The 57,671-nt window shown below is 60.3% G+C and carries 49 protein-coding genes and 2 pseudogenes (1 of these 51 cut by a window edge); 35 read left to right on the forward strand and 16 right to left on the reverse strand.

Annotated features, from left to right (window positions below):
• The first annotated feature begins 84 nt into the window (after positions 1 to 84).
• Positions 85 to 1,265, forward strand: a protein-coding gene (locus ACX1DW_RS21215; RefSeq protein WP_197674156.1) for an IS3 family transposase whose coding sequence is annotated in 2 segments (ribosomal slippage) — positions 85 to 340 and positions 340 to 1,265 — 1,182 coding nt in all. Because the reading frame shifts where the segments join, the coding sequence is not laid out codon by codon here.
• A gap of 299 nt (positions 1,266 to 1,564) precedes the next feature.
• Positions 1,565 to 1,885 carry a quaternary ammonium compound efflux SMR transporter SugE gene (gene sugE / locus ACX1DW_RS21220; protein WP_045633470.1) on the forward strand — a complete coding sequence of 107 codons (321 nt, stop codon included), beginning with the start codon at positions 1,565 to 1,567 and terminating at the stop codon, positions 1,883 to 1,885.
• Between the two features lie 254 nt (positions 1,886 to 2,139).
• Here the strand turns inward: sugE and malE (ACX1DW_RS21225) are convergent, their stop codons facing one another.
• From malE (ACX1DW_RS21225) to ACX1DW_RS21235, 3 genes are all read right to left on the reverse strand, one after another.
• Entirely contained in the window at positions 2,140 to 3,357 is a 1,218-nt protein-coding gene (gene malE / locus ACX1DW_RS21225) for a maltose/maltodextrin ABC transporter substrate-binding protein MalE (protein ID WP_458992335.1), read from the reverse strand.
• A 70-nt stretch (positions 3,358 to 3,427) separates the two neighbouring features.
• Positions 3,428 to 4,351, reverse strand: coding sequence for a MalM family protein (locus tag ACX1DW_RS21230; RefSeq protein ID WP_125866944.1), 924 nt, complete (start codon positions 4,349 to 4,351; stop codon positions 3,428 to 3,430).
• 116 nt (positions 4,352 to 4,467) lie between these two features.
• Positions 4,468 to 5,760, reverse strand: coding sequence for a maltoporin (locus tag ACX1DW_RS21235; protein WP_458992336.1), 1,293 nt, complete (start codon positions 5,758 to 5,760; stop codon positions 4,468 to 4,470).
• A 386-nt stretch (positions 5,761 to 6,146) separates the two neighbouring features.
• On the opposite strand from ACX1DW_RS21235, the gene mta reads away from it, so the two are divergent.
• A complete protein-coding gene (gene mta, locus ACX1DW_RS21240) occupies positions 6,147 to 7,808 on the forward strand; it encodes a glucan 1,4-alpha-maltotetraohydrolase (protein ID WP_458992337.1) in 1,662 nt (553 codons plus the stop codon).
• Between the two features lie 153 nt (positions 7,809 to 7,961).
• A complete protein-coding gene (locus tag ACX1DW_RS21245) occupies positions 7,962 to 9,992 on the forward strand; it encodes a methyl-accepting chemotaxis protein (protein WP_458992338.1) in 2,031 nt (676 codons plus the stop codon).
• Positions 9,993 to 10,035: 43 nt separating this feature from the next.
• Here the strand turns inward: ACX1DW_RS21245 and ACX1DW_RS21250 are convergent, their stop codons facing one another.
• Both ACX1DW_RS21250 and ACX1DW_RS21255 read right to left on the reverse strand, forming a co-directional pair.
• A complete protein-coding gene (locus ACX1DW_RS21250; RefSeq protein WP_458992339.1) occupies positions 10,036 to 11,127 on the reverse strand; it encodes a protein kinase family protein in 1,092 nt (363 codons plus the stop codon).
• A 52-nt stretch (positions 11,128 to 11,179) separates the two neighbouring features.
• Entirely contained in the window at positions 11,180 to 13,267 is a 2,088-nt protein-coding gene (locus ACX1DW_RS21255; RefSeq protein ID WP_458992340.1) for an alpha-amylase, read from the reverse strand.
• 251 nt (positions 13,268 to 13,518) lie between these two features.
• Here ACX1DW_RS21255 and malE (ACX1DW_RS21260) point away from each other — a divergent pair, with 251 nt between their 5' ends.
• The 4 genes from malE (ACX1DW_RS21260) to malT all read left to right on the forward strand — a co-directional run bounded on the left by malE (ACX1DW_RS21260) (position 13,519) and on the right by malT (position 20,087).
• On the forward strand, positions 13,519 to 14,706 hold the full coding sequence (gene malE, locus ACX1DW_RS21260; protein WP_044315707.1) for a maltose/maltodextrin ABC transporter substrate-binding protein MalE: 1,188 nt from the start codon (positions 13,519 to 13,521) through the stop codon (positions 14,704 to 14,706).
• Positions 14,707 to 14,773: 67 nt separating this feature from the next.
• The gene (malF, locus tag ACX1DW_RS21265) at positions 14,774 to 16,339 is read left to right on the forward strand and encodes a maltose ABC transporter permease MalF (protein WP_458992341.1); all 1,566 of its coding nucleotides are present in this window, start codon (positions 14,774 to 14,776) and stop codon (positions 16,337 to 16,339) included.
• 10 nt (positions 16,340 to 16,349) lie between these two features.
• Positions 16,350 to 17,240, forward strand: a complete 891-nt coding sequence (gene malG, locus ACX1DW_RS21270; protein WP_003283570.1) for a maltose ABC transporter permease MalG — start codon at positions 16,350 to 16,352, stop codon at positions 17,238 to 17,240.
• Between the two features lie 99 nt (positions 17,241 to 17,339).
• On the forward strand, positions 17,340 to 20,087 hold the full coding sequence (malT, locus tag ACX1DW_RS21275) for an HTH-type transcriptional regulator MalT (protein ID WP_458992342.1): 2,748 nt from the start codon (positions 17,340 to 17,342) through the stop codon (positions 20,085 to 20,087).
• Positions 20,088 to 20,090: 3 nt separating this feature from the next.
• Here malT and ACX1DW_RS21280 read toward each other — a convergent pair whose 3' ends face one another.
• Positions 20,091 to 20,714, reverse strand: a complete 624-nt coding sequence (locus tag ACX1DW_RS21280; RefSeq protein WP_013983942.1) for a glutathione S-transferase family protein — start codon at positions 20,712 to 20,714, stop codon at positions 20,091 to 20,093.
• 164 nt (positions 20,715 to 20,878) lie between these two features.
• On the opposite strand from ACX1DW_RS21280, the gene ACX1DW_RS21285 reads away from it, so the two are divergent.
• The 3 genes from ACX1DW_RS21285 to malK all read left to right on the forward strand — a co-directional run bounded on the left by ACX1DW_RS21285 (position 20,879) and on the right by malK (position 24,396).
• On the forward strand, positions 20,879 to 21,427 hold the full coding sequence (locus ACX1DW_RS21285) for a sugar O-acetyltransferase (protein WP_458992343.1): 549 nt from the start codon (positions 20,879 to 20,881) through the stop codon (positions 21,425 to 21,427).
• Between the two features lie 147 nt (positions 21,428 to 21,574).
• On the forward strand, positions 21,575 to 23,203 hold the full coding sequence (locus ACX1DW_RS21290) for an alpha-glucosidase (RefSeq protein WP_458992344.1): 1,629 nt from the start codon (positions 21,575 to 21,577) through the stop codon (positions 23,201 to 23,203).
• A 77-nt stretch (positions 23,204 to 23,280) separates the two neighbouring features.
• A complete protein-coding gene (malK, locus tag ACX1DW_RS21295; RefSeq protein WP_110775990.1) occupies positions 23,281 to 24,396 on the forward strand; it encodes a maltose/maltodextrin ABC transporter ATP-binding protein MalK in 1,116 nt (371 codons plus the stop codon).
• Between the two features lie 66 nt (positions 24,397 to 24,462).
• Here the strand turns inward: malK and ACX1DW_RS21300 are convergent, their stop codons facing one another.
• Positions 24,463 to 26,682: a hybrid sensor histidine kinase/response regulator gene (locus ACX1DW_RS21300; protein ID WP_458992345.1), complete on the reverse strand. Its 2,220-nt coding sequence runs from the start codon at positions 26,680 to 26,682 to the stop codon at positions 24,463 to 24,465.
• A gap of 166 nt (positions 26,683 to 26,848) precedes the next feature.
• Entirely contained in the window at positions 26,849 to 27,463 is a 615-nt protein-coding gene (locus tag ACX1DW_RS21305) for a LysE family translocator (RefSeq protein ID WP_020306042.1), read from the reverse strand.
• A 271-nt stretch (positions 27,464 to 27,734) separates the two neighbouring features.
• Here ACX1DW_RS21305 and ACX1DW_RS21310 point away from each other — a divergent pair, with 271 nt between their 5' ends.
• On the forward strand, positions 27,735 to 28,190 hold the full coding sequence (locus tag ACX1DW_RS21310) for an NUDIX hydrolase (protein ID WP_133455696.1): 456 nt from the start codon (positions 27,735 to 27,737) through the stop codon (positions 28,188 to 28,190).
• Between the two features lie 452 nt (positions 28,191 to 28,642).
• Here the strand turns inward: ACX1DW_RS21310 and ACX1DW_RS21315 are convergent, their stop codons facing one another.
• Entirely contained in the window at positions 28,643 to 31,462 is a 2,820-nt protein-coding gene (locus ACX1DW_RS21315; RefSeq protein ID WP_458992346.1) for an HD domain-containing protein, read from the reverse strand.
• A 530-nt stretch (positions 31,463 to 31,992) separates the two neighbouring features.
• Here ACX1DW_RS21315 and ACX1DW_RS21320 point away from each other — a divergent pair.
• The 6 genes from ACX1DW_RS21320 (at position 31,993) to ACX1DW_RS21345 (ending at position 35,519) form a co-directional block, all read left to right on the forward strand.
• A complete protein-coding gene (locus ACX1DW_RS21320) occupies positions 31,993 to 32,160 on the forward strand; it encodes a DNA-binding protein (protein ID WP_174214577.1) in 168 nt (55 codons plus the stop codon).
• Entirely contained in the window at positions 32,157 to 32,372 is a 216-nt protein-coding gene (locus ACX1DW_RS21325) for a hypothetical protein (protein ID WP_110778465.1), read from the forward strand. The genes ACX1DW_RS21320 and ACX1DW_RS21325 overlap by 4 nt, the downstream gene beginning before the upstream one ends.
• On the forward strand, positions 32,365 to 32,754 hold the full coding sequence (locus tag ACX1DW_RS21330; protein WP_192475648.1) for a hypothetical protein: 390 nt from the start codon (positions 32,365 to 32,367) through the stop codon (positions 32,752 to 32,754). The genes ACX1DW_RS21325 and ACX1DW_RS21330 overlap by 8 nt, the downstream gene beginning before the upstream one ends.
• A gap of 12 nt (positions 32,755 to 32,766) precedes the next feature.
• On the forward strand, positions 32,767 to 33,144 hold the full coding sequence (locus ACX1DW_RS21335) for a hypothetical protein (protein ID WP_458992347.1): 378 nt from the start codon (positions 32,767 to 32,769) through the stop codon (positions 33,142 to 33,144).
• A gap of 69 nt (positions 33,145 to 33,213) precedes the next feature.
• Complete coding sequence (locus ACX1DW_RS21340) at positions 33,214 to 34,494, forward strand: hypothetical protein (protein ID WP_458992348.1); 1,281 nt, start codon at positions 33,214 to 33,216, stop codon at positions 34,492 to 34,494.
• Positions 34,491 to 35,519: a phage integrase gene (locus tag ACX1DW_RS21345; RefSeq protein ID WP_458992349.1), complete on the forward strand. Its 1,029-nt coding sequence runs from the start codon at positions 34,491 to 34,493 to the stop codon at positions 35,517 to 35,519. The genes ACX1DW_RS21340 and ACX1DW_RS21345 overlap by 4 nt, the downstream gene beginning before the upstream one ends.
• Before the next feature lie 397 nt (positions 35,520 to 35,916).
• Here the strand turns inward: ACX1DW_RS21345 and ACX1DW_RS21350 are convergent, their stop codons facing one another.
• Entirely contained in the window at positions 35,917 to 36,612 is a 696-nt protein-coding gene (locus ACX1DW_RS21350; protein WP_458992350.1) for an HAD family hydrolase, read from the reverse strand.
• A 95-nt stretch (positions 36,613 to 36,707) separates the two neighbouring features.
• Complete coding sequence (locus tag ACX1DW_RS21355; RefSeq protein WP_026006656.1) at positions 36,708 to 36,959, reverse strand: PIN domain-containing protein; 252 nt, start codon at positions 36,957 to 36,959, stop codon at positions 36,708 to 36,710.
• Positions 36,960 to 37,875: 916 nt separating this feature from the next.
• Between ACX1DW_RS21355 and ACX1DW_RS21360 the strand changes: the two genes are divergently transcribed.
• The 6 genes and pseudogenes from ACX1DW_RS21360 (at position 37,876) to tnpC (ending at position 41,405) form a co-directional block, all read left to right on the forward strand.
• Complete coding sequence (locus ACX1DW_RS21360) at positions 37,876 to 38,280, forward strand: DUF6957 family protein (RefSeq protein WP_017246334.1); 405 nt, start codon at positions 37,876 to 37,878, stop codon at positions 38,278 to 38,280.
• Positions 38,280 to 38,594 (forward strand): hypothetical protein, encoded by a 315-nt coding sequence (locus tag ACX1DW_RS21365; RefSeq protein ID WP_041016061.1) that lies wholly within the window; start codon positions 38,280 to 38,282, stop codon positions 38,592 to 38,594. Before ACX1DW_RS21360 ends, ACX1DW_RS21365 begins: the two co-directional genes overlap by 1 nt.
• Before the next feature lie 53 nt (positions 38,595 to 38,647).
• Positions 38,648 to 39,022: a hypothetical protein gene (locus ACX1DW_RS21370; protein ID WP_080585104.1), complete on the forward strand. Its 375-nt coding sequence runs from the start codon at positions 38,648 to 38,650 to the stop codon at positions 39,020 to 39,022.
• A 94-nt stretch (positions 39,023 to 39,116) separates the two neighbouring features.
• Entirely contained in the window at positions 39,117 to 39,770 is a 654-nt protein-coding gene (locus ACX1DW_RS21375; RefSeq protein ID WP_017246335.1) for a 3'-5' exonuclease, read from the forward strand.
• An 811-nt stretch (positions 39,771 to 40,581) separates the two neighbouring features.
• Positions 40,582 to 41,046 (forward strand): annotated as a pseudogene (locus tag ACX1DW_RS21380) (Tn3 family transposase); the annotation flags it as partial.
• Positions 41,043 to 41,405 (forward strand): Tn3 family transposase post-transcriptional regulator TnpC, encoded by a 363-nt coding sequence (gene tnpC / locus ACX1DW_RS21385; RefSeq protein ID WP_458992351.1) that lies wholly within the window; start codon positions 41,043 to 41,045, stop codon positions 41,403 to 41,405. The pseudogene ACX1DW_RS21380 and the gene tnpC, both read left to right, overlap by 4 nt.
• Before the next feature lie 25 nt (positions 41,406 to 41,430).
• On the opposite strand, the pseudogene ACX1DW_RS21390 reads toward tnpC, so the two are convergent.
• Together ACX1DW_RS21390 and ACX1DW_RS21395 are read right to left on the reverse strand one after the other, a co-directional pair.
• Positions 41,431 to 41,601: pseudogene (locus ACX1DW_RS21390) on the reverse strand (arsenic resistance protein); the annotation flags it as partial.
• A 41-nt stretch (positions 41,602 to 41,642) separates the two neighbouring features.
• A complete protein-coding gene (locus tag ACX1DW_RS21395; RefSeq protein WP_230697813.1) occupies positions 41,643 to 42,350 on the reverse strand; it encodes an HAD family hydrolase in 708 nt (235 codons plus the stop codon).
• Positions 42,351 to 42,578: 228 nt separating this feature from the next.
• Here ACX1DW_RS21395 and ACX1DW_RS21400 point away from each other — a divergent pair, with 228 nt between their 5' ends.
• From ACX1DW_RS21400 to ACX1DW_RS21450, 11 genes are all read left to right on the forward strand, one after another.
• Positions 42,579 to 44,942, forward strand: coding sequence for a heavy metal translocating P-type ATPase (locus ACX1DW_RS21400; RefSeq protein ID WP_458992352.1), 2,364 nt, complete (start codon positions 42,579 to 42,581; stop codon positions 44,940 to 44,942).
• Positions 44,943 to 45,022: 80 nt separating this feature from the next.
• Positions 45,023 to 45,400 carry a hypothetical protein gene (locus tag ACX1DW_RS21405; protein WP_021210264.1) on the forward strand — a complete coding sequence of 126 codons (378 nt, stop codon included), beginning with the start codon at positions 45,023 to 45,025 and terminating at the stop codon, positions 45,398 to 45,400.
• Positions 45,401 to 45,494: 94 nt separating this feature from the next.
• The gene (locus ACX1DW_RS21410; protein WP_458992353.1) at positions 45,495 to 46,748 is read left to right on the forward strand and encodes a TolC family protein; all 1,254 of its coding nucleotides are present in this window, start codon (positions 45,495 to 45,497) and stop codon (positions 46,746 to 46,748) included.
• Complete coding sequence (locus ACX1DW_RS21415) at positions 46,745 to 48,193, forward strand: efflux RND transporter periplasmic adaptor subunit (RefSeq protein ID WP_392631294.1); 1,449 nt, start codon at positions 46,745 to 46,747, stop codon at positions 48,191 to 48,193. Before ACX1DW_RS21410 ends, ACX1DW_RS21415 begins: the two co-directional genes overlap by 4 nt.
• Positions 48,190 to 51,354: an efflux RND transporter permease subunit gene (locus ACX1DW_RS21420; protein WP_458992354.1), complete on the forward strand. Its 3,165-nt coding sequence runs from the start codon at positions 48,190 to 48,192 to the stop codon at positions 51,352 to 51,354. Before ACX1DW_RS21415 ends, ACX1DW_RS21420 begins: the two co-directional genes overlap by 4 nt.
• Entirely contained in the window at positions 51,351 to 51,707 is a 357-nt protein-coding gene (locus ACX1DW_RS21425) for a copper-binding protein (protein ID WP_045423044.1), read from the forward strand. The genes ACX1DW_RS21420 and ACX1DW_RS21425 overlap by 4 nt, the downstream gene beginning before the upstream one ends.
• 140 nt (positions 51,708 to 51,847) lie before the next feature.
• Positions 51,848 to 52,165, forward strand: coding sequence for a co-regulatory protein PtrA N-terminal domain-containing protein (locus ACX1DW_RS21430; protein ID WP_312479606.1), 318 nt, complete (start codon positions 51,848 to 51,850; stop codon positions 52,163 to 52,165).
• A gap of 32 nt (positions 52,166 to 52,197) precedes the next feature.
• On the forward strand, positions 52,198 to 52,455 hold the full coding sequence (locus ACX1DW_RS21435) for a DUF2933 domain-containing protein (RefSeq protein ID WP_003292647.1): 258 nt from the start codon (positions 52,198 to 52,200) through the stop codon (positions 52,453 to 52,455).
• Between the two features lie 23 nt (positions 52,456 to 52,478).
• Positions 52,479 to 52,709: a hypothetical protein gene (locus ACX1DW_RS21440; RefSeq protein WP_003292646.1), complete on the forward strand. Its 231-nt coding sequence runs from the start codon at positions 52,479 to 52,481 to the stop codon at positions 52,707 to 52,709.
• Positions 52,710 to 52,799: 90 nt separating this feature from the next.
• A complete protein-coding gene (locus ACX1DW_RS21445) occupies positions 52,800 to 54,173 on the forward strand; it encodes a heavy metal sensor histidine kinase (RefSeq protein WP_003292645.1) in 1,374 nt (457 codons plus the stop codon).
• 105 nt (positions 54,174 to 54,278) lie between these two features.
• Positions 54,279 to 55,946, forward strand: coding sequence for an ATP-grasp domain-containing protein (locus ACX1DW_RS21450; RefSeq protein ID WP_458992355.1), 1,668 nt, complete (start codon positions 54,279 to 54,281; stop codon positions 55,944 to 55,946).
• A 62-nt stretch (positions 55,947 to 56,008) separates the two neighbouring features.
• On the opposite strand, the gene flgB is transcribed toward ACX1DW_RS21450, so the two are convergent.
• From flgB to ACX1DW_RS21465, 3 genes are all read right to left on the reverse strand, one after another.
• Complete coding sequence (gene flgB / locus ACX1DW_RS21455) at positions 56,009 to 56,422, reverse strand: flagellar basal body rod protein FlgB (RefSeq protein ID WP_046164420.1); 414 nt, start codon at positions 56,420 to 56,422, stop codon at positions 56,009 to 56,011.
• A 147-nt stretch (positions 56,423 to 56,569) separates the two neighbouring features.
• Positions 56,570 to 56,929, reverse strand: coding sequence for a co-regulatory protein PtrA N-terminal domain-containing protein (locus ACX1DW_RS21460; protein ID WP_003298785.1), 360 nt, complete (start codon positions 56,927 to 56,929; stop codon positions 56,570 to 56,572).
• Between the two features lie 271 nt (positions 56,930 to 57,200).
• Positions 57,201 to 57,671, reverse strand: the 3' end of a protein-coding gene (locus ACX1DW_RS21465) for an SDR family NAD(P)-dependent oxidoreductase (protein WP_003298783.1). The gene runs 564 nt beyond the window's last position; only the last 471 of its 1,035 coding nucleotides appear in the window; its start codon lies off the right edge, out of view; its stop codon occupies positions 57,201 to 57,203.

A 57,671-nucleotide genomic window follows, 5' to 3' on the forward strand; every position in this document is an offset into this window, starting at 1 on the left:
CGTAGGGTGGATGACGCTTCTGTAGTGGTCTAATTTCCCCGGACACCTCGATAGGTGGAAAATGCATCTATCGAGGAGTTTTTCATGACCACCAAACGCAGGACATTCGACGACAGCTTCAAGCTGCAAGTCGTGAAGATGATCAAGGACCAGGGGCTGACCGCTCCGCAGGTCTGTCGCGATCTGAATATTGGTGAGACAGCCGTCCGGCGCTGGGTTCAGCAGTACGAGGCTGAGCAATTGGGTCAGCCCGGGATCGGTAAACCACTAACATCCGAACAGCAGCGAATCCGGCAGCTGGAGCAGGAAAACCGCCAGCTCAAGATGGATAACGATGTATTAAAAAAAGCCACCGCCTTCTTTGCCCGCGAGCTGAAGTAACGTATCGCCTGGTTCGGCAGCTGCAACAGAAGGCTTATTCGGTGGCGTATGTCTGTCGGCTGCTGGGGGTCAGCCGATCGGGGTTCTACGAGGCAAACAGGCGTGCCGACACGCCAGCATCGGTTTGCCCCGTGACCGTGCAGCTCAAAGCGTCGTTTGATGCGAGTGGCGGCTGCTATGGGAGCCGTCCGTTACGTAAAGCGTTGCGCGCCAAGGGTATGGAAATCGGCGTTTATAAAATTCGTCGCTTGATGCGTGCCAACGGCCTGCGTTCGGCTTGGAAGCGTAAGTTTGTGCACACGACCGATAGCAAGCACGACCTGCCAGTTGCCGACAATGTACTGAATCGTCAATTCGAGCCTGAGGCGGTAAACAAGGCCTGGGTAGCGGACATTACCTACATCCGGACCCGCAGCGGCTGGCTGTACCTGGCTGTGGTATTGGATTTGTTCTCACGCAAGATCGTGGGTTGGTCCATGGCCCCGAACATGCCTGCCGAGCTGGTGTGTAGTGCAATGCAGCTGGCAATTGCTCAGCGTCAACCGCCACCTGGCCTGATCGCCCACTCGGATCGCGGTAGCCAGTACGCCAGCGCAAGCTACAGAGCGTTGCTGGCGCGAAATGACATGCAGCAAAGCATGAGCCGTAAAGGTAACTGCTGGGACAACTCAGTGATGGAACGCTTTTTTCTGAGTTTGAAAATGGAGCGGGTATGGCGCCGCGACTACGCCAATCACGCAGAAGCGATACGTGACATCGTGGAATACATCGTTGGGTTTTACAACAACGAGCGGCTGCACTCGAAACTGGGATATCTGCCACCGACCGTTTACGAGCGGGCGATGGCGTCGAAACCACCTATCGAGGTGTCCGGAATTAGTTGACCACTACATTCATCCATCCACCGCGTGGCCTTCCCGATGGGAACACGGCCCTTTCAAGGTGGAAAATGCTTTGCAGTTTTCCACCCAACGGGGGCTCGTAGGGGGATGACGCTTCATCCATCCACCGCGGGCATCTGCGATGGTTCGGCATATCCCCGCTTAGGAACGCCATTGATCAACGGGCGCTGCGAGTGGTCCAAAACGGTGCGCGGCTGTGCTAGGGTCGCATCCGCCGCGGGACGACCCGTCGGCGTGTCGAATCATGCGGGGACGGCCCTGCCGTTGCTGGAGTCATCGTCATGCATTCGGCCTGGATCATGCTGATCATCGCCGGCCTGCTCGAAGTGGGTTGGGCCATTGGCCTCAAGGCTTCCGAAGGTTTCACCCGCCCGCTGCCGAGCGTGCTCACCCTGGTGGCCATGGCCGCCAGCTTCTTCCTCCTCGCCCGTGCCATGCAGGTTCTGCCGGTGGGTACCGCCTATGCGATATGGGTCGGCATCGGTGCGCTGGGCACCGTGGCGCTGGGCATCGTCATCTTTGGCGAAAGCGCCTCGCCGGCGCGGTTGCTGAGCGTGGTACTGCTGCTGGCCGGGCTGGTGGGGTTGAAGCTGACCGCCTGAGGCAGTGCGCTTTGGTTCGCTGTGCCCAGGAGCCGGTTCGGCCACGGGGATCTCCCATCCGGTGGGCTGAAGCGCCACCCGACGTTTACAGCAGGGATCGTAGGGTGGATGACGCTCCACCCATCCACCGCAGTGCCCAGGCGTGCCAGTCGCCTCGTTCGCGCGTTGGCGGGTGGGTACTGGCGTCTTTCTGCATCGGGTGGGCTGAAGCCCAGCCGATGCGCTTGGCCCTCTCGTCAGCACTGTGACTGCGGTTATCGCTGCTCGGCCAGATTGGGGCTCAGCGGATAATGCCGCCGGCGCCAGGATTGCATCTGCGAGCCCTTGGCCAAGCGCTCGGCGATGTAGTCGAGGGTATCCGCAATGGGCTTGCGGCCGCTCAGCATGGGTTCCATGCGGGGCGTGATCAGCGCCCAGAGGCGCTTCATTTCCGGAATGTCCGGCATGATTTCGCCCGCCTGTGCCGAAGCATAGGTGTGGGCGATCAGCGGATCGTGCCGCAGGCGTTCCATCAAGGCCAGGTTGGCCACTGCGCCGAGGGGTTTCTCTGCATTGATCCGCGCCAGGCCGTCGGCGTTGGTCAGGTAGTCCTCGATGAAGCGCTGGGCTGCGGCCTTGTTCGGGCTGTTGCTGTTGATCGCGGCGGCGAGCACGCCAACGAAAGGCTTGCCTTGGCGCGCCGGGTCGGCGGTGGGAATGTCGCCGACCGCGAAGCGGATACCGGCCTGGCGTACCTCGTTCCAGGCCCAGGGCCCATTGATGATCATGGCCGTGCGCCCGTCCTTGAAGCCTTCCATCATGCTCTGATAGGTCGCGGCGGGATCGAGTAGCCCGTCGTCGAGCAGGCGCTTGATCGACTCCATGCCTTCGATGGCGCCCGGCGTATTGAGGCCGATGTCAGTGAGGTCATAGATGCCGTTGTTCTTCCTCTGGCTATAGCCGCCGCTGCCGGCAATAATCGGCCAGGAGAAGTAGAGGTTGCGGTAGTCCCATTCGATCGCGCGCTTGCCCTCGGCACGCAGGCGGCGATCCAGCGTCGCCACTTCCGCCAGGCTGCGTGGCGGCACGGGTACCAGGTCCAGGTTATAGATCAGGCTGACCGCCTCGGTGGCCAGCGGATAACCGTAGTAGCGCGCGCCGATGGTCACCGCCTCCCAGGCGAACGCTGGCGCACGCGCCAGGGCTTGCGCGCTGGGCTCCACCGGTTCGAGTAGCCCGTTGTTGATCCAGGAGCCGAAGCGATCGTGGGCGAAGATGACGATGTCCGGGCCCCGGCTGGTCGTGGCGAGGCGGTCGAACTGGACCGCCAGGTCGTCAGGGGTGTCGACGGTTACCGGCATGCCGGTGGCCCTGGTGAAATCCTTGCCGATTTCGCCCAGGGCCTTGTAGCCCTTGTCCTGGTTGATCCAGATCGTCAGGGCATCACGCTCGAGTGCCAGTACCGGCGTGCTGAGCAGAAGCAGAAGGCTCAAGGCAGATCTTGTTATTTTCATGGCTGCATCCTGCGTATGAAATCGGGGCGTTCACGGCGCCCCGTACGGGTCATTTGATCTGGATACGCTCCAGCAAATGGCGTTTGGCCGTGGTATCACCCACCCGCGCCGCCTCGTCGGCCAGGCGCAGCGCGCGTTCGAGATCCTTCTCGGCCAGCGCGGCATCGATCGCCTGGCGGTAGTAGGCCGAGGTTTCCGGCAGCACTGCCGGGGCCGGCGCGACGGGCAGTTCGTTGCCCATCTCCTGGCCGATGCTGTAGCCCGGCACGTAGCCCTTGGCGGTCGAGCCGGCGGCACTGTCGGGAATCATCACCAGCTTGATCACACCCACCGGGGAGTGCTGCGCCACCGGATCGGGAATGCTCGGCGGCTCGTTGCCCAGCGCCTTGGCGTAGGCCTTGGCCGGGTGCTGCAGCACGGTCTGCCCGGCCATCTGCGCCTCGCTGGTGTAGAGGATCAGGTAGCGCTCGTTGCCCGGGTGCTCCGGCTGCGAGCGGTCGATGCGCAGGCGCGCGTCCAGGCTGTCACCCTTGAGCCCGGTCGGCGGAACGTAGACGAAATCGTCGGCATCCAGCAGGCGGGTCGGGCGCATGCGGCTGTCCAGCAGCATGGCGTTGGGTGCCAGCACGCTGCTGCCGGCCTGGCTGTACAGGCGCAGCTCGAACGACGGGCCGCCGGCCGGCAGTTTGAAAGCGCGCAAGAAACTCTTGCCGGTTTCGAAGGCATAGGCCGGGGCCTGGCTGTCGATCACGACATTGCCGCTGAAGCCCGCCTCCAGCGGCTGGTACGGCAGCTGGTCGAGACCGCTGCAGCAGGACGGCGCGGCGGCCAGCGCGGCACGCGCCTGTTCGACCGAGCCTTGCAGCGGCGCCGGGCTGGCGGCGAGGGCGTCGACCCGACGCAGCGGTTCGCTACTGCAGCCGGCCAGCGCCAGGGCGATCAGCCCGGCGGCGAGAAGGGATAGAGGATGCATGGCGGTTCTCCGGATAAAAAATGCCCCGACCTGCCAGAGTCGGGGCAAAAGGCACCGTCTGGACGGTGGGAGCGGAAAGGCTGCCGTTGCGTGCAACGGCGTTCAGCCGGCGCGGTTTACCACCAGGCCTCGGCCTGGATACCGAAGGTGAGGCCGTCGTCGTCACCGGCGTCGATGGATTCGCTGGCGGCCTGATAGCGGCCGCCGTCCCACTGGGCGTAGGTGGCGAACACGCGGATCTGCGGGCGCGCCCAGAAGCTGTTGCCGGCTGACCACTGCTGGGCCAGGGTGAGCTTCTTCAGGTCGCGGGTGCGTTCGCCGTCGGCCTGTGGATCGACGCGGTCGTAGCCGAACTCCAGCGCGGTGCTCATCACGTCGCTCCACTTGTACACCGGGCGCACGCCGAAGCTGGCCCAGGTCTGCCCGGAGTCGTTGTCGAAGTCGCGGTCCTCGTATATCTGCACGTACATCATCTCGATGTTGTCGCTCAGGCCGACCACGCCCTGGTTGACCAGGCGCAGCATCTTGCCGTCGCTGTTACCGGTGCTGTTGCGCCCGCTGCTGCCGATGATGCCGTCGGTGCCGTACTGCAGGGCGAGCTTGTTGTAGCCGCCGAACCAGTTGCTCTGGGTGTGCTCGAGGGTGACCAGATGGCCTTTCTGGTCCTCGTAGCCGGGATCGCGTTCCTGTTCGTCGGTGAGGTTGGCCTTGCCGTAGTCGTAGCCGATCTCCAGCTTGCCGTTCGGGTTGACGTCGATCTCGGCGAGGCGGAAGTCGAGGGTGTCGTTGGCCAGGTTGGTGCCGGTGCCCGAGCCCTGGTAGACCCAGTCGCCGTCGGTGTTGCGGATCCACGCCACGCTGGCCTTGGCAAAGCCCAGGTCGATGTCCTCGATCCCGGCGCCGGGGCCGGAGACGTCCCAGTAGTAGTAGTCGTTGATGTGCACGTCGTGGCGCTTGTAGTAGCGCTTGCCGGCCCAGATCGCCGCGCCCGGCAGGCTTGGAATCAGGTTCTTGCCGACCACGTTGAACTGGCGGATGGAGGTGGTGCCGGCCTCGTCGAAGGGGTTGTTCTCGCCGCCATTGGTGTCGGTGCCGGTGGCTTCCCAGTCGTTACCCTGGTCGGAGCGGTAGGCGATCATGCTGTCGACGTAGAAGCTGCGGTTGCCTTCGCTCCACACCTCCTGGCCGAGGCCGATCTCGGCGTAGGTTTCGCATTCGTTGCCCAGGCGATATTTCGCCGGGGCGCCGGCAGCCTGGAAGCAGGCCTGGTCGCCGCCGCCGGCCGTGGCGCCGACGCCGGAACGCAGATAGCCGTGGAAATCGACCGCCAGGGCCGGGCCGCCGACCAGCAGGGCGGCGAGGACACAGGCGGGTTTGAGGACGAATAGAGGGTGCGCGGTGTGCTTCATGACGGGTCCTTGTTTTTCTTGTTAATGCCGAACGATCACGCCGGCGCTGCCTGCTGCGGCAACGCCGATCGGTGGCGCAAAGCGTCGGGGATGGGGCCCGGAGCGCCATCCTCCCGGCCAGAGATTTCGCTGGCGCAGCTCGAGGGCGTAATCGGTATGAGTGCGGCGTAATCCCAGGGGCGGGGTCGCTACGGGTGGGGCGCAGATGATTGCCACGGGCCTTCCGCCTGGCCACTACGCCGCCTCGAACGCGCGCAGGGGGGTTGGTCGCGAGCGGGCCCAGGGGCAGCCTGCCCAGGTCGGTCGAAGGTGCGGCCGGCGTTCATCCTCATTCGGCAGTCCGTTGCCGGATACCCGCGAACAAGCACAAGAACCGGAGTATTGCGATGAGCCAGACCCTACGTGCCGCCGTATTGGCGGCGATCCTGCTGCCGTTCCCCGCCCTCGCTGACCAGGCCGGCAAGAGCCCGGCCGGCGTGCGCTACCACGGCGGCGACGAAATCATCCTCCAGGGCTTCCACTGGAACGTCGTCCGCGAAGCGCCCAACGACTGGTACAACATGCTGCGCCAGCAGGCCTCGACGATCGCCGCCGACGGCTTCTCGGCAATCTGGATGCCGGTGCCCTGGCGTGACTTCTCCAGCTGGACCGACGGCGGCAAGTCCGGCGGCGGCGAAGGCTACTTCTGGCACGACTTCAACAAGAACGGCCGCTACGGCAGCGACGCCCAGCTGCGCCAGGCCGCCGGCGCACTCGGTGGCGCCGGGGTGAAGGTGCTCTACGATGTGGTGCCCAATCACATGAACCGCGGCTACCCGGACAAGGAAGTCAACCTGCCGGCCGGCCAGGGCTTCTGGCGCAACGACTGCGCCGACCCGGGCAACTACCCCAACGACTGCGATGACGGTGACCGCTTCATCGGCGGCGAGTCGGACCTGAACACCGGCCATCCGCAAATCTACGGCATGTTTCGCGACGAGCTCGCCAACCTGCGCAGCGGCTACGGCGCCGGCGGCTTCCGCTTCGACTTCGTTCGCGGCTATGCGCCCGAGCGGGTCGACAGCTGGATGACCGACAGCGCCGACAGCAGTTTCTGCGTTGGCGAGCTGTGGAAAAGCCCGTCCGAGTACCCGAGCTGGGACTGGCGCAACACGGCCAGCTGGCAGCAGATCATCAAGGACTGGTCCGACCGGGCCAAGTGCCCGGTGTTCGACTTCGCCCTCAAGGAGCGCATGCAGAACGGCTCGGTCGCCGACTGGAAGAACGGCCTTAACGGCAACCCCGACCCGCGCTGGCGCGAGGTGGCGGTGACCTTCGTCGACAACCACGACACCGGCTATTCGCCCGGGCAGAACGGCGGCCAGCACCACTGGGCGCTGCAGGACGGGCTGATCCGCCAGGCCTACGCCTACATCCTCACCAGCCCGGGCACGCCGGTGGTGTACTGGTCGCACATGTACGACTGGGGCTACGGCGACTTCATCCGCCAGCTGATCCAGGTGCGGCGCGCCGCTGGCGTGCGCGCCGATTCGGCGATCAGCTTTCATAGCGGCTACAGCGGCCTGGTGGCCACCGTCAGCGGCACCCAGCAGACCCTGGTGGTGGCGCTCAACTCCGATCTGGGCAGTCCCGGCCAGGTTGCCAGCGGCAGCTTCAGCGAGGCGGTCAACGCCAGCAACGGTCAGGTGCGTGTCTGGCGTACCGGCACCGGCAGTGGTGGCGGTGACAATGGCGGCGGTGAGCCCGGTGCCCTGGTCAATGTGAACTTCCGCTGCGACAACGGCGTGACGCAGATGGGCGACAGCGTCTACGCGGTGGGCAACGTCAGCCAGCTCGGCAACTGGAGCCCGGCCTCCGCGGTGCGGCTGACCGACACCAGCAGCTATCCGACCTGGAAGGGCAGCATCGCCCTGCCAGCCGGCCAGAACGTGGAATGGAAGTGCCTGATCCGCAACGAGGCGGACGCCACGCTGGTGCGTCAGTGGCAATCGGGCGGCAACAACCAGGTCCAGGCGGCCGCCGGCGCGAGCACCAGCGGCTCGTTCTGACGACACGCCCGCCCGGCCTCGGCTACGCCTACGCCGGGCGGCTCCTCCCGAACCAGGGTGGGCAGGGAGGAGGCCGGCGACGGGCCGGGCCGCCGATGCTGGCACGACAACCATAAAAGCCTTCGCGCTGCGCTGTCGTATCAGGAGCTGTTCATGTTGGCCCAGACCCGCTCAACCCCTTTCCGGCTTGGCTTCCTGGCCCGGCTGTACCTGCTGATCGCCGCACTGGTGGCCTTGCTGATGCTGGTAGCCGGCACCAGCCTGGTTGCCATCGGCCGCCTGCAAGGCAATGCCGAGCAAATCTCGTCGACCGCGTCGCGTCTGCTGGTCAGCGAGAGCTTCTTCGGTACGTTGCAGAGCCTGACGCAGAACCTTTCCGACGCCCTGGCCGAGGACCGGCCTGACCAGCTCGACGGCTATGTCGGCCGGCATCGCACGCTGCAGGACCAGGCCCTCGAGCTGTTCGCCCAGCTGGAGCGGGTGACGCCGGCACACGCCGAGACCAAGCAGCGTCTGGCGGCCCTGTTGCCGGAGCTCGACCGCCGCAGCCTGGCACTGATCGATGCGCAGCGCGACCTGCTCGCGCGCGTGGGGCGCAACGCCGTCGCGCTGCGCGATCTGCAGCTGCAGTTCTCGCGGCTCAAGCAGGACCTGCTGCAGGCGCAGTTCGTGACTGGCGACGAGCTGGTCGCCTATTCCATCAAGCAGTTCATCATCCCGCTCGAGCAGGTCGAGGCGCTGCTGTTCGATGCCGTCGGCGTGTCTTCGATCAAGGCACTCGATGAAGCCGGTGCGCAGATCGCGCAGCGGCTGCCGGCCCTGCAGAAGAAGCTGGACAACGTTCTCCTCGATCTGGAACCGCACCAGGACAGCCGTACCGATTACGCGCACAGCTTCCAGGCGCCGTTTGCCGCCATCGAGCAGCAACTGGCTGTGCCCGGCAATGGCGCGGTGGCGCAGTACTACGCCTGGCTGTCCGACCAGCAGGCCAACCGCGAGCAGAAACTGCAGCTCGGTCACCTGCAGCACCAGGCACGCGAGGACATCGGCACGCTCATCGCCAGCGCCCAGCAGGCCAGCGACAGGCAACTGGGCCTGGCCGCGCAGACCTATCGTCAGGGTGTGGCCGGCCTCTTGGCGATGGCCGGGCTGTCGATCGCGGTGGCGCTGGCCATGGGCCTGTGGCTGGGGCGCACCATGCGCATGGCCCTGGCCGCCGTCAGCGGCAGCCTGCGGCACCTGGCCGACGGTGATCTGCGCGGCGGCTGCGAGTACCAGCGCGCGGACGAGTTCGGGCGTGTCGGCGATTGGGTCAACCGGGTCGCCGGTAGTCTGCGCGACGCACTGGCCCAGCTCGGGCGCAACGCCGACGAACAGGACCAGATTGCCCGCCGCAATGCCCAGGCCTGCAGCCAGGCGCGTGCCGGGCTGGAGAAACAACGCAGCAGCATCGGGGCGCTCGCCGTCAGTCTGGCCGAACTGGAGACCAGTTTTGGCGAGGTGGCGCAGCATGCCGGCGAGACGGCCACGCGGGTCGGCAGTGTCGAGGCACTGACCCTGCAGGGCAGCCAGCGGATGGCCGCGACCCGCATCGGCACGCAAGCCCTGGCCGAGCAGCTGGAAACCAGCGTGGCCGAGATCGCCAACGTGGAGGCGGTGAGCGAGCAGATCGGGCAGATTCTCGATGTGATCCGTGCGATTGCCGAGCAGACCAACCTGCTGGCGCTCAATGCAGCCATCGAAGCGGCGCGCGCCGGTGATCAGGGACGTGGCTTCGCGGTGGTCGCCGACGAGGTGCGCGGCCTGGCCCGGCGCACGGCGCAATCGACCGGCGAGATCCAGCAGCGCATCGAACGCCTGGCCCAGGGCATCGGCTCGGCGGTGCGTTCGGTGGAGGCCAGTCGCGCGCAGATGCAGGGCACCCTCGATCAGGTCGGGCAGGCCGACCGGCTGATGCAGGAGATCCGCAGCCAGGTCGAGCACATCGCCGCCATGTCGCGGGAAATCGATTCGGCTACCGGCCAGCAACGGCTCGCCGCCGAAGAGGTGTCGCGCGGCATGCATGCGATCGATGCCGCGGCCGAGCTGCACATGGACAGCGTCGTGGCGATCAGCGACAGCAGCGAACGTCAGGCGCGCATGTCCGCCGAGCAGCAGGCGCTCTGCGCGCGCTACCGCACCTGAACGCGACCGGGCGGCGGCGACGGTCCGGTCGTCCCCGTCTGGCCTAGGCGCGCGGCACCTGCCAGCCGATGGCCTGCGCTTCGGCGCGGCGCAGCTCGTCGAGCAGGGCGGCGCGTTGCGGGGCCCGCTCGTGGGCCAGGGCGTTGGCGGCGAGCAGGTCGGCGTGGCGCGCGCCAACCGTTTCCCGGAGCCAGGTCAGGCGCTGCAGGGTTTGCGGCGTGCAGGTCTGGCCGTCGAGATCGTCGGCCAGGTCGAGACGATGCGAGCGCCAGGCTTCGCGCAGGTAGAGCGCCTCGGCCGAGCCGGCAAGGGCCGTGCGCCAGCTGTCGATCAGTCGGTCCAGCCGTTCGAGCACGGCCGGACTGGCGCCGCGGCCGGCCAGTTCGGCCCGCCAGCGCCGGTAGCGGTCCAGGGCGATCGCCTTCTCCAGGCGGAACGCCGCCAGCGCACGGGCGCTGCCGAGTGCCTCCTGGCCGAGCAGCCAGGCGAAGAACTGCCGCGTTTCGAAACGCTCGACCGGGTGGAAGCCTGGGCAGGCGAGGCCATCGCTGTTGAACTCGCGCAGCGGATCGAAGCGGTACAGGTAGCCGAAGTCGAACAGCCGGATGCGGCCGTCGTCGAGTACGTTGCCGGGGCACAGGTCCCACTCGAACAGGCCGGACGAGGCGAGCGTGATGACGCAGTCGAACAGGTCTGCCAGGCGCGTTTCATCCCAGTCGCCGACGACCTCGCCGTCGATCCAGGGCGACAGCAGCACGCCGTGACGAAAACTCGCATAGCAGGTGTCGACGATTCCGGCGAGCGGCTCGGCCAGCTCGGGCCGGGCCTTCAGCGCGCGCAGGTCGGCACGCCGCTGGACCTCGTTGAGAAACGAGGTCTGGCCATCGGCGTTTTGCACCAGGCAGCGCTCGCGGGCGCGTTTGAGCGTCCAGCTACGGCCGGCCGCTTCGATCCGGTAGACGTGGGCGGTGAGCCCGCCGGACAGCGTGCGACTGACATAGGGTTCGCTGCCGTCGGTGGCGACCAGCGTGGCCAGCGGCAGCGGGCAGTCCTGCGGCTGGCCGACTTGCAGTTCCGCTCCGCTGGCGACAAAGGCCAGCTGCGCCTGCTGGCGCGGGTTCAGGGTTGCGTTCATTGCGGGCTCCAGGGGGCGGCTGCGTCCCGGACTGCGGCCCGGGGCGGGCGATTCAGGGGGTGAGCGATGCACCGGCCTGCACGACGACGATGCGGTCGTCGCCCAGCGTGCGGGCGAAGGCATAGGGCTGGCCGGACGACAGCAGTTTGTGTTCACCCGCGCCGATGGCTGGATGGCGCGCACGGAACTGACCTACCCGCTGCCAGTAATCGATCAGTCCGGCGATCTCCGGGCGCTCGTGTTCGTCCCAGTTCATCGGGCTGCGTGTGCCCTGGAAGGGGTCCGAACCTGTGGGCCCGAAGGCGCGGGCGCTTTCGTCGCCGTAGTAGATCTGCACCGCGCCGGGCGCCAGCAGCAGGGCGGCGGCGAGACCGCGCTGGCGGGTCAGATCGCCCTTGGCCAGCTGATTGAACAGGGCGGTGTCGTGGGACGAGGCATAGCTCAGCAGGTTGTGCCCGGGCTTTTCGGCCAGGCGCCGGGCATAGTCGGCGTAACTGGGCTCGGCGGCGGCCAGGCAGTCGCTGGCGGCCAGCGCCTGATCCTGAAAGGCGAAGTTGATCAGCGCGTCGAAACCCTGGTCCAGATAGTCACTGGCCTCGGGGCCGTGGCCGAACACTTCGCCGACCATCCAGAACGGCTCGTCGGCCATGGGGTCGTCCGGGTTGGCGCGGGCCCAGTCGGCGCGGGCGCGCTCGGCGGCCACGCGCAGCTCGGCCCAGGTCGAGGGTTCGACATGCTTGACGGTGTCGGCACGGAAGCCGTCGACGCCGAACTCGCGGACCCAGCCGGTCAGCCATTCGATCAGGTAGTCGCGCACCCGGTAGCCCTCGCGCGGCTCGGCGCGGGTCTGCGCCTTGTGCGCGAGAAACTCCGGCAGCGCGACGACCGCCTCGGATTCGGTGCGGAAATCCGGCAGAAAGGCCAGCGAGCCCTTGAGCGGATCGACGGTGCTGCTGGGCGGCGTGTCGTAGTCGGCGATGCCGGCACGGACCCAGTCGCGGCCCCACCAGGCGGCCCAGCTCGGGTGCTCGTAATCCACCAGGTTGTGGTAGGCGTGCAGATTCTCGTGAGCTTCCGGCTGCCAGGCGCTCCAGTGCTCGGGCAGATACTCGGCCATGCCGTCGCGCAGGGCGCCGAAGCCGAGCTGCTGCATGTCCTGCAGGGTGGAATAGCCCGGATGGTTGAGCACCACGTCGAACAGCACGCGGATGCCGCGGGCATGGGCCTCGCTGATGAGCGCGCGCAGGTCGTCTTCGCTGCCCATGTTGGCGTCGAGCTGGGTGAAGTCGAGCGCGTAATAGCCGTGGTAACCGTAGTGGCGGAAGTCGCCGCGATCGCCGCCGCCGACCCAGCCGTGGATCTGCTCGTAGGGCGCGCTGATCCACAGCGCGTCGACGCCGAGGCTGGCGATATGGTCGAGCCGTTCGGTCAGCCCCTTGAGGTCGCCGCCGTGGAAGGTGCCGATCTCCTCGGCGCCATCCGGTGCACGGCCATAGCTGCGGTCGTTGCCTGGGTCACCGTTGGCGAAGCGGTCGGTGAGCACGAAGTAGACGATCGCGTTGCGCCAGTCGCGTGCGACCGGCTGCTCGGGCGCTTCGGCGCGTTCGAGCAGCAGCAGACCGTCACTGCCGGCGGCGGGCTGCAGCCTGACCCGGCCGTCGCGGACCACCGCCGTGGCGCCGGACAGTCCGTCGCGCAGGGTTTCGCCTTCGCCGAAGACCTCGCCAACCGCCAACTCCACCGCGCCGCCCTCCCACGGCTTGCAGACCGCGGTGGCTGCCTCCGGCTCGGCGGCCTTGATCGGCAGCAGGCGCAGGGCCGGCGCGGCGCCGGTCTCGACGATCAGCCGATAGCGTCCGGCTTCAGGCACTTCGTAGCGGTAAATGCTGTCTGTGCCAAGCGGCTGACGGCGAAAGGGCGCAAGCGCCACGGCCTCGCCGCTGGCCTGTGGCATGCGCAACTGCAGCTGGCCGGGCGCGAGACTGAGCTCGATGTCGTAGCGGTCGCTGGCCAGGGTATTCCAGTTCAGCGGCAGCGGCTGGCCATCCAGCCCGGCAGCCAGCTCGGGATCGGCCAGTACGGGCAGCGCTAGGGTGAGTCCGAGCAGCAGCGACAGGGCGGGTAGGCGGTGGGCACGCATCGAAGTGGCTCCATTATGCTTTTTCGCCACATTTGACTGCGCGTTGTCTGCCAGGTATAGGCGTAAGCGCTAGGCTGATGGCGTATTTTGTGCGCTTGCGGGCCACTGACTACGCCCCACATCTACGCCCTCCGCCTCCTGAAAGGGGAGGATGTAGATGGCACGGGACGCGCCGAGGATGGAACGACTGTCAGAGCCTCAGGCCGGCAGCAGGTGGAACAACTAATAAGAAGCCACGAGGAAAGCGAAGCATGAACAAGAAATTCTGGTGTATCGCCACTGTCGGCCTGGCGGCCACCTTCAGCCTGCCGCTGCCGGCGCTGGCAGCGATCGAGGAAGGCAAGCTGGTCGTCTGGATCAATGGCGACAAGGGCTACAAGGGCCTGGCAGAGGTTGGCAAGCGGTTCACCGCCGAGACCGGTATTCCCGTGGAAGTGGCCCACCCGGACAGCGCCACCGACAAGTTCCAGCAGGCGGCGGCCACCGGCAACGGCCCGGACATCTTCATCTGGGCCCATGACCGTATCGGCGAGTGGGCCAAGAGCGGCCTGCTCACCCCCGTCACCCCCAGCGCCGAGACCAAGTCCGGCATCGCCGACTTCTCCTGGCAGGCGGTGACCTACGACAACAAGCTGTGGGGTTACCCGATCTCGGTGGAAACCATCGGCCTGATCTACAACAAGGCTCTGGTCGACACTCCGCCGAAGAGCTTCGACGACGTCCTGGCGCTGAACGAAAAGCTCGCCCCGCAGGGCAAGCGCGCCATCCTCTGGGACTACAACAACACCTACTTCACCTGGCCGCTGCTCTCGGCCAAGGGCGGCTACGTGTTCGAGCAGACCGACGGCGGTTACGACGTCAAGTCCACCGGGGTCAACAATGCCGGCGCCAAGGCCGGTGCCAAGGTGCTGCGCGAGCTGATTGACAAGGACGTGATGCCCAAGGGCGCCGACTACAGCGTGGCCGAGGCGGCTTTCAACAAGGGTGACTCAGCGATGATGATCAGCGGTCCCTGGGCCTGGTCGAACATCGAGAAGAGCGGCATCGATTTCGGCGTGGCACCGATTCCCGCCATCGACGGCGAACCGGGCAAGCCTTTCGTCGGCGTCGCCGCCGCGCTGCTCAACGCCGCCAGCCCGAACAAGGACCTGGCCGTGGAGTTTCTCGAGAACTACCTGCTCGAGGTCGACGGCCTGAAGACTGTGAACGCCGACGTGCCGCTGGGTGCGGTGGCCAACACCGCCTACATGGAAGAGCTGTCCAGCAATCCGCACATCAAGGCGACCTTCGAGAACGCGCAGATGGGCGAGCCGATGCCCAACGTGCCGGAGATGGGCGCGTTCTGGTCGTCCATGGCCGCCGCGCTGACCAACATCACCTCCGGCCGACAGGACGTCGACGCCGCCCTGGACGATGCCGCCAAGCGCATCACCCGATGAACCCGTCGCCGGCCGCCGCCTCGGGCGCGCCGGCGGACTATGCTCCGTTCTCAAAGGTTCCGCTCCCGTGAATGCCCGTGCCGAGTTGCCCAGCCCAGCCATGACCCGTACGACCTCCCGGGGCCTGCCCCGCTCCCTGACCAACGGCCTGCGCTGGCTGGCGTGGCTGACCTTCAACGCCTTCGCGCTGTACCTGGTGATCGCGCTCTACGTGCAGGGGCAGATGGCCTTCGCCCTGCTCGGGCTGGTGGTGACCGGAATCGCCAGCTACCTGTTCATCAACCGGCGGATGTACGCGCAGCGCTACATCTTTCCATCGGTGGCCGGAATGCTGGTGTTCGTCATCTTTCCGCTGCTGTACACGGTGGGCATCGGCTTTACCAACTACAGCGGCAGCAACCTGCTGAGCCTGGCCCAAGTGGAGCAGTACCACCTGAGCCAGACCTACTTGGCCGGCGAGCGTTTTCGCTTCACCCTGCACCCGAGCCCCGATGGCGAGCGGCTGCGGGTGGACAAGGGCGAGCAGGGCGTGTTCGTCAGCTCGCCGCTGACCGGCGAGCCGGATGCGGAAGCACCGCTGACGCTGCAGCCGGCCGAAAGCGTCGAAGGGCTGGGCGAGGCGCTGCCGCTGCGCGAGGTGATTCAGCGGCGCAAGGCCCTGGAGCAATGGGTCATGCAGGGGCCGGACGGCAGCCTGCTGCGGCTGTACGGATTGCGTGAAGTCGCCGCCGTCGAACCCGTCTACCGTCAGGGTGGCCCCGGCGTGCTGGTCGATACCCGCAGCGGTACTCGTCTGACCGCCGACATGGAGCGCGGCTTCTATGTCGACGAGACCGGCAAGGCGGTGCCGCCGGGCTTCACCGTGTTCGCCGGCTTCGCCAACTTCACCCGGGTACTGAGCGAGCCGAGCATCCGTGAACCCTTCGTGCAGATCTTCGCCTGGACCTTCGCCTTCGCCGGGCTCACCGTGGTCTTCACTCTCGCCGTGGGGCTGGTGCTGGCCAGCCTGCTGCAATGGGAGCTGGTGCGCGGCAAGGCCTTTTACCGGCTGATGCTGATCCTGCCGTACGCGGTGCCGGGGTTCATTTCCATCCTGGTGTTCCGCGGCCTGTTCAACCAGAACTTCGGCGAGATCAACCTGCTGCTCGAGGGGCTGTTCGGCATCCGCCCGGACTGGTTCAGCGACCCGACCCTGGCACGCACGATGATCCTCATCGTCAACACCTGGCTCGGCTATCCCTACATGCTGCTGCTGTGCATGGGCCTCTTGCAGGCCATCCCGCGGGACCAGTACGAGGCCTCGGCCATCGATGGCGCCAGTCCGCTGGACAACCTGCTGCGCATTACCCTGCCGCAGCTGATCAAGCCGCTGATGCCGCTGTTGATCGCCTGCTTCGCCTTCAACTTCAACAACTTCGTGCTGATCACCCTGCTGACCCGTGGCGGCCCGGACATCATCGGTGCGACCACACCGGCCGGCACCACGGACCTGCTGGTCAGCTACACCTACCGCATCGCCTTCCAGGATTCCGGGCAGGACTTCGCCCTGGCTGCGGCCATCGCCACGATGATCTTCATCCTCGTCGGTGCCATGGCGCTGCTGAATCTCAAACTCTCGAAAGTGAAGGTATAAGGAGACGGTCATGGCCATGGTGCAACCGAAATCCGCGCGTTACCGGCTCTGGGCGACCCACGCGGCGCTGCTGGCCTTCGTCGCGGCAATCCTCTTCCCGCTGCTGATGGTAGTGTCGATCTCCTTTCGCGAAGGCAACTTCGCCACCGGCAGCCTGTTTCCCGAGAACCCGACGCTGGAACACTGGTCGCTGGCCCTCGGCATTCCCTACACCCACGAGGACGGCAGCGTGACGAACCCGCCGTTCCCGGTGCTGCTATGGCTGTGGAACTCGGTGAAGATCGCCCTGGTCAGTTCGGCGCTGATCCTGCTCCTCTCGACCACCAGTGCCTACGCCTTCGCGCGCATGCGCTTCGGCGGCAAGGCGCCGATCCTCAAAGGCATGCTGATCTTCCAGATGTTCCCGCCGGTGCTCTCGCTGGTGGCCATCTACGCGCTGTTCGACCAGCTCGGCCAGCACGTCAGCTGGCTCGGGGTGAACAGCCACGGCGCGGTGATCGTTGCATCGCTGGGCGGTATGGCGCTGCACATCTGGACCATCAAGGGCTACTTCGAGAGCATCGACGCCTCGCTGGAGGAGGCTGCTATCGTCGATGGGGCGACCACCTGGCAGGCGTTCTTCCATATTCTGCTGCCGATGAGCGTGCCGATCCTGGCGGTGGTGTTCATCCTCGCCTTCATCACCAGCGTCACCGAATACCCCATCGCCTCGGTGCTGCTGATGGACGTCGACAAGCTCACCCTCTCAGTCGGCGCGCAGCAGTACCTCTATCCGCAGAACTACCTGTGGGGAGACTTCGCCGCCGCCGCGGTACTCTCCGGGCTGCCCATCACCGCCGTGTTCCTCTACTGCCAGAAGTGGATCGTCGGTGGCCTGACCGCCGGCGGGGTGAAGGGCTGACCACCTGAGTTGAACGAGGCGCGGAACCGGGGAGCGGGAGCGGTGCGAACCGGTGCGCCAGGCCACGACAAGAACAAGAACAAGAACAGGGAACCGTCCATGAATGCCGCGATGCCACCTCTACTGCCATTGATCCCCACCAAGCTGGCGATCCCCATGCTGCCGCCGGGCCTGCTCGAACGGCCGCGCCTGGACGAGTGGCAGCAGCGCCTGCCGCAGGTGCGCCTGGCGGTGCTGCACGCCGCCAGCGGTTTCGGCAAGACCACCCTGGCGGCGCAGTGGGCGCGAGCCTTCGATGGACGTATCGCCTGGTTTCAGCTGCATGCCAGCGACAACCTGGGGCTGCAGTTCGGTCGATACCTGACCCAGGCGCTGGACCGCCAGCTGGACGCCGGCTGTCCGCTGGCAGTGGCGCTGGCCGAGCAGGGCCGGGTATCGCTGGATGCGTTGTTCACCCAGTTGCTGGCCGAACTGCCGGGCGAGCACGAGGCGATCCTGATCGTGCTCGACGAGTTCGAGGTGCTGCACGACGCCGAGTTGATCGCCGGCCTGCGCTTCTTCCTGCGCCATGTGCCGAGCTGGATGACCCTGCTGGTGTGCAGCCGGCGCCTGCCCGAACTGGGCGTCGCCGAGCTGCGGGTCAAGCATCAGCTGCTGCTGCTCGACGCGCGGCAGCTGGCCTTCGAGGATGACGAGGTACAGGCGCTGCTGGAGCTGGGCGTGCCGGTCAGCATCAATCGCGAGCAGGTCGAGCGTCTCAACCGCCGCATCGGTGGCTGGCCCTGCGCGCTGCAGCTGGCCTTGCAGGAAGTGCAGACCAGCCGTGGCATGGACCTGTTCCTGGAGAACCTGCAGCTCGGTCACCCGGACATCCGCGACTACATGCGCGAACAGGTGATCGAGGGGCTGCCCGATGACCTGCGCGGTTTTCTCGAGGCGACCTGCCTGCTCGACCGCTTCGACGCCGCCCTGGCCGATCGCCTGACCGAAGCCTGTCACGGCCGCGAGATGCTCGAACGGCTCGAGCGTGGCGGCCTGTTCATCCAGCCGCTGGACAGCCTGCGCCGCTGGTACAGCTATCACCCGCTGTTCGCCGTGTTCCTGCAGGGCGAGCTGCGCACCCACCAGCCGCAGCGGGTCAACCAGTTGCACCTGCGTGCGGCCTCCGCGCTGCTGGCCGAGAACATGCCCGAGGAAGCGGCGCGCCATGCCGTGCAGGCCGGCGACCCGCAGCAGGTCGACGAGATACTGCAGCGCCACGGCCGGGCGTTCTATCGCCAGGGTCGTCTCGGGTTGCTGCAACAGTGCCTGGAAACCCTGCCGGAAGCGGTGATCGCCGGCTCGCCACTGCTCACCCTGCTGCAGGCGTGGGTGTCACAGAACTCCTATCAGTTCGATCACGTCGAGCGCTGGTTCAAGGCCGGCGAGCTGGCGCTGCAGCGCAGCTGCTCCGAGCAGGACTGGGCGCGCATCGTCTGCGAGTTCAATGCAGTCCGCGCCCAGGTCGCGATGAACCAGGGCGACGAGCAGCGCGCCGTCGCCCTGGCCCAGGAGGCGCTGACCCGCGAGCCGCTGATCATGCGCACCTCACGGGTAGCGGCGATGTCGGGCCTGGCCGAGGCGCATTTCGTCCAGGGCGAACTGCCGCAGGCGCAGAAGCAGTACGAGGAAGCCGAGCGCCGCGCGCGGGAGATCAACGCCTCGCACCTGGTGGTCTGGAGCCTCGGCCAGCTGTCGGAAATCGCCATCGCCCAAGGGCATCTGCAGAAGGCCTATACCCTGCAGGAGCGCGCCATCCAGTACATCGAGCAGCAGAACCTGCAAGCCACGCCCATCGTCGAGTTCATCTACCGGGTGCGCGGCCAGGTGCTGCTGGAATGGCACCAGCTGGACGCCGCCGAGCAGTGCGCGCTGCAGGGTATCCAGATACTCGACGAACTGGACGACCCACGCTGGCGCCTGCAGAGCTACGCGCTGCTGGCCGGCGTCGCCTACGCCCGCGGCCAGCAACACGCCTGCGCCGACTACATCGCTCAGCTGCAGACGATGCTCGCCGACGACCGCTACCACATCGACTGGCTGGCCAATGCCCACGCGATCATGCTCGCCTACTGGGACTCCAGCCAGGATCGCGAGGCGATCCGCCAGTGGCTGCTCAGCGCCCCGCCGGTGGGCGGCGGCGCCAACCACTTCGCCCAGCTCAATGCGCGCAACCACGCCCGTGCCCACCTGGCGCTGGGGCAGCTGGAGCGTGCCCTGCCGATCCTGCGCCAGCTGCTGACCGACGCCGAGCGCCACGGTCTGGAGATGGATCGCAACCGCAACCACATCCTCCTGGCGCAGCTGCACTGGTTGCGCGAGGAGCGCCAGCAAGCGCTGGATCACCTGCAGCGGGCCATGACCCTGGCCAGCGGCAGCGGCGCCATCGGCAGCTTCCTGCGCGTCGGCAAGCCGATCATCGGCATGCTCAAGTGCCTGCTGCACGAGCGCAGCCTCGATGAGGCCGAGGCCCAGCGCGCGACGCGCTTGATCCAGCTGGCGCAGCAGCAGCGCGATTTCAGCCGCGCCATTCGCATCACGCTGGACGAGGCGGTGATTCAGGACATCATTAACCGCCCCGATGTGCCCGAGCTGATCCGCCGTTCGCCGCTGACCCGGCGCGAATGGCAGGTGCTGAGCCTGATCCACGCCGGGCAGTCCAACGAGCAGATCGCCGATCACCTCAACGTCGCGCCGACCACCATCAAGACGCACATCCGCAGCCTCTACCAAAAGCTCAACATCACCCACCGCAGTGAGGCGGTGCAGCTGGCGCGCGACCTGCTGAGCAAGATTCAGGGGGACTGACGCTCAGCCCTTCCACTGCGTCTGAGCGAAGGCGGGCAGGGTGTTGGCGCGCTGAGACGCTGAGGCCAGGTGGGGGAATGCGCCGTCCGGCGCCAGCGTGTCGGGCAGGGTAAGGCGGGCGAAGTCATAGGCGACCACCGCGCTGATATCCACCTGGCTCATGCGTTCGCCCAGCAAGGGCCGCTCGCCGCGCTCGGCCTGGCGTGCGTCCAGCAAGGCCAGCGCGCCACGCGCCTGGTCTTCGCAATGGCGGTACCAATCGTCCCACACCAGTCCTTCCGGCCGACGATCGCGTTCGTAGTACGCCGCCACGGTTTTCTCGCAGGCACCGACGGCGAAGGCCAGCAGGTTCATCGCCTCGCTGCGCTCGGCGCCGGACAGCGGCAGCAGCGCTCGCTCGGCGCCCGCCTGCTGATCGAAATGGTCGAGGATGGCGTTGCTGTCGATCAGCACCCGGCCATCGTCCAGCACCAAGGCGGGCACTCGACCCAGCGGTGAGTATTCGCGGATCTTCAGACTATCCGTCAGAACGCTGAGGGGCTCGTTGGTGAACGGTATATCCAGCAGATGCAGGCTGACGCCGACGCGGCGGACGAATGGCGACATGTAGCGACCGATCAGTTTCACGGGCAGTGCTCCGGACGGGGAGAGGTGCAACAACCCTAGTCGAGGCCGGCGTTTAATGCGAAGGCGCGACCGTCGATCATCTCATCCGCTCGCGGCCGTCAGGGAGGAGGAAGGCGCGGCGGGCGCTGTGGCACCCTCGGGCTTTCAGCGAAGGAGGCGTTGCCATGGCGATGAGCGAGAAACAGAAGATGCTGGCGGGCGAGCTGTACCACCCAGGCGACCCGGAGATCCTCGCCGATCAGACCGCGGCCAAGGCCTGGATGGTGCGCTACAACGCAGCGCTGGCAGCCTCACCGGACGAGCGCCGGGCGCTGCTGGCCGAGCGGCTGGCCTCGGTCGGTGCCGGCGCGGTGATCCGTCCGCCGTTCCACTGCGACTACGGCTACAACATCCACCTGGGCGAAGGCGCCTTTCTCAATTTCAACTGCGTGATTCTCGATGTGGTCGAGGTGCACATCGGCGCCGGTGCGCAGATCGGGCCGGCGGTGCAGCTCTACACCGCCGACCATCCGCGTGACCCCGAGGCGCGTCGTTCGGGCGTGGAGTTCGGTCGGCCGATCCATATCGGTCGCAACGTCTGGGTCGGTGGCGGGGCGATCATCCTCCCGGGTGTGACGGTGGGCGACGATGCGGTGATCGGTGCCGGCAGCGTGGTCACCCGCGACGTGCCGGCCGGCGCCACCGTGGTCGGCAACCCGGCGCGGGTGCGCTGACCGGCTCGCTGGGCCGCTCTACGCCCTCGCTCGGCAGGCCAGCTACGCCCGCCTGTTACGCCTGCGCCTGCCCGCCGCCGGAGGATGTTGCGACCGCTTGCCGCACCTAGAGTGGCCCCGTCTTCACGCTCACTCAAGGTACGTGGTATGTCCGAGCAACTTCAGAACTGGTGGCGCGGCGGGGTGATCTATCAGGTCTACCCGCGCAGCTTCTTCGACAGCAACGGCGATGGCGTGGGCGACCTGCCCGGCGTGCTGCACAAGCTGGACTACATCGCCAGCCTCAACGTCGACGCCATCTGGCTGTCGCCCTTCTTCACCTCGCCGATGAAGGATTTCGGCTACGACGTGGCCGACTACCGTGGCGTCGACCCGCTGTTCGGCACTCTGGACGACTTCGTCCGCCTGGTCGAGGCCTGCCACGAGCGCGGCATGCGCGTGCTGATCGACCAGGTGCTCAACCATTCCTCGGACCAGCACCCCTGGTTCGCGGAGAGCCGCTCCAGTCGCGACAACGACAAGGCCGACTGGTACGTCTGGGCCGATCCCAAGCCCGACGGCAGCGTACCGAACAACTGGCTCTCGGTGTTCGGTGGCCCGGCCTGGAGCTGGGACAGCCGGCGCCGGCAGTACTACCTGCACAACTTCCTGTCCAGCCAGCCGGACCTGAATTTCCACTGCCCGGCCGTGCAGGATCAGTTGCTCGATGACATGGAGTTCTGGCTCAAGCTCGGCGTGGACGGGTTCCGCCTGGATGCCGCGAACTTCTACTTCCACGACGCCGAACTGCGCGACAACCCGCCGAACACGGAGATCCGCGAGGGCAGCATCGGCGTACGCATCGACAACCCCTACGCCTACCAGCGGCATATCTACGACAAGACGCGGCCGGAAAATCTGGAATTCCTCCGCCGTCTGCGTGCCTTGCTGCAGCGCTATCCCGGTGCCTCCTCGGTGGCCGAGATCGGCTGCGACGAATCGCTGCGCACTATGGCCGCCTACACCAGCGGCGGCGACACCCTGCACATGGCCTATTCCTTCGACCTGCTGACCGAACAGTGCAGCCCGGAATACATCCGCCGCACGGTGGAGGGCATCGAGCGCGAACTGGCCGATGGCTGGTCGTGCTGGTCCATGGGCAACCACGACGTCGTGCGGGTGATGACCCGCTGGGCCCTCAATGGTCGGCCCGACCCAGAACGCGGCCGGCTGCTGATGGCGCTGCTGCTGTCCCTGCGTGGCAGCGTCTGCCTCTATCAGGGCGAGGAGTTGGGGCTGCCGGAAGCGGAACTGCGCTACGAGGATCTGGTCGATCCGTACGGCATCACCTTCTGGCCGGAATTCAAGGGCCGCGACGGTTGCCGCACGCCGATGCCGTGGCAGAGCGAGGCACATCACGCCGGCTTTACCGGCAGCCAGCCGTGGTTGCCGGTGGATGATTCGCACCGCTCGCTATCGGTGGCCGCGCAGGATGCCGACCCGCATTCGATGCTCAACTGCTACCGGCGCTTCCTCGGCTGGCGGCGCGAGCAGCCCCTGCTGATCGAGGGCGACATCCGCATGGTCTACCATGACGACGCCCTGCTGGTGTTCGAGCGCCGGCTGGGCGGGGAAGCCTGGCTCTGCCTGTTCAACCTCGGCGACCTGCCGCGCAGCTACGAGTTGCCGGCGCAAGCGGTGCCGCTGGTGGACGTGCCGGCGAGCTTCGCCGAGTACGACGGTCATTGGGCGCGGCTGCCGGCGCATGGCTTCGGCTATGTGCGGCTCGCGGATTGACGGCGTGCCGGCAGCGGTGGGCATGACCCGCCGCTGCCATCGAAACGAGTGCATCGCAGCAACGGAGAACAACAACGATGGCCAGTGTCACGCTGCGCGACATCTGCAAGAGTTATGACGGTACGCCGATCACCCGGCATATCGACCTGGATATCGAAGACGGTGAGTTCGTCGTCTTCGTCGGCCCGTCCGGCTGCGGCAAGTCCACGCTGCTGCGATTGATCGCCGGGCTGGAGGACATCACTTCGGGCGATCTGCTGATCGGCGACCAGCGCGTCAACGACCTGCCGCCGAAGGATCGTTCGGTGGGCATGGTGTTCCAGTCCTATGCGCTCTACCCGCACATGACGGTAGCGGAGAACATGGCCTTCGGCCTCAAGCTCGCCAGCGTCGACAAGCGCGAGATCGCGCGCCGCGTCGAGGCGGCCGCGGCGATCCTGCAGCTGGACAAGCTGCTCGAACGCAAGCCCAAGGATCTTTCCGGTGGCCAGCGCCAGCGCGTCGCCATCGGCCGCACCATGGTCCGCGAGCCGAAGGTTTTCCTGTTCGACGAACCGTTGTCGAACCTCGATGCCTTCCTCCGCGTGCAGATGCGCATCGAGATCGCCCGCCTGCACCAGCGCATCCGCTCCACCATGATCTACGTGACCCACGACCAGGTCGAAGCCATGACCCTGGCCGACAAGATCGTCGTGCTCAACGCCGGCGAGATCGCCCAGGTCGGCCAGCCGCTGCACCTTTATCACTACCCGAAGAACCGCTTCGTCGCCGGCTTCCTCGGCTCGCCGCAGATGAACTTCGTCGAGGTGCGCGCCATTTCCGCCAGCCCCGAGGCGGTCACCATCGAACTGCCCAGCGGCTACCCACTGACCCTGCCGGTGGACGGCAGCGACGTCAGCCCAGGCGACCCGCTCACCCTCGGCATCCGCCCCGAGCACTTCGTCATGCCGGAAGAAGCCGACTTCACCTTCCACGGCCAGATCGCCGTCGCCGAGCGGCTGGGCCAGTACAACCTGCTCTACCTCACCCTCGAGCGTCTGCAGGACGTCATCACCCTCTGCGTCGACGGCAACCTGCGCGTCACCGAGGGCGAGACCTTTGCCGCTGGCCTCAAGGCCGACAAGTGCCACCTGTTCCGCGAGAACGGCGAGGCGTGCACTCGGCACTATCGGGAGCCGGCGATCTACGGCTGAGTGCGTCTGAGTGATTCCGACGGCAAGCAGAGGAACCGGCGGAATCACAGCACCTTGGGCGGACGCTTATGGCTCGGGCGTGTTCGAGTCGAGGATTTCCGAGAGGGCCTCGGCGAGGGCCTGGTGGCTGAACGGTTTCGCCAGCACGCGAAACGCTGACGCAGCCGCGAGCCGCGTGGTGTAGCCGGTCGCCAGGACGACTGGAATCGTTGGGTACAGCCGCTGCACTTCTTCGGCGAGCCCGACACCGTCCAGCCGGCCAGGCATGACCACGTCCGACAGCAGGATGTCGATGGCCGGCTGACGCCGGTCGGCCAGCCTCGCCAGCGCGTCATCCGCCGAGGGCGCTTCGTCGACCTGGTAGCCCAGCTCGTCGAGCATCGCGACCATCGCCTCGCGCACCTCGGCGTCATCATCGACCACCAGCACCCGCGCCGGGCGCCCGGCGCGCACGGATACTTGCTGATCCTCTAGCGCGGCGGCGGCGTCGTGTTCCCTGCGCGGCAGCAGCAGGGAGACACGGGTTCCCTTGCCGACCTCGCTCTGGAGCGACACCGTCCCGCCGGACTGGCGGACGAAACCATAGACCTGGGCCAGACCCAGCCCCGTCCCTTCGCCGACCGGCTTGGTGGTGAAGAACGGTTCGAACACGTGTGCCTGGACGTCCGGGCTCATGCCGCAGCCGGAATCCTCCACATCCACGCACAGATAGGCCCCCGGCACCAGGCCGAACGGATTGTCCTGCACCAGGGTGAGCTTATGCAGGGCAATGACCAGCGGGCCGCCTTCCGGCATCGCATCACGGGCGTTGATCGCAAGGTTGAGGATGGCCAGCTCGCATTGCACCGGATCGAGTACCGCCGGCCACGCCCCTTCTGGCAGCTCCAGCGTCAGCGTCACGCGATTGGGAAGGGCACCGGTGAGCAGCTCGTGCATGCCCAGGATCAACAGGCGCAGGTCGACCTGCTCGGCGTCGGCGGTGCGGCTTCTGCTGAAGGTCATCAGATGTCGTGTCAGCCGCGTAGCGCGGTTCGCGGAGCGCTGGCAGCCCTCGATGGCACGCTTGGCGCGCGGGTGCGAGGTCAGCATTTCGGCCAGCTGCAGGCCCATGGTCATGCTTTGCAGCAGGTTGTTGAACTCGTGGGAGATGCCCGCCGTCAGGTTGCCCAGTGCTTCGAGCTTCTGCCCCTGCAGCAGCGCCTGGTGCGAGCGCTCGGCCTGTGCAACCGCATCCTTGACCCTGCGGGCCATCTCTTGGCTGGAGCGGTGGATCGTCACGCTGGCCTGGGCCATCACCTGCGCGGTTCGGTCGGTTTCATTCATTCCGGTGTTGGTCGGATCGAACACCTCGCCTCGCGCCAGGGCGCTGGCGGCGTCATCGAGCTGCGCCAGCGGTCGCGTGATGGTTCGACCGACGGCAATCGCCAGTATGATCGCCAACGCCAGAACGACCAGAATGCCCGGCACGACAGTGCCCAGCGGCGCGAGCGCGCTGGCCAGCAAATCATCGCGCGGAATGGCGATCAACGCCGTCCAACCGGACGCTGGTGCCTGGCTGAAGAAGGTCGTCACCGGCACGTCGTCGCGAGTGACGGACTGCACTTTCCCATCGACGCCTGACGAGGCGTCCAGCTGACTGACGAAATCGGCACTGGCATGCCGGCCTACGTGTTTGTCGGGTTCACGTGTGCGTGCCACGACGGTGTGGTCCTGATCCAGGATGACGCCGAGCCACTTCTCCGGCAGCGCTTGTTGCGCCAACAGCGCACCGATGCCTGCAACCGGAAAGTCCATGGTCAGGTAGTAAACGACCTCGCCGCCGCGGATCACCGGGTGGCGGATAGCGATGCTCTGCGCCCCCGTCACCGGGTCGCGGAACGCCGGGCTGACGTCGGCCTGCGTGGTGGTTATGAAGGTTCGAAAGTCCGGCAGGCTTGGCAGGGGTGCGCCAAACGGATGATCCGTGTCAGCCAAGGGGGTGCCTTGCGGATCGTAAATCACCACGCTGGCGCCCACCGCATGTTCGGTCTGCTGAAGGCGCTCGTGGAAGGTCCGCACGTCACCTTTGACGATCGTTGGGGACGCCGCGAGCGTCGAGACGATGGTGGCATACCGACTCAGCTCGCGATCGACGGCCAGCGCGACGGCTCGCGAAACTTCCTTCATGCCCTGATCGACTTGCGCCGATTGCGCACGATAGACCGCATAGGTGCCATACAGCGCAAACGCGAATGCCGGGGCTATAACGGCAATGACCAGCCAAACCAGACGGGAGCGAATCGACACGGCGCAAGGGTTCCTGATGGAAGCGCAACGCTTGGAGCGCTGGGCGTGCCGCAGCATAACTCAGGTCACGCATTAGAAGCGCGGGCCGGCCTCATCGCCGACGATCGAGGCGCTGGCCCAGGGTTTCGGACTGCTGTACTCGGTCGGCTTTAGCCGCCCCGGGCGTTCATCGGTCGGCCAGCGCGAGGTTTGCACCGAGTCCGGCAAAGGACGCCGCAAACCCGCGACGGAGCCAGGCCTGAACCTGCTGCGACTCGACGACCGCCTTGCGAAAAGCATGGGCCAGCAAGCCGTAGATGGCAAAGATGACAAAGGTCATCAGCATAAAGGTCGCGCTGAGCCCGAGCAGTTGCGCAAGCTCGTCACCGGCGCCGGGCCGGACGAACTGCGGCAGGAAGGCCAGGAAGAAGATGGTCAGCTTCGGGTTCAGCAGATTGACCAGCAGCGCCTTGGCAACCAGCGATCGAATGTCGAGTGTCGAGCCATCGCCACCCACCGCCAGCGCGGAACGATCGCGCCAGGTCGCGTAAGCGAGATAGAGCAGGTACGCGGCACCGGCATAGCGCAGCGTCTCGAAAACCAGCGCACTGGAATGCAGGATGGCGGCGACGCCAAGAATGGTCGCCAACAGATGCGGCAGAATCCCGAGCGTACAGGCCAGCGCGGCCAGGATGCCAGCGCGACGCCCATGCACCAGTGCCGTCGATACCGTGTAGATCACACCCGCGCCAGGTATCAGCACGACGACCAGGCAGGTAATCAGGTATTCGAGGCTGGGCATGGGGACTCCTTGCTACGGGGCGGCTGGAATGAACCAGCATAGAGCATTCATCGAAGCTGCCCAGGCCTGGCGCTGATCGAACTGCGTATGGACGGGGTGGAGAGGCATTGAAACAGCACTGCCCGGAGGTCGGCGGCTGTTGCGTGTCTACGGGTTGGGGCGGGCCAGTCCGAGCGCCACGCCATTCTGCGCGTTCCGCGAAGCGCTCCCGCGCTTATCCGGACCTCTGGGTCACCTACGCCACAACGTGCCAATTTGCTGCGAGGTAACAATGGAAGTCAGGAGGTGCTCTCGACTGGTCATAGCGGATGCCGATGGGCGGCTGCTGCTTTTTTTCTACAAGGACGAACACCAACCGCCGTTCTGGGCGACCGCTGGCGGCGAACTGAAGCCGGGCGAAAGCTACACCGACGCAGCTGCAAGAGAGCTGTATGAAGAGACCGGCCTTACTCGTCCAATCGGCAAGCTGCTAAAGGAACGAGACGAGATCTATGCCGTGGCACGCTCGACGCCGGCGCGTTGGTTGGAAAAGTACTTCCTCGTAGAGTGCCCGGCGAACACTAGCGTGTTCGCTGCAAAATGGACCGAAGAAGAGCAGAGCACGATCCAGAAATGGAAGTGGTGGAGCCTGCGCGAGATGCAGGATGAGGCGCCATCTTCGTTCAAGCCTGAGTGGTTGCCTGAACTTCTCGGTGCCATTCTGCGGGAGCGTCAACGCAACGGCTGACCGGGCTGTGTTCTTCTGACTGCCGGCAATGGGCGATTCCGCGGCGCCACCGAAATACCGTTGCCCAGGAAAACGTGCAAGACATGCTTGCCAGGACCCGCGGCCATCTTCCGACATCACAAAGAAAAAGCCCGAAAGTCTTGAGATTCTCGGGGCTTGTTTGCCGGGGGGATTTGAACCCATACGGTCACGCTTGCAATGCTCTGCATAGTCAGGCTTTGCTGGTTTGGCTGCTGGTGGGTTGCGGCATTGGCCTGCATAGCTCTGCTTTCTCTGTGACACTTTTGGGGCGCATCTACTGACTTAGGTAATCCAACCTCTCCCGGAAGGCAGAATTTTCAGCTAACTACCGCTTTTCTAGCTTTGTGCCTCATGTCTACCCGCATTTTTCGTAGTGTTAGGCAGTGATTTTGGCGCACTCTACTCCCGGTGTGGATCTACTGTTTTAGTATTTATGCATTGCCGTTTTGTATTTTTCTAAGATGCTCGGCTAGCTCGGAATAAAGATTTTTATACTTCTCTATTTGGATGTTTTTGTTTTTTCGACGTGCATAGGCCCAGTTGATAAGTGTGTCATCAGCTTCTATGAGAGCGTTGTTATCCAATCTAAATAGACATGGAAGTACTAGGTGGTTGTTGTTAAAGTCATCTTTCCAATAGAGGCGGGCCCATGGAATGCCCGCCTCGATCTCTATCTCCAGATCTCGATACTTACCCCAGGAAGGAAAAAGACTTCTGCTGCCTACTTCAAAACTGAATTTGCTGCCTGTTAGGATGCTGGCAAGTATTTCATTGCTTACTGGCTGGATGTCGTCTTTACTCCATATGGATTTTTTATATGAAGAAGTGTATCCATGACTTTCCTGCCAGAACATTCCGTCTTTAGTTGCTAGTAGTTTTATGAGTCTTGGTGTTGAGCTATTTGCTCTTTGATTCAGTATTAGTGTTTTGGTGTTTTGTGGGGTGGGGATGTTGCTGTTGATGTCTCTTTTATCTATTTCTTCTATGGTTTGATTTTTTATGTCATCCAGCACTTCTCCTAATCTGCGAGTGGTTCCTCCGTCGATTAGTACGGGAAAGTCCATTAGCGCTGCAGGATATTTGACTTCTTGCTCGGTGCAGTGAAGAAAGTGATAGGCAGCTGCGAAGGCTTGTTCGCTATCAGGTAGTGAGTCAAAGCGGTCTTCGATGTATTCAATGACTGCCATTTCTAAACTCTCAGTTGCAGGTCTTTTGGCTGATGTTAGGATTTTCTCTCTATTGTAAGAAAGAAAATCTATAGCTTGATAGCCATAGAAATCTACGGTGCCCGATATGAGTTCATTTCTTGATGTTAAGTCGTTGAAGCGCTGCCCTCTAAATAAAGTATCGATATGGCTGCGGTTTTGTCCGAATTTGAGGTTGTAGAGTAAGAGATTTTCGCGATCTGAAAAAAACGGATTTTCTCTGCAAGTGTCTATAAGTGCCCCTTTTGCACTAATTTTTATAGGGCTTCCTTCGCTGAATTCATAAATGGCAGCTAGTATCGATAACTCCTCATAGCCTCTTAAGTTCGAGCCTTCGCGGGTGAAGTCATACTCGAGCAGCTTTTCCATTTGCGCGCTTGCATAGACACCGTCCGGGAAACGAATGGTTTCGGGAAAGCCCGACATTCGAATTTTAATTTTTATGCTTGCACCAAAGTCAGTGCTTTCTGGAGCTATGCGTTTAATTACTACGGATTTATTGTCTGATGATGAAAACGTTACTTCCAGTGCCTCGTTGGTGTGTATGCTTTTTGTTGTTATGGAAAAATGATCAGAGAGAAGGTATATGCTTTGTAGGCCAATGCCGAAGTTTCCAGATGGCCTGTACCAGACTGGCATATCTTGTATTAGGCCGGATTTCCATTTGTTTTTTGGCGAGCTTCCTGCTTCGAGCATGTATCGAAGATCGTTTTCGCTTATGCCAGTACCCGCATCTTTGACGGTTAACCAGAATACGTCAGGCTCTTCAATATCTTGGGTTAGTTTGGTTTCTATTGGGTATTTTTGATAAATTGCGTGCAGTTCTTCTTTTGCTGGATTTAGAATCTTTATTGTTTCTTTGTGTTTGATCCATATTGCCAGTAAGGTTGAGTCGACTGCGTTTTGTAGAATCTCTCGGATGCTTTCGGATTTTTTGCTGTATAGTCCGACGCTTCTTAAAAGTTTAAGTGTTGCGTCTTCGTTTACTTTGAATCTTGGTCTTTTCCCATTCTCAATTGTTAGGAAAGGCTTTTCAATCAAAACCTGTGGCGCTGATAATGTCGCTAGAGGGCCGAGCTTCTTATGCGGGACTATTATGTTCCAGTTCTGCGAAAGCTTGTGATGCTCCTCTTCTAACCATTTGAACCATTGGTACGCTTGTTCATAAGAGCTAGGTGTGGGGCAGACTACTTCGATTTCAATCCTGTCAGGATCTAGTCGGAAATGCTTAATGCTACGATGCTTCTCGTAGTGGGCATGACTCTCAACCGGTAATTGAGCCCCGCTCATTCGCATCATGACAGGGCAAAAGCGATTGTCATCTATGTCCAGTAGGTCGCCTAAGCGAAGCAAGAAGGCAATATATCTTGGGTGGCAATCTTCAGTGGCCATGCCAGCTTCTGCGAAAGGAAGTCTTAGGGTCTCTTCGAAGCTTTCTCCATGCGCATTACATATTGATGCGAGGCAATCAAATAGTCGGCTGGGCAAGAGCTCGTTTCTTGGAGAGTCCAATCCGATTTCTGCGTAAGGGTTTCTTATTATTTTTGCGGAATTTTCGGGGTGCTTCTTTCTATACCACTCGGCTATGAGCTGGATATATTTGTTTAAGAATGCATGGGAGTTCGAACCGATCGGTAAGTTAGCTTTACTTTCCAACCAATCAATTGCGAAGAGGTTAAGGCTGTGTTCGGAATGTAATGCGATTTCTTTAATAAAAGCAGAGAACTCAGGTGTGTCTAAGTCTTGTATTTGTTTGTGAGTTATAACCATTCCTATATCATGGTTATATGCGGCCTCTAAAATTAGCCACATGTCGGTAGCGGTGAGGTGTTTTATCCGGTTCCCTAGGAGTCGCTCTATGTTGACTATTATTTGTTTGGAGTGTGAGGCATCATGCCTGCTATAGTGCGGAAATATTGCGCTGATGTTTTGTAGGGCTTTTGAAATTAGCTCTTTATCAAAGCGCCACTGAGACTCAAGAAGTTTAAGATTCGGGTGCTTGCTGCAAGCTTTGGCAAATTCTTTTTCAAGGCTAACTAACTTCATACTTCATAGTCCCTTATAAACTTATTCCTGTACTTGGGCGTGCCAGCGTCTAGCTACTTCTTGTGTGCTCGCTATCCCGCGTTCGGTTGGCTCAAGTTTCGGTTGGCCTCGTCATAGGCCGGGCTGGTCTGGCCGATCTCCGGGGCTATCTGCCCGCTCGCAATCCAAAAAGCATATTGAGGGAACATCTTTACGATGGCCTCTATGTCCTCTTCGTTTGCACGTCTCTTGCCGTTTCGCAGGTGATACCAGCTGCTTCGGTCGATACCCGTCAGCTTTTCGAGCTTAGGAGCCGATAGTCCTTGGCTGTCCCAAACGGATATCAATCTCTCTCTTATCATTCCGAAAACGTCTAAAAAAGCTTGCACATAGTGGTGGTTTCTATGTGAAGGCTAGCCTATATTCTTGTTCGTGCCTTGCACTATTTGTAATGCACTTAATGCTGGATAAAGCAGAACAAAGCGGAGATCGCAGGAATGCTACCACCAGAAGGGATCGACTCCCAGAAGCTGCATGGTGCTCCACCACTGATGCCTTGGCCAAGATTCGCCGAGTGGATCGGCATGGGCGACGAACCCATCGTGGTACGCACCTGGTTGGAACGTGGCTACCTGCCTTCGCAGAAGGTGGGCAAGCGCACAATGGTCAACGTGGCCCTGCTGCATCAGCAGCTTCTCGAACAGGAGTGGACGCTATGAGCAAGGCAGACGACAGCCTCGACCTGTGCAGCATCAAGACCTTTGCCGAAATGAGCGGCGTAACGGTTGAGGAGGCCATTAACTGGGCTGACTCCGGCGCCATCCCGAGCATGAAGCTGGCGGACTTTCGCATGGTCAATCTGGCCCGTCTGCGTGACGACCTGCTCAAGGGCAAAACCGAGTTTCAAGCGGGAGACTACAGCCATGTCTAGCCAACGCCTCGCACTCGATGCGCAAACTGCGCTGACCTATGTCGGCCAAACCGTTCTGGTGGAGCTGCGCTGGGACGAAGAACCTGAATCCTTCTGGCAGTGCATGCACATCCTGGGTGTTGTCTTGCCGATGGAAGGGGTCTGTGATCTGGCTTATTTCATGGGGCTGAACGTCTCCAGCCAGCTCGACCACCCGAACGAAGTCTACTTCTCCGATATCTGCACCATCAGGGTGATGCGGCACCGCGACCGGCGTGGTTCCGGCAACGTACTGGACCGCGTCGCCCTTCCTAACTCTGCAAGGTCAAGGGCCGCGCTCCCGGCTCGTCGGGACAGCTTCACCGTCCCGTCGAACGGAAGCACGGGCGCAGCGCACCCTTGACCCTGCACGACCATGAACAGCCTATCGCTGGGAGTGTGGGGTAGCTTCACCACCCCACGCTCCCGAGCCCTCGGCGGCAAGAGCGGGATGACAAGGGCAGCGCCCTTGGTGTTATTCGTCCTCGCGCGCCGCGCCAATTTCTGCCTTCCGCACCTGCTTCTCGGGCTGGCCAGCCTCGTCCTCTGCATCGCCTTGGCCGGCATGCCGCCGCCTGATCGTCCCTACCTCCCGCCATTCACCCAGGATCAACCCTGTGTGGAAGATCCAATCGAGTTCTTCATCGACGCCGTTACTGCATGGCAGCTAATGAACGCGCGCACGGCAGCACAGTTCTACGCCGAGCGTAGCGAGCGCGTCGCCTGTGCCGGCGTGCGCGCGCCCCCGCGCTGACGTCCCTGTAGCACGTCAGATAAACCCAGATGAACTACCGCATTAGTCAGCATTAGGAAGTAAAACCAAATGTCCAAGCCAAAAGATTTTCTCCGTCTAGACATGCTTGCCCGTGAAGATCGCAACGGGCGTCTGTTCGTCGATCCCAGCACGGCAGCGTTCGTCGATCTGTCCAAGGTCCGTCTGCTGCGCTGCGGCGTCGATACGGTCCGTCAGCTGTACCGCGGGCTGATCCGCCCCGAGATCATGGCGCTGTTCGAGAAGCCGGGCGCGATGGTCGAGTTTGCCGGGGAGATCTGGCACTCGGGGCGAGTGGGCCGGGACTCTGGCTACCAGTACAAGCTGCAAAACGCCGATCTCGGGTTCGTGCTGCTGATCAAGAACTTCAACGCCAAGCTCGAACAGATCGGCCCACACTTGAAAATCGAGGTGTCACCGCACGCCATCGATGCGCTGTCGCCTGAGCGCCTGCAAGAGCGGATGGACTACTACGCTGCAGCCGTGATGACCCATCGGGAGCGCAACCAGTGTGCCGTGCACCTCGCGTTGGATCTGCAAGGCTGGACGCCGCCGGCTGACCTGACCGCCCGCATGCACTGCCGCGCACGTGCCAACCGCGATATCTCGGGCATCAAGGAGATCCAGTGGACCATGGAAGCGGCCACCTACGGCAAAGGCCAGTCCTTCCTGTTCGGCTCAGCCGGTGGCGTACAGCTCGGGATCTACAACAAGACGCTGCAAGCCCGCGCCCATGACAAGCTCGACTACTGGGAAAGCGTCTGGCGTCGCCGGGATTCGTTCGATGCCAAAGATCCCGACAACTACGATCCGACCCAGGACGTGTGGCGCGTCGAGCTGCGTTATCACCACTCCGTCATCCAGCAGTTCGCCAGCGGCTCGACAGACGTGAAGACGGGGCAAGCCATCGATACAGACTCCTTTGCCGCCTTCTCGGCCCATCTGGAAGGCCTGTGGCGCTACGGCATGAGTCAATTCAAGCTGCTCGCCCGGCCCGGCTACTTCGAACCCATCTGGACGCTGTTGCGTGAAGACGCACGGGTTGATCTGCCAGTGGACTCCCTGGTCGATGAGACGGAATACAAGCGCTACTACAAGACGAGCCGGGGCTTCTCGGGGAAGAACGTGGAACTGTTCCTGGGAAACTTCGTAAGCCTGCTGGCAAGGGAGCGAGTGGGCGCTAAGAAAGCATTCGAGACCCTGAAGCAATGGGATTGCTGGCCGGTCATCCGCGATCACTATGCCGCCAAGGACATGACCGAGCGGGATCTCTACAAGCACATCAAGGATCTGCTGCAGGAACGCCATGTGAGGTGGGGCAGGGCGGTATGACGGTCAAGAAGCGCCCTGATGGTCGTTGGCTGGCAGATGTTCAACCTATCCGTGGCCAGCGGTTTCGCAAGCTGTTCACGACGAAGGCAGAAGCCCAGCGCTACGAGCAGTACATCATCGCCAACAAAGCGGCTGACGCTGCCTGGAATCCAAAGGCCAAGGATCGTCGCCGACTATCTGAGTTGGTTGGCCTGTGGTTCGATCTGCACGGACATATGCTCAAAGATGGCGAGCGCAGAAAGGCCAAGCTCGATGCCCTCTGCGTGCGTCTACGTGACCCCATCGCGATGAAGCTCGACCCGGCCACCTACGCTCATGATCGCCGTTTGCGGGCGGAAGCTGGTATCACACCCAAAACGCTGAACAACGAACTCGGATACATCCGGGCGGTGTTCAATGAGCTGCGCGGCTTGGGCCAGATCGACTATGCGAACCCGCTGGAGTTGATGAAGCCCTACCGGATTGAAGAACGGGAACTGTCCTGGCTGACCCAGGAACAGATAGCCGAGCTGCTGACCGCCATTCGTGAAGGCTGCGACAACCCGCATGTCGAACCTATCGTGCTGCTCTGTCTGGCTACTGGTGCTCGATGGTCGGAAGCGGAAGGGCTCACGCCGTCCAGGCTGCGCAATGGTGCTGTCACGTACAGCAAGACCAAATCCAGCAAGGTGCGAACCGTGCCGATCCCAGCCGAGCTGGAGGCATTCATTCGTGATCACTGGAAGCGTTACGGCCAGTTCACCGGCGCTATAACGTCCTTCCGCCGAGCGTTGAGCCGGTCGGGCATCGTGCTGCCGAAAGGGCAGGCTAGTCACGCTCTCCGACACACGTTCGCCAGCCACTTCATGCAGAAGGGCGGGAACATCCTCACGCTACAGAAAATCCTGGGCCACTCCAGCTTGGCCATGACTATGCGCTATGCGCACTTGGCACCGGAGCATTTGGCTGAGGCGGTAAGACTTAGCCCGTTGGCAGGTGTGACACTTTCGGGACAGTCGAGGCCCCTGAAAACACAAAACCCCTGAAATTCGCTAGGAAAATCAGGGGTTTATGTTTGCTTTAATTGGTGGAGCCGGGGGGATTTGAATCCCAAACTTCAATATCCCGGCCAAATCAAGGCTTCAGCGCATTATGCAAGAAACCTTGATTTGTTGGATTGCTCACAGTGAGCGCGAGTATATGAACCTTTCGAGCCTTGTCAAGCATCGCATTCACCTATCTGTGAGAGTGGCTTTGCGTGCGTTGGCGAGTAGAGCTGCCCGCAGTCGGTTGGGTTTAGGCTGCGTTGAAGCCAAACGCTCCTGAGTTTGAAGTTACCAATGATCTAGGGAGGCGCCTTGGGTTTCTAAGGTGTTCCCGTTGGCACCCGATCATAATCACCTCAACTCAATTTACGGTCTTATTTTGACTGCGGTTCGAGGTTCATGGAGCAGGATTGCCTGGTGTGATTCCAGGTTTCAATCGCGAGGTGCGAAAATGGATGGGGCTGACATCGCTCGCTCGACGCGCGGTTGCCAATACCTTACGAGCGAACGTAACTAATTCAGGGCAGTCACCGTTGGTGCTGTTTCGGTCAACAAAAAAGCCTCGGATGCCTACTGCCGTTGGCCCATCTCGGTCGCAACGTTGGGAGTCACCGATCATCCACGATGCGGTCGGGGACGCCCCAAGCTGATCGCAAATCCAACTGTAGATGGTGGGTTCGGGCTTCATTACGCCTAAATCACAGCTAAACGCATATGCGTCTAGCATGGGGTAGCAACGCAGGACGGCTTGCCGGTACGGGAAAGCCAAATTCGAGCAAACACCGATTCGAATGCCTTGCTCTTGGAGCAGTTTCACCGCTTCGAGCCCGTCAGGATATGCCTCAACGGCTGCGATCTCTTCTGCCAGGACAGTTTCCAGAGTGCTCAATTGTTCAGGGCTTGCAGTGATCCCCAAATGCGCTGCGGCTTGCGTCAACGTTATCGCAGATTTCATCAGGAAAGACGCGTCGTCCGGGCGGGGGCGCCGCCCATGCGCCTTTCCGATCTTCATCAACTGTCGGTACGGATGCGACCCATCTTGAATCTTTATCAGTGTCCCGAAAGCATCAAAAATGACGGCTTGTATGGTCATTAGACATCCCGTTACGACAGGGTATGAAGGCTGGCGCATTCAACCGACGTGCTTGATTGGCCCCGAATACTTCGCTGTAGCATGATTATTGGTTACTAGGATGAAGCCTTCCGAAGCTGCTTGTCCGATGAGCATCCGATCAAATGGGCGCTGTGAAGGAGAGGCGAGGCCGCAGCCGTAATGGCGTGTCGGCTGGTCACGGACAGCTCCTTGTAGTCGCCGTCCAGAAGAGACCTTCTTAGTACTCCTGAATCGAACTGAAAGCTTGCTTTGCCCATCGCGTTTTGGCCGATTTCCCAGATGCTAGCGGCGCTGATGAACAGCTCATTGGCGCGATCCTCGATCATCTCCACAGCCCCGAGTTAGCTAACCCACTTAGTCTATCCCCTCATTGGAGGGGCAGCTGTCATGGTCAATTGCAGGCTGTAAACAATTGCGGTTTTTCCGTGACGCTGCGGTTATATGGAATTATGGCTCAGCCATAATTATTGCTGAGCCATAATTTCCATCATTTTGTGGCCTCGCCGTACAGCTCGACGCGTGGCGCGCTTCGTGCGTGCACTAGATAGGTAGCTAGGTGTTAGTGAGCAGATCTCAGCGTACGCAGACTTTCTCGAACCTTCCCCTCGCTACAAATTACTCAGATCATCCGCTTTCGTTTGTATTTTAAGCAGTCGCGAGGAGTCGCGGTACCCTTCCGCGTCACAGACGCGCCTCGCTTGTGGTGATTACCAACGGTGCGAAATTTCAAAATTCGAAAAGACGACTCCGAGCCGGTTGGATCAGCCTCGCATCGTCCGTGGAGATGTCTTGATCTCAAATAGTCATTGACCGCGCCCAGGGTAAGTCCGATAAGGATTATCTTCTTGCTCTTCTGGTGCATGTGTTCTGGCAATCCTTGTCAATATATACGTATTAAAAATACCGATTGTCAGTGGTTGGCTTTTTCTTTTCTAAAAGTGCTTGACGAGCAGTCGTTGGAGCTGGATTATTTTATTGCATAGGTTTCAGGTTGCTGTTTTTTGTCCAATACTGAGCGTATTGAGCGACGCCATAGGCTTGCATCGATGAATAAAGTACTTGGTTTAATAATGGAGGTTGATGGGGTTGCGCTGCTCGCCTTTTAGACTCAGACCATATATTAAAAGTCAGAACTGACGCTCATTGGGAAACAAGCTTTTCATACTTGGTAGGTTTGTCAAGGCAGGGACGTTTTGCCCAGATTCTGCCTTTAGACATCTATGGCTCAGATAGAGAGACGGTATGGACGATTTAAAGAAAGTATCTCATTTGTTATACGCCCCGGGTGAGGTAATGCCCGGTATCGAGATGTCGTTAGCAGAGGCGTGCGCGCGTGGTTCAGCGGCTGCGTTGCATGACGAGGTGCCTTTCTGTGTTGTGCGTGACTGGATCTGGATCGATCTCATCGTGCCTGACGCGATACGAGAAACGTTACAGGCGTCCGGGCAACAGCCCGCGATGGTGTATGCCGGGCGCGTGTTGTACGACAGTGCCAACCGTTTCCAAGAGGGTGACTGGGTGCGTACAACACAACTGATTGAGTTTGCCGATGGGTGCATTTTCAGAACGCGCAATACGCGATATGTGCTTGCTGGCCCAGGGGCTCGCAAAAGCGCCGAGCTCACTACTGTGTTGAAGATTTTTTGATGCGTAGTCAGATATTGGCGGGCATGGACGTACCAGACAACCGACACCCCGATGTGCCTTGCGACGTCTGTGGTACCTCCATGCGAGTGCCTGGGTACGGCGAACAGTTCGGTGTGCTGCAAGCGCACTGGGGATACGGCGCGCGACATGACGGTGAGCGTTATCGCGTACGGATGTGTGAAACCTGCTTCTTCATGACCTTGGCGTATTTGCGACAGGAGCGACGCATACATCATTTGTTTGGCGAAGCCCCGCAGCATGAAGACTACAAGTTTGGGCGTATTGCTCGAGACGATTATTGGTTGGACAGCTAGCCGTTATTGGGGGGTAGGCAAAGAGTTTTGATCCGAATTTGGGTGCTGACACGATGAGTTCAACTAAACGAAGTATCGACCAAGCACGTGATGTATCTGACGCGTTGTTGCGAGCAATGGGTATGTCTTTTGGTAGGGAAGTTACGGCGTATCTCACTGACGCTTATTTAATCTCAGGCTGTTGTATCGGCGTGGTTCATCGTCACGTGCGGGCGGATGTGTATGGAAGGTTCCAGGACGGTCACCGGGTTCGTACCTCGGATGTACTGAAAGCTCATCAGCAAGGCGGATTTTGGGCGCTGTTTACCGCCACGGGCAGCTTGTACGTTATTGTGACTTTCAAAGAAGACGGCGGGCGCCTGTCACTGGATTGGCTGTTGGCACAGAGGGCAAAAGGCATACACGCAACCCCAGTAACGATTCAGTGATCCGTTTCTCGTGTCACTACTATAAAACTGAGCCCACGGTCCGTGCTGATGCTCGTAGGTTTATATCCTCTGAGGAAAAGAAGGGCGGGGTGTCATGCAGGTAAAGCGTTGGGGGCAGCTTGATGCGCTTCGTCAACAACTTGGAGAAAGTCGCTGGTTACTTTGCGTGGATCTGGAAGCGACTTGCGATGACTACCCTGCCGGCCTAAACGAGGCGGCCCGGAACGCTCACATATTGGAGGTCCAGCGCGACGAGATGGAGACGATCGAAATTGGCATCGTGCTGTTGGATGTCCAGTTGGAGTACAGGATTGTCGATCATTTCGGACAGTTTGTCCGGCCGCTACTTCGCCCCACGCTAACTGAGTTTTGCACGGGGCTGACCGGCATATCTCAATCTGACATCGATACTGCAAAGCGTTTCGCGGAGGTACAAGATCAGCTTGGTGACTGGCTGAGGCCGCGAAATACAGAAGGCTGGCGCTGGTGCTCTTGGGGCGATTACGACCGAAACCAGCTGAAGGAGGACGCTATCAGAGCCGGGGTAGATGTATTGCTGGATCCGGCGCGTCATATCAATCTAAAGAAGTGCTTTTGGAAAATTTTCGCTTGCCATGCGCTAGGGCTGAAGCGTGCAGTGGAAAGCATAGGCCTTTCCTGGGAGGGTGAGCATCACAGGGCCATCGCCGATGCGCGTAATCTGGCACGGTTAGCGCAGTTACTGCTCAGCGCGAGGCAGCCGACGTAGTAGGGCGAACGGCGCTGTGCCTGCTCATCAATTCTACCCCGTGGCCGCCCGGCTCGCATCGAGCCGCCATCTCACCAGTGCATACGGAACACATCTGGATAACATCATAAAGAGATTCAACACGTAGCTTGGCGCGAGGTATTGGCTGATGCACCCGAATTGCCGATACTGCTAAATGGCCAGCATGCTTGTATAGGGAGTCGAAGCGATGGCAGGGAAGCGTAAGCGCAGCAGCAAGTCTGGTGTATCTGGAGCGATGGTTCTGTGTGCCCTAGTGATTGGGGGGCTAGCTTCCGTTCCCAAGGGTGTTTGGGTTTTCTTGGGCGGAGCACTCATTGTCGGCATAGGCGGGTGGCTAGTAATAAAGGCCTTCAGCAAACCGTCAGTCATGTCTTCGGCAACAACTATGCGGCCACCTCAAGGGGGAACTCGTTCAAGTTCCTCGGACCTCGGCATAAGCACCGGCCTGACGTTTTCATTGGATGAGGTCTCGCCACTAAGTGAGCCCTCTGCTCCTGCGCAAGTCTCGGCGTCGCCCCGGCAGGTTTCGGCAAAGCGAGACGACTCTGGCTTTTTTACCGTAACTTTGGAGGCCACTGAGCGGCCTTCCCACCGAATTCCGAGCGCGCCGGCGAACCTGAATAGTGCCAACGTGCGGTGGCTCTCTGCTGGCGAAACCATCGAAGTGGCGGGCGAAAATATCACTATTGGCCTGATCTACGTCGGGGAAGATAAAAACAGGCGCTATGGATCTTCGGAACCGTCACTGATCAACCCGAGACTGAAGGTCGCACGGGGCATCGTCGATATATCTGAGCGTCTGGGCAGCGTGATCCGCACGATCTTCCTGCTCAACTGGATCGGTAGCCGCGAGTTGCGCCAGGAAGTCACTGCGAACACCAATAAAATCGAGTCCTACAACGGTTTCTCGAAGTGGCTTTCGTTCGGTGGCGACGTGATTGCTGAGAACGATCCGGACGAACAGCAAAAACGTCTGCGCTACAACGACATGATGGCCTCATCGGTGATCCTGCAGAACACTGTGGATATGATGCGTATTCTGCAGAAATTGGCCCGAGAGGGTTGGCAATTCACCGACGAGGACGTGTCCTTCCTCAGCCCCTACCAGACCAGCAACGTCAAGCGCTTCGGCGAATTCAACCTCAAGCTCAACCGGCCACCGGAGCCCTGGATCAAGGACTCGGTGTTTCAACAAGCTGCCGGCTCGCTGCGGGTGATCACACCTCGCCAGCTAGATACCGAGAAAACCACATGATCAATGTTCCTCCCCCATCCTTTCGCGTTACGCCGTACGGCGAAGTCGATGCGGTGGCGTTGGAAAACCTGCGCGCCGCCTTCGACACCTCTCAATTGCTCTGGCTGGCTGATCGATTGGATGCCTGCTTGCTGGAACTGGGCGGAGCCACCGCCATCCGCGACGAGCTGCTGAGATTGCATGCGATGGTTCTGACGATAGTTGAGGGCATCGCTCTTACGGTGCCTGCCGAGAGTGCCTGTATCTGGGCAGAGGCCGAATCTCTACAGACGGATCTTGAGGCGCTGGTTTCCTGGGCTCGCACTGCTCAGCTCCTCATTGCGCCGCTTATCAGTCTTGCACCAAACCGCGAGGCATGAGCACTCTGGCCGATTTCGCCCAGATTCAACTGTTTCTGACCATGGCTGGAGTCGCCCGCAAGTAGATCAACTCACCAGTCAGTTCTACGAGTGTCTGAGTGATCACAGCCGCCGCGGCCAGCGCGCGAATGGACTCTAGGAGCGCCAACCCCAGGGGAAGCACTGCAAGCGAGTTGCGAGTGTCTGAACTGAAGGCCGATAGATTGAGGTGGCGTCAATGTGTGCTAGTGCTGCTTTCTAGCGAGAGCGCCCATGACCCAAAATGTAGTCTGCAAATTCGCTCAGGCTAACGAATCGCTCAGGACTACTGATGGCATCGCGTTGTAGGTGGAATCCATGTATTCCCAGCCTATCGGGACCGAGCACATCGGCCTCCAATGTATCGCCAATCATAGCAATGGAAGACGCTTTGCAATCCAACCGCTTTACCAGATGATCGTAGATCGCCGGCTCCGGTTTGATCGCGCCCACCTCGAAGCTCCAGGCATAGGCGTCAAACTCAGGCAGTAGCAACATGGCTGGTATGGCATAGGGGGTAGCCAAGTTGGAGCATAGCGCCACTTTTAGCCCCGCTCTCTTAAGGCTTTCCAGTGCCCGCAGAGCGTCATCATAGGGACGCACGCTTGCCAGTTCCGCGTAGAGATCAAGCTCCAGAGTAGCAAGCTCAACGTTACCTAGTTGTGTACCAAACAGATTGGCGGCGCCGGCCAGCCCCACGTTTTGTGTCATCAATGTCCTGGCATCATCGGCCCTAGGTTGACGACCTTGGCTGCGTGCCTGTTTTAAGAGGTTGCGAAATGGCCGCCGCCGTTCACCGATTTGCAGGAGCGTGCCATAGACATCAAAAATTACGGCTTCTATCAAAACAGAGTACCTGCGCTTAGGCTTTTGCACGGTTCGGTATTCATCAAAATGAAGCGGCCGAGCATCGAACAATGGAGGCATAGGCTAGGCCAGCAGGCGGTATCTGCGCGAGCTACTTTTTCAGCAGCTCGCTTCAACATACATACGACCTGACATACCAGAGAACCTGACAGAAATGTAATGGTTACTTCAGCCTTTGGTCAGGACGCTTTGCATATATTGGCTGTCAGACGCTGCAAGCATTGAAAAACCGCAAATGTCCCTGCAATAGGCCAAGTTCGTCGCTAACCAATCCATAAGGTGCCCCGTATGTCCTCTCAGCAGTGCCATCACCAGCCCGACCAAACGAAAGGTACTGCAGCACTCACAGACCCCGTCTGCGGGATGAAGGTGGAAGAGGATAGCGAGCATCAAGAGCATTATCAGGGAAGCACTTACCGCTTCTGCAGCCAGGGTTGCCAGACCAAGTTTCGTTCCGACCCTGCTCGATATCTCGCTGCACCGCAGGCTCATGGGACCTCCTCTCGGGCATCTACCCCACCCGCACAGAAACCACCCGCCGGTGATGCAACGACAGAGTACACCTGCCCGATGCACCCTGAGATCCGCCAAATGGGTCCAGGTGATTGCCCTATCTGCGGGATGTCATTGGAACCTCTGATCCCTGAACTCGACGAGGAGGAGAATCCCGAACTCAAGGACTTCTCGAAGCGATTCTGGTGGTCTCTGCCCCTGACCGTAGCAGTAACCCTGTTGGCAATGGCGGGACATGCGATACCGCTGTTTCACGGCGCTAGCCAGAACTGGGTTGAACTAGCCCTTACGACCCCGGTTGTCTTGTGGGCAGGTTGGCCATTTTTCGTGCGCGGTTTCGCATCAGTTAAGCATCGCAGCCCAAACATGTGGACGTTGATCGGGCTTGGCACAGGGGCTGCGTATATTTACAGCATCGTAGCAACCGTCTTACCGAGCATATTTCCAGAGTCATTCACTGTGGGCGGCCGGATAGGCGTTTACTACGAAGCCGCAGCGGTCATCATTTCACTGACGCTTTTAGGTCAGCTGCTCGAACTGAAGGCCCGCTCTCAGACATCTTCCGCAATCAAGTCCCTGCTTGGCTTATCACCCAAAACAGCTCGCCGTATCGCCAAGGATGGTTCCGAGGAGGACATCCCGCTCACACATGTTCACGAGGGCGACCATCTGCGCGTTCGTCCTGGTGAAAAGGTACCCGTTGATGGAGAGGTGTTAGAGGGCGAGAGCGCCGTCGACGAATCCATGCTAACGGGCGAGCCGGTTCCGGTGACGAAGCGGACAGGCGATTCGCTTATCGGCGCGACGATGAACACGAGCGGCTCGCTTGTCATGCGAGCCACCAGGGTTGGCTCCGGGACTATGCTTTCACAAATCGTCCAGATGGTTGCGAATGCGCAACGCTCCAAAGCACCCATGCAGCGAATGGCGGACACGGTTGCGGGTTATTTCGTGCTGACGGTCATTGGTATCGCCTTGCTGACATTCTTTGCATGGGGCCTGTTTGGACCCGAGCAGGGCTGGGTATTCGGCCTGATCAATGCAGTTGCGGTTCTGATCATTGCTTGCCCTTGCGCACTTGGCCTTGCAACGCCTATGTCGATCATGGTTGCCACAGGCAAAGCGGCTGGAAGCGGAGTGCTTTTCAGAGACGCAGGCGCCATCGAGAACGTCCGTAAGGTAGACACGCTGATTGTCGATAAAACAGGAACCTTGACCGAGGGCCGACCTGTCTTCGATCGGGCCATAGGCGTCACGCCGTTTGACTCGCAGGAAGTCATCCGTTTGTCTGCCAGCTTGGATCAAGGTAGTGAGCATCCCCTAGCCCACGCGATCGTAGACCATGCCAGAAGCGAAGGTATCCAGCTGGCGAAGCCAGAGACCTTCGAGTCAGGGTCAGGTATCGGAGTCCGTGGTCTGGTGGAAGGCAAGCAGCTACAACTAGGCAACACCGCGCTTATGGAAGATGCGGGTGTGAGCGTCGAGCCGTTGAGAGATCAGGCAGAAAAAATGCGCGAGAGCGGTACCAGCATTGTGTACCTGGCTGTTGATGGGGCACTTGCCGGCTTGCTGGCCGTATCGGACCCAATCAAACCGACTTCCAAGGAAGCTGTAGCGCGGCTCCAAGCGGAGGGCGTGCAAGTCATCATGGCCACCGGCGACGGGCTTACCACTGCCCGCGCGGTGGCTCGTGAGCTATCGATCGATGAGGTGCATGGCGAAGTGAAGCCGCAGGACAAGGAGGCGCTGGTGGTTAAGCTACAAGCCCTAGGTAAAGTAGTCGCCATGGCAGGCGACGGAATAAATGATGCGCCGGCGCTCGCCAGGGCTGATGTCGGCATAGCGATGGGCACGGGCACTGACGTCGCCATGAACAGCGCCCAAGTTACGCTCGTTAAAGGTGACCTGATGGGGATACTGCGCGCGCGCACGCTTTCGGTGGCGACAGTTCGCAATATGCGTCAGAACCTTCTGTTTGCATTTATGTACAACGGGTTGAGCATCCCGATTGCTGCAGGTCTGCTCTATCCGTTCTTTGGACTGTTGCTGTCTCCGATGATTGCTGCCCTGGCCATGAGCCTCAGCTCAGCATCGGTTGTGTTCAACGCCCTCCGGCTCCGTCAAGCGCGTGTAATTTGAAGCCTGTCGGCTTAGGCTTCGGTTGCGAAGCGACCGATTGCCTCATTGATTGCTCATGAATTGCCCCGTAAGCTGAAAATATGAAGTCCTACATGCGCTCCTTCCTTATCCTGCTGCTAGTGCTCGCGCTTCCGATCAACGGGATGGCGCAATTGCTAATGCCGATTGGGTCGTCAGCGCATCACGTTATGCTTGATATGGAAGGCATGGACGCCATGGCAGCCAACCACGCATTGATGGCTGGCGTCAGCGGCGCTGAGCCCGAGTGCTGTGAAGGGCATGAGCAAGGGAAGACGACCGTCTGCAAGACGGGACAAGAATGCAAAACCGTCAGCCTTCTTCAGATCGTTGCTGCAAAGGCGCAGCTGGTCCCTGCGGGTAAACCGGCGAATACGCCCTATAACGACCAGGTACTTTCCCGCCATCTGGACGCCGTCTGGCATCCTCCCCGCGTCTGATTCCGATCAAATTCTAGGAACCGCCCGGATGTGAGCATTCGGGCCGGCTACCGCGCGCCTTCGGCTCGCATGGAAGATCAGGAATCCTGTCTAAATGAAACCCCGTATCCGCTGGGCGCCTCCCTACGTGGCCGCCTTGATCATCGGCGCGCTCTCATTCCCCGAGCTCGCGTCAGCTCTAACCGTAGAACAAGCCCTGAGCTTGGCTGAGCAAGACGCGCCTTCGCTGGATGCGCAAGCCGCCAATCTCAAAGCCGCACGCAGCGCTGCAATCCCTGCCGGCGAGCTCCCTGACCCTAAACTTAGGCTTGGGCTGCAAAACGTTCCCATTGAAGGTGACTCGCGCTGGCAATTGGACCAAGAGGCCATGACCATGCAAATGGTTGGGGTCATGCAAGATGTGCCAAACCGAGCAAAAAGGCGCGCCCGTGTCGAGGCTGCGCAGGCTAGCGTTGCACTCGCAGACGTTCAGCAAACCATTGAACGCCTCAGTGTGCGCCAGGCGACCGCCGAGGCATGGATCGCCAGCTTCGCGGTCGAGCAGAAGCTGAGCCTTTTCAAACAGCTCTACAGCGAGAATCAGCTACTTTCGCGGGCTGTTCAGGCGCGCATTGCTGGCGGCGGAGGGCAAACCGCAGACAGCGTACTTCCGAAGCAAGAGGCAGCATTGCTTGCTGAACAAGAGGATGAGCTGCTGCGCAACCAAATTGTTGCGCGTGCCGACCTTCGCCGCTGGATAGGCGAGCCAGCAGACCAGCCGCTTACAGGCGACTGGCCGCGATGGCTTACCGACGTTGATCACTATCAGCACAACCTGAACCGCCATCCGGCTTTGCTCGCCTTCGACCCGATGACTCGCGAAGCTGAGGCAAAGGTTCGCCAGGCCATCGCTGAGAAAACACCGGACTGGAGTTGGGGAGTCGATTATCTACGTCGCGGCAGAGAGTACGGCGACATGGTCAACCTCAGCGTCAGTTTCGACCTGCCGCTGTTTACCAGCTCTCGACAGGATCCAAAGATCGCGGCTGAGCGAGCGCGCCTCACACAGATCGAGGCGCAGCGCCAAGCGGCGTTGCGTATGCATAACCAGGAACTGGCCGCCGACCTGGCGGAATATCAACGCCTTGACCGCGCATTCGCACGAGTTGAAGAGACCCTACTGCCACTCGCTGAGGAAAAGGTCCGCCTTGCCATGGCGGACTACCGCGCCGGAACTGGCGAACTGACCGCAGTGATCGATGCGCGCCGCCAGCTTGTCGAGACTCGCCTACGTCGTATTGACGTAGCCCGCGACCGATCGCTGAGCAACGCCCGCCTGCATTTTGCCTTTGGAGATACCCGACCATGACACTTCAACTCAAGCGGCTGGCCGTCGTCCTAAGCTTTCCGCTGATTATCAGTACGGCGAGCCTTGTCGCTCTGTCTACTTCTGTCTTTGCCCAAGCGGCAGATGAAGGCAAGGAGGTGCTTTATTGGTACGACCCGATGTATCCGCAACAGAAGTTCGATGAGCCAGGAAAGTCCCCATTCATGGACATGGATCTAGTCCCGCGCTATGCCGATGAGGGAGGCGACGGGGCGTCGATGAGCATCGACCCGAGCGTGACGCAGAACCTTGGCATGCGCCTGGCGACCGCAACACGTGAGTCAATTAGCCAATCGCTCGAAGCCACAGGTGCATTGATGTTTGACGAGCGAGACGTGGCTGTCGTGCAGGCGCGCGCCGGGGGCTTCGTCGAGCGCGTCTACGACCGAGCGCCGGAAGACGTCATTGAGAAAGGGGCGCCGCTTGCAGATCTGCTTATCCCTGAGTGGGCTGCTGCACAGGAAGAGTACCTGGCACTGAGAAAGATCGGCGAACCCCAGCTGCTCGCAGCAGCCCGTCAGCGGTTGCGCCTTGCTGGCATGCCGGCAGAGGTCATTGCGCAGCTGGAACGGACCGGCAAGGCACGCCCCGTTTGGACCGTGACGAGCCCGATCGGTGGCGTATTAGAAAGTCTTGATGTCCGCGAGGGCATGACCGTACCCGCCGGCGCATCTCTTGCGCGCGTCAATGGGCTGGACACGGTTTGGCTAGAAGTAGCAGTACCAGAGGCGCAGATTGCACATTTAGCGCCGGGACAATCAGTCACAGCGCGCCTACCCGCTTTTGCAGGTCAATCTCTGGAAGGCACGATCCAGGCGGTACTGTCGCAGGCCAACCTGAATAGCCGCACGGTACGTGTCCGGGTCGAACTGCCCAACCCGCAACAGCGGCTTCGCCCCGGCATGACGGCCGAGGTGACCTTGAGTCGCAACGTTGAAGATGTCTTGGTCATTCCGTCCGAGGCGGTCATTCGCACCGGACGGCGAGCATTGGTGATGCTGGCTGAGGATGAAGGCCGTTACCGCCCGGTTGAAGTTCGCACGGGCCGTGAATTCGATGACCAGACAGAGGTACTGGAAGGACTGGAAACCGGCCAACAGGTGGTGGCGTCCGGTCAGTTTCTCCTCGATTCCGAGGCGAGCCTACGCGGGCTGACCGCTCAGGGTTTGGAGGAGCCTGCAGCTTCTACCGGACCTGCGCTGCACGAGGCTGAAGGTACGATAGTCAGCCTGGAAGATGGCATGGTTGGCCTGTCGCATGGGCCGTTCAAGACGCTGAACATGCCTGGGATGACCATGTCCTTTCCGGTTGCCGATCAATCCCTGCTGTCAGGCTTGCAAATCGACGACCGCGTCCGTGTCGGCGTGCGTGAAAGCGACGAAGGCCTGGTCATCGAGCGCATCGAGAAGCTCGGGGGCCAGCAATGATTGCAGCCATAATCCGATGGTCGGTGGCCAACCGCTTCCTGATCCTGCTGGCTACTGTGTTCGCGGTGGCCTGGGGTGTCTGGTCGGTCAAGAACACCGCTGTTGATGCGTTGCCTGACCTTTCCGATGTTCAGGTCATCATCCGCACGCCATACCCAGGGCAGGCGCCCCAGATTGTCGAGAATCAGGTCACCTACCCGCTGACGACCACCATGCTGTCTGTCCCCGGCGCGAAGACGGTCCGCGGCTATTCCTTCTTCGGGGATAGCTACGTGTACGTCTTGTTCGAGGATGGCACAGACCTCTATTGGGCCCGTTCTCGGGTACTGGAGTACCTGAGTCAGGTGCAGAGCCGGCTTCCCGCCGCCGCCAAACCCGCCTTGGGCCCTGACGCCACGGGGGTCGGTTGGATCTACCAATATGCTTTGGTAGACCGAACGGGCAAACATGACCTCTCGCAACTGCGCTCTTTGCAAGACTGGTTTCTGCGCTATGAACTCAAGACACTGCCCAACGTGGCGGAAGTCGCACCCATAGGCGGGATGGTCAAGCAGTACCAGGTCGTACTGGATCCTATACGCATGGCCAGCAGGGGCGTGACGCAGCAGCAAGTCGCTCAGGCTATCGATGAGGCCAACCGTGAAACCGGCGGGAGTGTTCTGGAACTTGCAGAAACCGAGTTCATGGTTCGTGCGACAGGGTATCTGGAGACACTCAACGACTTTCGAGCCATTCCTTTGCGTCTCGACGCCGGCGTGCCCGTGACGCTAGGGGACGTTGCGCATATCCAGCTCGGCCCGGAAATGCGCCGGGGTATTGCCGAGCTTGATGGCGAAGGTGAGGTAGTCGGCGGCGTGGTGATCCTGCGTAGCGGCAAGAACGCTCGGGAAACCATCGCTGCCGTTCAAACCAAGCTCGATGAGCTCAAAGCGAGCCTTCCCGAAGGCGTCGAAATCGTCACGACTTACGACCGTAGCAAGCTGATCGACAGTGCCGTTGAAAACCTCACCCACAAGCTCATCGAGGAGTTCATCGTCGTTGCGCTGGTTTGCGCACTATTCCTGTGGCATCTGCGCTCATCTCTGGTCGCGATCGTTTCGTTGCCGATCGGCATATTGATTGCCTTTGTGATCATGCAGCGGCAAGGCATCAACGCCAACATCATGTCGTTGGGTGGCATCGCGATCGCGATCGGAGCGATGGTCGATGCGGCAATTGTCATGATCGAAAACGCCCACAAGCACATCGAGGGCTGGCACAAGCGGCATCCTGGCTCCACCTTGAAGGGCCAGGAGCACTGGAAGGTCATTACTGACGCGGCTGTTGAAGTGGGGCCGGCATTGTTCTTCAGCCTGCTGATCATCACGCTGTCGTTCATTCCAGTGTTCACCCTGGAGGCGCAGGAAGGCCGGCTGTTCGGTCCACTGGCGTTCACCAAAACCTATGCAATGGCAGCCGCCGCGGGCCTGTCTGTCACGCTGGTTCCGGTGCTCATGGGGTATTGGATCAGGGGCAAAATCCCTGACGAACACCGTAATCCACTCAACCGTGGCCTCATCTGGATCTACAAGCCGGCCCTGGACGCGGTACTGCGCTGGCCCAAGATGACTCTGCTGGTGGCTGTTCTGGTCTTCCTGACAGGCTTGTGGCCGGCCTCTCGCCTTGGTGGGGAGTTCTTGCCCCCGCTGGATGAAGGTGACCTCCTTTATATGCCCACTGCGCTTCCAGGCCTCTCCGCTCAGAAGGCTTCTGAGCTACTGCAGCAGACGGACCGGCTCATAAAAACGGTTCCAGAAGTTGCACACGTGTTCGGTAAGGCTGGTCGAGCCGACACCGCTACCGATCCCGCCCCGCTGGAAATGTTCGAGACGACCATTCAGTTCAAGCCGAAGGATCAATGGCGCCCTGGGATGACGCCTGACAAGCTGGTTGAGGAGTTGGATCGCACCGTACAGGTACCTGGATTGGCCAATCTGTGGATCCCGCCGATTCGAAACCGTATCGATATGCTGGCGACGGGTATCAAGAGCCCGATCGGGGTGAAAGTGTATGGCACTGACTTGGCACAGATCGACAAAGCCACCCAGGCAGTGGAAAAAATCGCCAAAACGGTGCCTGGGGTCAGTTCGGCGCTTGCTGAGAGACTGACCGGCGGCAGGTATATCGATGTGGATATCGATCGTGTCGCCGCCGCACGCTACGGCCTGAATATCGCGGACGTGCAATCGATCGTGGCCGGTGCCATCGGTGGTCAAACCATTGGTGAAACCGTGGAAGGGCTCGCCAGGTATCCGATCAACCTCCGCTATGGCCGCGAGTGGCGCGACTCGATATCCGATCTGCGCAACCTACCGATCTACACGCCGCAAGGCAGCCAGATCACGTTGGGGACCGTGGCCAAAGTACAGGTGACCGACGGGCCGCCAATGCTTAAAAGCGAAAACGCAAGGCTGTCGGGCTGGGTTTACGTCGATGTTCGTGGCCGCGACATGGCGGCTGTGGTGGGCGATCTGAGGGAAAAGATCAGCAAAGGGGTCCAGCTCGAATCCGGCATGAGCATCAGCTATTCCGGCCAATTCGAATTCATGGAGCGAGCTAACGCGAAGCTGAAGCTCGTCGTGCCGGCTACCTTGCTCATCATTTTTGTCTTGCTCTACCTCACGTTTGGGCGCTTTGGGGAGGCGTTGCTGATCATGGCCACGCTGCCATTCGCCCTAACCGGTGGCGTCTGGTTCCTCTATTTGCTCGGGTACAACCTATCCGTAGCGACAGGAATCGGTTTCATCGCACTGGCAGGCGTTTCTGCTGAGTTCGGCGTCATTATGCTGCTGTATTTGAAGAACGCATGGACAGATCGGGTTAACGCTGGAGCCCATGGCGAAGGCGTACTGCTCGACGCAATCCGCGAAGGCGCTGTGCAGCGGGTGCGCCCCAAGGCCATGACCGTAGCAGTGATTATCGCCGGTCTGCTGCCCATCCTCTGGGGTAGCGGAACCGGCAGCGAAATCATGAGCCGCATCGCCGCGCCCATGGTGGGCGGGATGATCACCGCCCCTTTGCTCTCCCTGTTCGTTCTGCCGGCAGCTTACCTGCTGATGCGCCGCCGGCAATTGCGAGTTACCACCCAGCAAGCAACCAACCCCACTGGAGAACATCCATGAACATTAAGCACATCACCCTTGCCTCACTCTTCCTGGTGCCAGTCGCCTATGCCGCCGACAAGGAGCCAATGGACGGCATGCCGATGGATCACAAAGGCATGAACATGCCAATGGACCAGAAGTCGGCGGGACAGACCGCTACAGCCATCGGCACAGTCAAGAAAGTAAACACCGAGAGCGGCACCGTGACCATTGCACACGGCCCGGTCGAAGCGCTGGGTTGGCCTTCTATGACGATGGGCTTCAAAGCGAAGCCTGATCAGCTCCAAAAGTTGAAAGAAGGGGACCAGGTCGAATTCGAGTTCTCCTCGAAGGGCATGGATTCCACCATTACGCGTATCGAAAAACGGTAAGCACAGAAAGCGACCGCCGCAGACGCGGCGGTCGTACCAACAAAAAAATGAGCGATTACAGCTTTGTAACCTTGGCAACAGCTTCTTGTAAGTAGCAAGCCTTTAATCTACAGGCATCAACTAACCAAGAGGTGCAAACCATGAACCGTATAACCAAAGTAATCGTTCCTTTTATTCTGACCGTTGCGTCTTCTCTTGCAATGGCCGAAGGCGGAAGCGATCGGACAATGCATCGCCTAAATGATCCTGCAGGATCCAATCTCACTCTTAAAGAGCTTGTCAAAGAAGGCAAAGTGCTGAGCATCGCACCTGCAGGGGCGACCGGTACGACTGAAATGATTCAGAACTATCGGACTACTGCAAAAGTTCAGACATATGAAATGAAGGTAAAGACCCCAGACGGGAAGATCCATACGGTAGAGTTCCTGAGCACCCCAGTTGGCGTGAACAATGGCTAATCTGCCAAGCCTAATATCCGAGGGATAGTTAGATGAGCAGCATAATATCCAAGATTAAAAGCGTACTGCAGCGCAATCCGGTCGTAACGGGGTTAACCGCAGCTGTGGTTGGCTACATGCTACTGAACCAAAGCACTGCGGCGTTGGCAACAACGCTGCCAAGCCTGCTCTTTCTCTTGCCCTGCTTGTTGATGATGGTCGTATGCATGAAGCATATGTCTAGCGGTAAGTGCGACAAGCCCAAGGAGCCCAACGTTGGCGAAAACACCTTGTTAAGCAAAAGCGAATAACCCACTGAACTTGGAGATTTAACATGCGAAAGGCCATCACCGTTACAGCAATCGCAATCACCTTGGCGAGCGGACTGAGTTTCGCAGCGGCAGATAAAGCGGACCAAAGCCATTCAGAAACCGGCATGATGAGCGGCGACAAGCATATGGAAATGATGGGTGACATGCGTGGAATGATGAAAGAGTGTCGTGAGATGATGGGGGCCGCCAAAGCCGACCACTCGCAAAATGGCGAAAATCCAGACGCAGCATAGGATATGAGGGTGTGAGTAACAATGATCGAAGCAGGTGGGGGGTGCCCCACCTGCTTTTTTGTGCTTGATGGCCTAACCAGGACCGTACTGATGGGAAAAGTGTCACTGACGAGCAGAATGGCGATAGCTTTCATGCTCGTGGTTACGGTTGTGCTGCTGGCGGCCGCAATCAGCTTTAATTATTTTTGTCAGCTCCATTTCGAACGCAAAGATGCACAAGTGCTTAATGAAAAGGCCGCTGCAGTAGAGCGTACGCTACTCAACAGCTCAGCATTCGGGCCTGAGACCGCTTCAAGGATCGATGCCGTTATTGAGCACTCCTTTGGCTTCGCGACTGCGGTTGTAGTAGACGGTAAGACGGTTTACTCCCATCACAATCTGTCTGAGAGCTTGCTACCTCTTGTCACAGACATCCAAGAGGAACGCTGGACGGTAAGTTTCGGTGGCCACCAGTACAGCGGAATTACCAGAAAAGTAAATCGGTGGGTAGAAGGGCAGGACACTGTTATCTATTTGGCTTTGGATGTAACGCACCGAATCCACTTCTTCGATATGATTCAGCAGTGGTTTGCTTATACGCTTGTCGTTAGTGCACTTCTGAGTGGCGCGTTAGGTGTTGTTCTGATCAGGAAAGGCTTAAAACCAATAGACGAACTGTCCAAGACTTCTTCTACGGTAACCGCCCACTGCTTAGATACCAGAATTCCAACCGAGTCGGTGCCAGGCGAGCTGCATGAACTCGTAGACAACTTCAACGAAATGCTTTCGCGCTTGGACGACTCTTTTCTCAGATTGTCAGGTTTCTCAGCGGATATCGCGCATGAGCTAAGAACGCCGCTGAACAGCATGCTTACCCAAATGGAGGTCGCGCTCTTGCGCGACCGCGAGAATACCGACTACAAAGACATTTTGTATTCCGCCCTCGAAGAACTTAGGCGCATGTCAAAGATGGTCGATGACATGCTATTCCTCGCCAAGGCGGACAACGGGAAGATTACGCCCAATGCCGAAGATGCCAGCATGGCTGAGATTACCGCGAGCGTTATCGAATATTACGAGCTTGCAGCCGAGGACAAAAAGGTAGAAATCGCGCTTTCAGGCGATGGATCGGTACATGGCGATAAATCGATGCTGAGACGGGCCGTCTCAAACATAGTCTCTAACGCAGTTCGATATGCAGAGGAAGGCAGCACCATCAGCGTTGAAATAAGCGAGAGCGGTGGCTCGGTTTGCACAGCCATATCCAACCGAGGCACAACGATTCCAGCCGAGCTTCAGGCCCGAGTGTTTGATCGATTCTATAGGGTCGACACCGCAAGGCGCGAAGGAACCACCATGAATGCGGGCCTCGGCATGGCTATCACTCGTTCGATAGTCGAAGCGCACAAAGGGCGCATCGCTTGCGAATCAGCTGAGGGGCATACGACTTTCACAATGACGCTTCCAAAGCTTATGTCTAGTTAATGGCAGAGTGCCAGCAACGACCCTGACCTACGCTCATAGAAACGCCAGGCTGAACCGAAAGAGGCCGAGACTTTCGAAGCTGTATGTTTGGTTCTGGAGGTTCCCGTGGAAGCGTCCTCATCGAGAAAATGCGGTACGACAGCCGCAGCGCTCAACGAAGCGTGCTTCTGCGTAAGCCTAGATCAAGCTGCGCTCGCAGACGCATTGACTGAACAGCTTGGGGATCCAGAGCTGTCGGAGCTATTGAAGTCACGTTGCCCCCATGTATTTGCTGCACGACCGGTCTTTGTTTCATCCTTGCAGCTGAGCCAGGTGAGTGAGGTTATTCAGGCCATCGAGCAGACCGTGAGCTTGCCGGGTTGGCGAGAGCATGCTCTGGATTCTGCGCCTCCTATTGCGCGACACGACCCTCGGGGTGCGCGGGGCGTCTTCTTTGGCTACGATTTTCATCTGGAAGAGGACAAGCTGGGGCTTATCGAAATAAACACAAATGCGGGCGGAGCAATGCTAAACGTATTGCTCGCCCGCGCTCAGCGCAGTTGTTGCAGCGGCGTAGTCGGACTATCGCCAGGTCAGGAAGGGGCCGACGGCTTCGAGCAGTCGATTCTGGATATGTTCGTCCAGGAATGGTCTGCGAGCGGCGAGCAGGCACCGCTCAAGCGCGTGGTGATTTTGGATGAAAGCCCACAAGCCCAATACCTGTACCCGGAGTTTCTTCTTTTTCAGCGGTTATTCGAGTCAGCAGGAATCGACTGCATAATCGTAGACCCAGCCGATCTAGCCTTTCACAACGATTGCCTCATGATCGACGGAAAGCCTGTGGATCTCGTTTACAACCGACTCACCGATTTCTATCTGGAACGCGACAATTGCAGCGCGCTGCGCAGCGCTTATTTGGCTGATGTCGTGACGGTAACGCCACACCCTCAGGCCTATGCCCTTTACGCCGACAAACGCCGGCTGGTTGACCTAACCAACACACTTTTTTTGGAAGAGATTGGCGTCGATCAGCAAGTCCGAGCCGTATTGGCCCAGTACGTCCCGCTTACGGTTCCTGTCGAGCATCGCAATGCGGAGCACCTCTGGCAAAACCGCCGTAGCCTCTTTTTCAAGCCTGTCAGCGGGTTTGGTAGTCGCGGTGCGTACCGAGGAGACAAGCTCACCAAGCGGGTTTGGGAAGAAATCATTGGCGGAAACTACTTGGCCCAGTCCCTTATAGCTCCTGGCGAGCGTAGAACCGTCGCCGACCCTCAGGTACGACCAATGAAGTTTGACCTGCGCGCGTACGCTTATGCTGGCGAGGTGCAGTGGAACGCTGCCAGGGTCTACCAAGGCCAAACGACCAACTTTCGAACGGAGGGGGGCGGCTTTGCTCCTGTGTTTACCTTAGGCGAGGAAGAGGAGCTGGCCGGTTCCACAAAGCAACTATCGCACGCCTCGTTCACTTTCTTGCTCGACGAAACCGGAGCCATAGAAAAGCTGCCGCACCCGCTCTATCTCGCGTTGGTTCGAGCCGAAAGGGCTACTTCGAAGCTTGCCGGTAAGCGTTTTCGATTGGCGGACTGGTATGTGGCAATGGAAGACGGCCAACCGTCTAAGGTCATCCGAGAGTGGTACGGGTGGGTAGCGTTCGACGCAGATGGCGGTTACCACCCTGAACGTGGTTCGCCGAAAAACGACGAGTCGGATGGTGATGACAATGTAGATTCAACCGCTCTACCGACACGGGAAGAACACGATCGAATTGAGGGACTGTTGTTTAAAAGCGAGTGAGAGCCTGTCTCGCACAGCCCAGAGGTTCCTTACGGGCGCAGAGCCAAAGGAAGATTGCTTTTTCACTCACCTTTCAGGGCCATCATTAAACCCTTGAATGCGCCGTTCAGCCGAGTAAATGCAGCCTGGAAACGAATCGAATTTTCCGCATATTTTGCTTGTTCAACCTGAACGTCGACTGTGTTCTGATCAAGCGACGGTTGATTGGGAACCCTGTAGAGTAGGGCCGCATCGCTAAGAGTAACCTCCAAGCCACCAGTATTTATATGACTCTGGTTAGTTTTGGCCAGTGAAAACTCAGTGTTAATTGCCTGCTTGTTTTGAGCGGCAAGCACCGAGGCAAAATTCAAATCCCTGGCTTTGAAATTGGGTGTATCAGCATTGGCTATATTGTTGCTCAGCACCTCTGCTCTTTTGGCAGTGTAGAGGAGCGTTTTTTCTGGCCCGCCTACAGCCTTTTCGAAACTAATCCTCATCAACGATCCTATCAAGTTGGGAGAAAACCAGTGCTGATCAGAATTACGTCGATCAGCCCCATAGGATTTACGCCCGACCTGGCACCTGGTCGGGCGGTGCAGAGCCAGAGAGCGTTGTAATCGTAATCCTGGAAGAGTAGAGAATTATTACTGATGACACTCCCTATCAGCCGTCATCAGCTTATGCTCGCGAATCATTTGTTCCAGTACGTCGTCTACCAATTTGTCGTGCTTCTCCATCCAAGCCAAATGCTCCTCGGTAGAGACGTTTGGTCCTGGATGATCTTTATGGAGCTGGCTCATCATTTCTTCGAGCATTCCCATATGTTCTTTCATATGCACTTGGCGCTCGCAGACTGGCGCTTTCTCTGCTTGAACCAAAACCGCTTCAGCTTTATCGCGCAGTTGCTGAAGGCGCTCGAGAGTGCGGTCGCTTCCTCCTTCAGCCAAAGCCATGGGAGACAGCATCAGCGATCCGACAAGGTAAAAAGGTATCAACGATTTCATAGAGGTGACCTCCGTAGTGAAAGCTGCGGCCGTTGCTACTGAGCCTGTTTCAATGGACTAGAACCATTTTATGCCGTGTCTTGGACCATCTACTTCTGCAGATTAGTTAATCTACCCTGTCATGAAGCTGAGCTAGTGATTACATTTTTGTAAGCTATCGGTTTTTTGACCGAGCGGCCGCTCACCCGCATAAACTGGTAGCTCATTACCAGAAATCACCAGCACGGGTATTTCATCCCAAGCCAGCTCGATCAACCGGTAATAGCCGGCGTTATTTCGATTGCTCTCGTGCAGTCTCTTCCCGCTCCATACGTTCACGCACGCCGCCTTCCACACCAGTGCCAGAGTGCATTGGCTTGTAAAGCGAACCCGTTGTTGGCGGTGCTGGCGGAGCTTTTTCGATCTGCCAGCGGTGCGCGATGTTCGCCGCGATTCGCTCGGTGAGAGAGGGGAACAGCGAATGCGAGATCACTGCGCCCCGGGCTTTCCAGCCTACCGGCAGACGTTTGCGCGGGTTGACCGAGACCCAGGCGATGGCTTCAACCACCTGCTCAGGGCCGTCCATTGCGGCCATGCGTGGCGTGCCGCCGGTGTAGTTGGCCGCGTGTTCCCAGAACGGTGTGTCCACAGCCCAGGGCATAACAGTGGCGACACTAATAGTCTCGCTGCCGCTCAGGCGAATCTCCTCGGCGATTGCTGCCCCGAGATTCATCACTCCACCTTTGGTCGCTGCGTAGGAGGC

The organism is Stutzerimonas sp. KH-1, from assembly GCF_054483855.1.

Coding starts and splice junctions, on each gene's coding strand:
- sugE (WP_045633470.1), top strand. CDS start 1,565: ATGCATTCGGCCTGGATCATGCTGATCATCGCCGGCCTGCTCGAAGTG.
- ACX1DW_RS21230 (WP_125866944.1), bottom strand. CDS start 4,351: ATGCATCCTCTATCCCTTCTCGCCGCCGGGCTGATCGCCCTGGCGCTG.
- ACX1DW_RS21235 (WP_458992336.1), bottom strand. CDS start 5,760: ATGAAGCACACCGCGCACCCTCTATTCGTCCTCAAACCCGCCTGTGTC.
- mta (WP_458992337.1), top strand. CDS start 6,147: ATGAGCCAGACCCTACGTGCCGCCGTATTGGCGGCGATCCTGCTGCCG.
- ACX1DW_RS21245 (WP_458992338.1), top strand. CDS start 7,962: ATGTTGGCCCAGACCCGCTCAACCCCTTTCCGGCTTGGCTTCCTGGCC.
- ACX1DW_RS21250 (WP_458992339.1), bottom strand. CDS start 11,127: ATGAACGCAACCCTGAACCCGCGCCAGCAGGCGCAGCTGGCCTTTGTC.
- ACX1DW_RS21255 (WP_458992340.1), bottom strand. CDS start 13,267: ATGCGTGCCCACCGCCTACCCGCCCTGTCGCTGCTGCTCGGACTCACC.
- malE (WP_044315707.1), top strand. CDS start 13,519: ATGAACAAGAAATTCTGGTGTATCGCCACTGTCGGCCTGGCGGCCACC.
- malG (WP_003283570.1), top strand. CDS start 16,350: ATGGCCATGGTGCAACCGAAATCCGCGCGTTACCGGCTCTGGGCGACC.
- malT (WP_458992342.1), top strand. CDS start 17,340: ATGAATGCCGCGATGCCACCTCTACTGCCATTGATCCCCACCAAGCTG.
- ACX1DW_RS21285 (WP_458992343.1), top strand. CDS start 20,879: ATGGCGATGAGCGAGAAACAGAAGATGCTGGCGGGCGAGCTGTACCAC.
- ACX1DW_RS21290 (WP_458992344.1), top strand. CDS start 21,575: ATGTCCGAGCAACTTCAGAACTGGTGGCGCGGCGGGGTGATCTATCAG.
- malK (WP_110775990.1), top strand. CDS start 23,281: ATGGCCAGTGTCACGCTGCGCGACATCTGCAAGAGTTATGACGGTACG.
- ACX1DW_RS21305 (WP_020306042.1), bottom strand. CDS start 27,463: ATGCCCAGCCTCGAATACCTGATTACCTGCCTGGTCGTCGTGCTGATA.
- ACX1DW_RS21310 (WP_133455696.1), top strand. CDS start 27,735: ATGGAAGTCAGGAGGTGCTCTCGACTGGTCATAGCGGATGCCGATGGG.
- ACX1DW_RS21315 (WP_458992346.1), bottom strand. CDS start 31,462: ATGAAGTTAGTTAGCCTTGAAAAAGAATTTGCCAAAGCTTGCAGCAAG.
- ACX1DW_RS21320 (WP_174214577.1), top strand. CDS start 31,993: ATGCCTTGGCCAAGATTCGCCGAGTGGATCGGCATGGGCGACGAACCC.
- ACX1DW_RS21325 (WP_110778465.1), top strand. CDS start 32,157: ATGAGCAAGGCAGACGACAGCCTCGACCTGTGCAGCATCAAGACCTTT.
- ACX1DW_RS21330 (WP_192475648.1), top strand. CDS start 32,365: ATGTCTAGCCAACGCCTCGCACTCGATGCGCAAACTGCGCTGACCTAT.
- ACX1DW_RS21335 (WP_458992347.1), top strand. CDS start 32,767: ATGAACAGCCTATCGCTGGGAGTGTGGGGTAGCTTCACCACCCCACGC.
- ACX1DW_RS21340 (WP_458992348.1), top strand. CDS start 33,214: ATGTCCAAGCCAAAAGATTTTCTCCGTCTAGACATGCTTGCCCGTGAA.
- ACX1DW_RS21345 (WP_458992349.1), top strand. CDS start 34,491: ATGACGGTCAAGAAGCGCCCTGATGGTCGTTGGCTGGCAGATGTTCAA.
- ACX1DW_RS21350 (WP_458992350.1), bottom strand. CDS start 36,612: ATGACCATACAAGCCGTCATTTTTGATGCTTTCGGGACACTGATAAAG.
- ACX1DW_RS21355 (WP_026006656.1), bottom strand. CDS start 36,959: ATGATCGAGGATCGCGCCAATGAGCTGTTCATCAGCGCCGCTAGCATC.
- ACX1DW_RS21360 (WP_017246334.1), top strand. CDS start 37,876: ATGGACGATTTAAAGAAAGTATCTCATTTGTTATACGCCCCGGGTGAG.
- ACX1DW_RS21365 (WP_041016061.1), top strand. CDS start 38,280: ATGCGTAGTCAGATATTGGCGGGCATGGACGTACCAGACAACCGACAC.
- ACX1DW_RS21370 (WP_080585104.1), top strand. CDS start 38,648: ATGAGTTCAACTAAACGAAGTATCGACCAAGCACGTGATGTATCTGAC.
- ACX1DW_RS21375 (WP_017246335.1), top strand. CDS start 39,117: ATGCAGGTAAAGCGTTGGGGGCAGCTTGATGCGCTTCGTCAACAACTT.
- tnpC (WP_458992351.1), top strand. CDS start 41,043: ATGATCAATGTTCCTCCCCCATCCTTTCGCGTTACGCCGTACGGCGAA.
- ACX1DW_RS21395 (WP_230697813.1), bottom strand. CDS start 42,350: ATGCCTCCATTGTTCGATGCTCGGCCGCTTCATTTTGATGAATACCGA.
- ACX1DW_RS21400 (WP_458992352.1), top strand. CDS start 42,579: ATGTCCTCTCAGCAGTGCCATCACCAGCCCGACCAAACGAAAGGTACT.
- ACX1DW_RS21405 (WP_021210264.1), top strand. CDS start 45,023: ATGAAGTCCTACATGCGCTCCTTCCTTATCCTGCTGCTAGTGCTCGCG.
- ACX1DW_RS21410 (WP_458992353.1), top strand. CDS start 45,495: ATGAAACCCCGTATCCGCTGGGCGCCTCCCTACGTGGCCGCCTTGATC.
- ACX1DW_RS21415 (WP_392631294.1), top strand. CDS start 46,745: ATGACACTTCAACTCAAGCGGCTGGCCGTCGTCCTAAGCTTTCCGCTG.
- ACX1DW_RS21420 (WP_458992354.1), top strand. CDS start 48,190: ATGATTGCAGCCATAATCCGATGGTCGGTGGCCAACCGCTTCCTGATC.
- ACX1DW_RS21425 (WP_045423044.1), top strand. CDS start 51,351: ATGAACATTAAGCACATCACCCTTGCCTCACTCTTCCTGGTGCCAGTC.
- ACX1DW_RS21430 (WP_312479606.1), top strand. CDS start 51,848: ATGAACCGTATAACCAAAGTAATCGTTCCTTTTATTCTGACCGTTGCG.
- ACX1DW_RS21435 (WP_003292647.1), top strand. CDS start 52,198: ATGAGCAGCATAATATCCAAGATTAAAAGCGTACTGCAGCGCAATCCG.
- ACX1DW_RS21440 (WP_003292646.1), top strand. CDS start 52,479: ATGCGAAAGGCCATCACCGTTACAGCAATCGCAATCACCTTGGCGAGC.
- ACX1DW_RS21445 (WP_003292645.1), top strand. CDS start 52,800: ATGGGAAAAGTGTCACTGACGAGCAGAATGGCGATAGCTTTCATGCTC.
- flgB (WP_046164420.1), bottom strand. CDS start 56,422: ATGAGGATTAGTTTCGAAAAGGCTGTAGGCGGGCCAGAAAAAACGCTC.
- ACX1DW_RS21460 (WP_003298785.1), bottom strand. CDS start 56,929: ATGAAATCGTTGATACCTTTTTACCTTGTCGGATCGCTGATGCTGTCT.